The organism is Ruegeria sp. CDSA141 (genome assembly GCF_059612005.1).
On sequence record NZ_JBXWPT010000019.1, the window covers coordinates 1 to 56,049 of the forward strand.

Here is a 56,049-nt window from a genome sequence, read left to right on the forward strand (position 1 = left end):
CCAAACGCATGCTCAATCCCGTGCATCTGCAGAACCTTAACAAACGCCTCTTCCGTCGTCATCTTCATGTGGGTGTTCTCCAACCAAGAGTGAGTTAAACCGGGCACTGCGCCCGGCGTTTGATATGGTTTTGGCGCAAGGGTGCGACCTGCGTTAGGGCCAAATCGAAAGCCGGATTAGGTCCAGATGGTGCTTAAACGGCCCGAATTGCGTCTGCGATCAGTTTCACACCGGGCGCGATGCGGTCAGTTGGAATTGAGGAATAGCCAAGGCGGTAGAAATTCCGTGGCCTGTCCGGTCCCGAGAAAAACGACGCACCCGGTTCAATGTGAACACCCTGGTTTTGCAGTCTTAATGCCAGTTGCGTTGTGTCGACATGCTCAGGGGCTGACATCCACATTGAAGAACCGCCAATCACACCCCGTCCAGCCACGGTCAGCCCACTTTCCGCGATGGCTTTGTCCATCGCGTCGCGCCGCTCTTGCAAAGCTTTCGACATACGCCGAATTTGCGCGTCGTAGTGGCCCAACGACAGGAAATACGCCGCCGTGCGCTGAATGTGGCCTGGTGGGTGGCGCAGGACCAATGAGCGAAGCGCACGTGCCTCGCGGATAAAAGGTTCTGAGCCGACCATGTACCCGAGTCGCAACCCTGGAAACAGCGACTTGGAAAAGCTGCCGACGTAAATCACGCGGCCATCCCGATCCATGGATTTCAGTGCCGGCGAAGGCGCACCCCGAAAGGCCATTTCGAACTCATAGTCATCCTCGACAACCATCGCGTCGAGATCGCGTGCTCGATCTAGCAATTGGTTGCGGCGGTCGATCGGCATCGTCGCGGTCGTCGGGCTTTGATGGCTGGGGGTGGTAAAGATGACGTCAGCTTCGTCAGGAATCGTGTCGGGCGGCAATCCGTCCCGATCGACACTCAAGGGTGTGACGGCGCAGTCCCAATGGTTCAGAAGGCTTCGAAGCGCGTAGTAGCAAGGGTCTTCTATGACGGCGGTACGGTTATGGGTCAGCAAAATGCGCGATGCCAGCCAGAGCGCGTTCTGTGCGCCCAGGGTAATCAATATCTCTTCAGGGCGGGCTGCGATGCCACGGCGTGGTAGAGTGTGTCGGGCAATAAATTCGATCAACAAGGGATCATCCTGATCCACGTAATCTCCGGTCAGTGAATCGAAATCTTTATGCCCCAACGCGCGGACGGCGCATAACCTCCAGTTGGCGTGGTCAAACAAAGTCCGGTCGGCCTGCCCGTAGATGAACGGGTAACGGTACTCTCGCCAGTCGCTGGGTTTTGGCAGAACGTCACTGTCCAGAAAGCGGCGTGCCAATGCTTTGTCCCAATCAACGGATTCGGTGCCGCGCTGGACAGGCGAATACTTGGGAGGGACCGGTGCGTTATGCGATACGTAATATCCTGATCGCCCCTTGGCCGTCAGATAATCATTGGCCAACAATTCGGTATACGCCAGCGTCACCGTAATTCGGCTGACACCCAGATGTGCGGCCAGTTTGCGTGACGAAGGTAGTTTTTCTCCGACGTGAAAGCGACCGGACAAGATGCCTTCGGCAATCATCTGCTGGATCTGGGCCTGCAACGTGCCCTGACCATTGAGTTCAAGAAAGAATGTATCGACCGAAATCCCCATGCCTGCTTATAGGGTGGACTTAAGGCCGGGGCAATCTGGACTTACATCGCAGTCACGATATTTTAACAGAGAGGTTGACCGGAGAGTTCCTTAAGGCTAAATAACTAGAAATCTAGTTTATTGGAGATAACTAATGTGGGAAGCTGCTGCTGCCGGATTTTCTGCCATGGGCTCTGAGGCCCGGCTGAAAGTCCTCAAGACCCTGGTCAGGGCCGGTGAAGCCGGATTGACCGTTGGCGAGATACAGGACCGGACGGGGATCGCCCCGTCGACCCTGGCCCATCACCTGCGGTTTCTTGCGGCCGGTGGTGTGGTCGAACAGGAAAGGGTCGGTCGAACCACGATCAACCGGGCCAGTTACGACGAATTGAGAAATCTTGCGCAATTCATTCTCAGCGAGTGTTGCGCCGACGAAGTTGGAAAGGCTGCGAACGATGGCTGAGTTGACACAGAATCCGCGCGAGACTGCCAAAGGGGTATTGGACCTGATCAAGACACCCTGGACGCTGATCGTTGCCATTCTTGCGGCGGTGGCAATCCTGGATCCCGGCAATCTGCGCGAGGTGGTGACATTTGCAGCCAAAGCCTTGGCACATACAGGGCAATACATTCTGTTTGCAGTGCTTCTGCTATCCTACCTCAAGGCGACCGGCGCAGAGGTGATGGTGGCGCGCGCCTTTGCGGGGCGTGAGACCCGGATGATCTTTCTGGCCGCTCTGTTCGGTGGTCTTGCACCATTTTGTTCCTGCGAGGTCATTCCCTTTATCGCCGGCCTTCTGGCCTTAGGTGCTCCGTTGTCCGCGGTCATGGCATTCTGGCTCAGTTCACCCTTGATCGACCCGCCGACGCTTTTGATCACTGCCGGTGCGCTGGGATGGCCCTTTGCCATCGGTAAAGCCGTCGCGGCGGTTGCGCTTGGTTTGTTCGGTGGATTCTCGGTTCGGCTGCTGATGCGCAAAGGCGCGTTTGCCCAGCCCCTGCGAGAATACAAGCCCGCTGGGTGCTGCGGGTGTGGTCCGAAAACGGACGACAAACCGGTCTGGAAATTCTGGCAGGAACCCGCGCGCCGGATCCGGTTCCGTTCGGAATTCGTGCACAACGGTTTGTTCCTGTTGAAATGGCTTGCGCTGGCCTATGTGCTTGAGGCTCTGCTGGTTAACTATGTGCCTGCCGACCTGATTGCCGGCGTGGTCGGCGGAGAAGGCGTGCTGCCGATCATCGTTGCTGCGCTGGTGGGTATGCCGGCCTACCTGAACTCCTACGTGGCGCCGCCCCTGCTGGCGGGGTTGATGGAGCAAGGTATGACAGCAGGTGCTGCCATGTCGTTCATGGTTGCCGGAGCCGTCAGTTCCATTCCGGCGATGGCCGCGGTCTGGTCTTTGGTCAAACCGCGCGTCTTTGCAACCTATCTGATCCTGGGCGTCGGTGGCGCGATCGTGGCAGGCATCATCTTTCAAATGGTATGAACGCAAAAGCCGCCCGGTGTCAGCATCGGGCGGCTTTTATCCCTTCGGTTCCGTCGATCAACTGCCTTCGCAGAGACGTGGCAGTTTGAACCGGTACCGGGCTTCACCGCTTTCGACATAGACGCGTTTTTCGACACAGGCCGTCGTGCCTACGGTCTGCGAAACCTGCGCATCCGTAGAGGTAATCGACGTGGCGGAACCATCCGGCAGGCGAACCGAAGCCACGACGCCATTCTTCAGGTCTCCGTTCACCGGAGTTGCAGACAGCACCGGGACGATCAGGAACGCCTCATGCTCGTGTTCGCCTTCATCTCCCAATAGAAACAATGTCGCAACGATGGCAATCATGACAACACCGGCAGCCAGGCCAAGCCCCCACGTTTTGAGAAAGGCATAGATTGTTACGGCGTGATGCGGGCCAAAAACCGCAGATAGAACATTCAGCATGGCAAGTCCGTGAAAAAAGCCCCAGCCGTTCTGGCCGAGGCTGTTTGCGCGTTACGGGCGAAGATCGTCTTCGTCTTCTTCATCCGCCCCACCTTTGGGCAGGTTGAAGAAGCTGTCTGCGTCGATGATCGGCTCGTCGTCTTTCTCTTTGGACGGTTCGTCGGACAGCGAGAAAGTTTCCAGACCTTCAATTGCGGTCGGGATCTTCGGCGCTGCGTCCATTTCCAGCGACTGCTCGGTCGACACCAGCTTGCGACGTTCGTCGTCGCTCATCACGCCGCCTTCAGCCGCTTTCTTGGCTGCCGCTTTCTGTACGGCGGTGTCCAGCTCGGACTGCTTGCACAGACCCAGAGCAACCGGATCAATCGGCTGCATGTTGGAGATGTTCCAGTGCGTGCGTTCGCGGATCGACTGGATGGTCGGTTTCGTGGTGCCTACCAGCTTGGCAATCTGGCCATCGCTGAGTTCCGGGTGAAACTTGACCAGCCACAGGATCGAGTTCGGACGGTCCTGACGTTTCGACAGTGGCGTGTATCGCGGACCGCGACGCTTTTCTTCGCCAGCGGCTGACGGGTTGAACTTGAGCTTCAACTTGTGAAGCGGGTTGTTCTGTGCCGCTTCGATCTCGTCCTGGGTCAGCTGGTTGTTGGCGATCGGGTCAAAGCCTTTTACGCCGGCGGCGACGTCACCATCAGCGATACCCTGCACTTCCAACTCGTGCATTCCTACGAAATCCGCGATCTGCTTGAAGCTGATCGTGGTGTTGTCCACCAGCCATACGGCGGTTGCCTTGGCCATAAGCGGTTTTGCCATCAGCCCGTCTCCTATACATACATCTGTCCCGTCGCCGGAATTCGGCGGCCCCTTGGTTCTTGGGGCAGGTTTCCGTTGTCGGGGAACTTGGCCCGTATATAGTCGCGCAAAGGCAAGAAGGGAAGAGGCGAATGCGCTGGGTAGTTTTGTGGGTCTTCAGCGCGGTGGCTGCGCTGGCCGAGGGCGAAAAGGCAGGCGAGTTTGACTACTACGTTCTGTCGCTGAGCTGGTCGCCCAACTGGTGCGCCCGCGAAGGAGATGCGCGCGGATCGGATCAATGCGATTCACGCCATGATCACGGTTGGGTTCTGCATGGGCTGTGGCCTCAGTTCCATCAGGGCTGGCCGTCCTACTGCCGTACCCCCGCAAGCCCACCTTCGCGCCGCATGACGCGGGAAATGGAGGATATTCAGGGCAGTTCCGGCCTTGCCTGGCATCAATGGAAGAAACACGGCACATGTTCGGGATTGTCGGCGTCCGACTACTTTGCCCTGTCCCGGCGGGCTTATGAAGCGGTCGAGCGCCCTCAGGTGTTCCGCAAGCTGGATTCATCCGTCAAACTGCCCGCTTCGGTGGTCGAGGAGGCATTCCTGAAAGCCAACCCGGAGTTGGAGCGCGACATGATCACGATCACCTGCAAACAGGGCTATATCGAAGAGGTCCGCGTGTGCCTGTCGCGCGATCTGGATTCCGTGCCCTGCGGTCGGGACGTGATCCGTGATTGCACCGCCAAGGACGCGCTCTTTGATCCGATTCGTTAGAGCTTTTTGTTCTGACAGTCCCGCGCATAGTCCAAAGCCTTGGCGGTCCCTTTGAGGTCAATGGCCATCACCACCTCACCTGCCGGATTGTAGACCGTCATTGTCTTGTTCTGAGCGATGGCGTTCACGAAGCTCCGATCGGTGAAAAACACGGTCGCGCCCGGCACGTCGCGTTCGTTGAACCCGATGGCCGTGGCATCATGGCTTTTGCCGTCAAGATCGAACCGGATCGGGTAACTCTCACCCTGCTTAATGTCGCCCCAAGCCTTGTTGTAGACGGCGAAGTACCCGCGATTGTCCAGTGCGTCATAGCCAAGGCGCACCACCGAGAGATCCTGATATACCGTCTGGATCAGGCACCCGTTGCCAAGTGCGGGGTCCATCATGATGTTCCAGCCTTCGACGTAGCCTTTGTCAATCAGCTCTTGTGAAAGGGCGGCGGTGGCAGAAAATGTAGCAAAAGCAAGCGCAAGAAGACGGGTCATGAGGAGTGCTCCAAAGTATTCGCTGAGTTTATCTATCCTTAGAGCAGTTTAGTGATCATCCAAAGTTGCTTTTTTGAACTATGGCTGTCCCGGTATTGAAAGCGAGACAAACCTGATTTCGGGCCCAATCCATGAGCTCAGCTCAATATGGTTTCAACGCCGTTAGCAAGGTGAAACACGCACCCTTGTGTTCTCGGTAGCCGTAGCAGAGTGTCCAAATCCAGGCCCAACCAAAGCCCTCTCAGCACCAATGATGTAACGCCATGGGTTACGATGATCGCTGGCTCAACCTGTTCCTTCAGAAAAGAATCTACGCGACCGCAGATGTCTTCAAAGTTCTCTCCGCCCGGGCTGCGAAAATACCAATGATAGCTTTCATAGGAACAGTCGATTTGCTCTCGGATGAAATCCTTCGTTGCACCTTCCCATTGTCCAAACGCGATTTCCATAAGCCGATCGTCATGTATCACCTCGTGATGAGGTGAGGTTGCCAAACGCGCGGTGCGTTTAGCCCGTTCCTGTGGGCTGGCATAAACACGCGATGGTGCATCCGGGACTTGTTTGAGTATCTCGTTTTGTTTTCGAGCCTGAGACTTGCCATTTTCCGTCAACGGAGAATCCTTGCGCCCTTGGAACTTACCCTGAGTGTTCCACTCGGTTTCGCCATGTCTCAGGACAAAAAGATCTGGATACTTGCTCAAGATGCGTACCTCAATTTAATGCCCGAGGGGTGTTGTTATTACTGGTGTAAAAATAGGGGTGCGGTTTGACAAAGCTGATTTAGATCTCTTTCCGCGCCCGCAGCGCCGCCGTAATCGTCCCGTCATCCAGATAATCCAGCTCTCCGCCGATCGGCACACCTTGGGCCAAAGAGGTCAGGCGCACCTGACCCTCCAGTTGGTCTGCAATGTAGTGGGCGGTTGTCTGGCCATCGACGGTCGCGTTGAGCGCCAAAATGACCTCGGTAATCCCTTCGGCCATGACCCGGTCCCTGAGTCGGGGAATGCGCAGTTCGTCCGGGCCGACCCCGTCCAGCGCCGACAGCGTGCCACCCAGAACATGATAGCGGCCTTTGAAAACACCGGCGCGCTCCATCGCCCAGAGGTCGGCGACGTCTTCGACCACGCACAGTTCTCCGGTCGCGCGGACCTCGTTGTCGCAGATATCGCAGATGTCAGTAGTGCCCACGTTACCGCAATTCAGGCATTCCCGGGCGGTGATCGCGACCTGCTGCATGGCATCAGACAGGGGTGTCAGCAGCAGGGCACGTTTGCGGATCAGATGCAGAACGGCGCGGCGGGCCGAGCGTGGGCCGAGGCCCGGCAGCTTGGCCATCAGGTCGATCAGATTGTCTATATCGCTGTTGGAACTCAACCCGGGCGCTCCTGCAAAAGGGCCAGGCCCAGGTGCCCGGCCGATGATCCGTCAGGAGGGTGTATCAGAACGGCAGCTTGATGTCTGCGGGCAGGCCCATGCTTTCGGTCAGTTTTGCCATCTCGGCCTGCGAGCGTTCGGTGGCCTTGGTCTGCGCGTCCTTGATGGCGGCCAGGATCAGGTCTTCGACCACTTCCTTGTCGTCACCGTTGAAGATGGACGGATCGATATCCAGACCTTTTAGTTCACCCTTGGCGGTCGCAGTTGCCTTGACCAGGCCAGCACCGGATTCGCCGACAACCATCATGTTGTTCAACTCTTCCTGCATCTCGGTCATCTTGGTTTGCAGGTCCTGCGCGGATTTCATCATCTTGGCCATGTCGCCCAGACCGCCAAGCCCGCCGAGTCCTTTCAGCATAGTATTCTCCTGTGTCTCCGTTTGCGCTCTAGATACGGGCAGCGGCCACATCGCACAAGGGTTGTCCCGCCCGTCGTCAAGGTCTTTGGCAAGACCTTTCCTCCCGTTGGGCCCGGCAGCGCATGGGCACGGCCCATGCGCTGCCGGGCCCAAGGCCGCTCAGGGGTATCGGCGCAGCCGATAGACCGTGGCGGGCGCGGGAGGGTTGGTTCTTAGTTTTCTCGAACGCGGTTTGAACCTTCGGCGTCGCTGACATAGCAGCAAATGGATTTCAGGGTTCCTGGGTGGTATTAGTTCCAGAGACGGCCGCGATGCATCGTGGCGCGTTCGTCCCAGATGAGAACGTCGCCGACTGACCGTTGGTGGGAATAGACTTGTTCGGGCTGCGTGCAGAACGTGATTGCGTTGTCCAGCAGGGTTTGACCTTCATGATGCCCTATCCCTTCGATAGCAAAGGCATGCGAAGCGATGAATTCAGGATTTGGCCAGATCGCGCGCCATTGGCAATCCTGCCATCTGGTCATTTTTGACAGTTCGGCCAGATCGGCTGAAATCTTTGATCGGGAATGAGACAACCGGTGCCAGATAATGGCATCCTTCAGTGTATTTTCAGTTGATCCGGCATATCTGCCCACGCCGCTAGGGTCGATGCGAGCTCGGTCGGGTTACCCGACGGGAGCACGGCCTTGGCCGTCAGAATGTTGATCAGTGCAGGCGCCGGCAGGAACATACTGTCCGTGTGCCGCAACATATCACAACAAATTTGCCTGCAAATCCAGCAAGCGTAGATCGTCCTTTGAGCAAAGGCTGTCTTTTGTTTTCTAGGTCAGTTCGGAAATCTGAAATTCAAAGTCGTGTGCCGCCGCCACAGCTCTTCTATTCTCCAACGGCCAAACAGTTCGGCGATGCGAACATGGTATGTATCCGGGATTGATTGTTTGGGAAACAGCAACGCTGAGTGGGTTTCGAACGCCTGCCGAATGTCAGGATACAAGGTATCACCTGCAACTTCGCGCAGGTCGATGTCGTGAACAATCAATTCGAAAAGTGGATGCAGTGGTGACGCTCGCATGAAATCCCTCGCTCACGTTGTGGAACGGTGTAAATCACGGGAAGAGTCGATGAGTATCACTTGTGACACGAGATGACGGGTGGCAAGGTCAGTCTTCCTCGAACGGGTCCCACTCGTCTTCAACTTCGGGAAGAGCTTCGGTCTCGACCTTGGCGGCGCGTTGTTCCGGCGTCTCGATATTGGTGATTCTCGCCTTGGGGAATTGCGCCAGCACAGCCTGAACCAAAGGGTGTTGTTCAGCCTCGGATTTCAGTGCCAGCTCGGCCTCGTCCCGTATTTCCCCAATTGTGGGTGCATCCCCATCCGAGACAATCGAGACCGCCCACCGGTTTCCTGTCCAGCGTTGCAAGGCAGAGCCCAGCCGTGGAGCCAGATCCGCCGGTGCTTGAGCGGCGGGTGTGAATTCGATTCGTCCGGGCTGATAGGACACGAGGCGCACGCCGTTTTCCACCTCAACCAGCAACTTCACGTCGCGATTGGTCCGGATCAGTTCGACCACGTGGTCGAAGGTCGGGTACCGCGCAAGGGCCGTTTGAGCATCCTGCGCCAGAGCTGCAACCGGCGCACCACCGGCACCGCGAGGGGGCGACGCGTAGGCAGGCGGATGGGCCGCGCCAGCTTGCGTTGGAACCGCACCCTGTCTGGCTATGGGCACGCCGCCGTTGGGCCCGCCCTGCGGCGGTGGCGGGGTATCCTGCAATCGCTTGATCAGCTCTTCGGGGCTGGGCAAATCAGCCACATGAGTCAGGCGGATAACGGCCATTTCAGCGGCCATCATCGCGTTGGGGGCAGCGGAGACTTCCTCGAGCGCCTTCAGCAGCATTTGCCACATGCGGGTCAGGACCCGCATCGGCAGAGCCTCGGCCATGAGTTGGCCCCGGGTCCGTTCGTCCGGAGAAACCGTCGGGTCCTGGGCCGCGTCAGGTGTGATCTTTACGACGGACACCCAGTGCGTGATCTCGGCCAGGTCGCGCAGCACCGCCAGCGGGTCCGCGCCTTCGGCGTATTGCCCACTCAACTCGGTAAGTGCGCCCGCGGCGTCGCCGCGCAGGATCATATCCATAAGGTCCAGAACGCGGCCACGGTCCGCCAGTCCAAGCATTGCACGGACCTGATCGGCGGTCGTCTCGCCAGCCCCGTGCGATATCGCCTGATCCAGCAACGAGGTCGCGTCCCGGGCCGATCCTTCCGCTGCTCGGGTGATCAGTGCCAGCGCGTCTTCGGCAATCTGGGCGCTTTCCGCTTCGGCGATCTTGCTCAGAAGGCCAATCATGTCTTCGGGTTCAATCCGGCGCAGGTCGAAGCGCTGGCATCGGGACAGTACTGTGACAGGCACTTTGCGGATTTCAGTGGTCGCGAAGATGAACTTCACGTGCGCGGGCGGTTCTTCCAGCGTCTTGAGCAGCGCGTTGAAAGCACTGGTCGAGAGCATGTGAACCTCGTCGATGATATAAATCTTGTAACGCGCGCTGGCGGCGCGATAGCGCACGCTGTCGATGATCTCGCGGATATCGTTGACGCCTGTGCGGCTGGCGGCGTCCATCTCCATCACGTCGACATGGCGACCTTCCATGATAGCGACACAGTGTTCGCACTGACCGCAGGGCTCGGTTGTGGGGCCACCGGTTCCGTCCGGACCGATGCAATTCATGCCCTTGGCGATGATCCTCGCGGTCGTGGTTTTGCCGGTGCCGCGAATGCCGGTCATGATGAAGGCCTGCGCGATCCGATCGGCCGCGAACGCGTTTTTCAGGGTGCGCACCATGGCATCCTGACCCACCAGATCGGCAAAGGTTTCCGGGCGATATTTGCGGGCGAGAACCTTATAGGCGGGGCTGGAGCTGTCTGTCATGTCTTCTCGTTGGGATTCGGTGCTTGGGCACAGCGTAGTGGCCACCGCTGCCCGCGTCCACAGCGTGGTGTCATGATTTTTGATTTAGAAACGAGTCGCTTTCGCACTAAACTGCGTTAGCAGATTTAATGACTCATTTTTGTAAAGAGTTCTTCGGGGAGGACACGTTTCATGTCGCAGCTGGTGATCTACGCCCTGCAAGTCGGAGGCGGAACGCTTGCACTGACCTCGATGCCCGGACGTGGCGGGGATTATTTCAGCGATCTGGATACGATCGCAGCCTGGCAGCCGGGGCTTGTTGTATCGATGACAACGGATGTCGAGATGCTTCAGGATGGCGCGAAGGATTTCGGCAGCGACATTCAAAGCCGCGCCAGCCGATGGGTTCACCTTCCGATCGAAGATTTCGGAGCGCCGACACAGGCGGTTCAGGACGCGTGGCCGTCTGTCAGCGCCGCAGCCCGGCACGCGCTGTCAGGTGGAGGTCGCGTTTTAGTGCACTGCCGTGGGGGCTGTGGCAGGTCAGGTATGGTTGTTCTGCGGCTGATGGTCGAATGCGGCGAACGCGCGGACACAGCGCTGGAACGATTGCGGGCGGTACGTCCTTGCGCTGTCGAAACGGATGCGCAACTGGCCTGGGCCTCTCGGCGTGCCCAGGCACGGGTCAGTCTGGAATCAGATTGAAATCTGCGCGGGCGCGCAAACGGGTTTTCGAGGCCGGATCGTGAAAACCTGGATCATCGCGCAGGGTGGGTTTTTCACGACGCCGGATGGCATCGCACTGAACGTGTTTCCGAAGATCAAGTCGGCATAGCCGTTCAGGGGCTCAATTGCGGCTTCGGGCTGCGTCCCGCAAAAGATACGAATGCTGTCTGATCGCGCGAGAAAAATTGCATGGCATCCTTCGGCGCAATGCGACAGCTCACTGCTGCCCTCAACCTCCAAATCGTCACTTGTGGCCAAGGTCGCCTGTGTCACGGCTTCGGATATCGAGCGCGCCAGCCGCGCCAAAGCGGGGCAGGTTTTGCCCGTCCGCTGACATACTGTTGCACTGTATTCATGCGTTTTTGTCTTCCAGATCATCCTGCGCCCTCCGCGCGTAGCGGACAGGATATTTGGGACAGGTGGGACAGCGTGATGCCGTCAGGACCTGCCCGGACACCCCGCCCGAGTTTCGGTTTCGTTTCCGATGGCAGGTCTCCTGACTTGCGGGTCATTGCTTTGCCGACCTTCCCGGCCATTGGGCCAGTGGTGTTTTGGCATCGCTTACCGCTTACAGTTGCGGGGGCAGTCGCGGATTTGGTTGTTGCCTGTATGACCAGACATTACCGCACCGTGTTCCCTTTTCATCCCGACCCCTTGTGGAGGCCGGAAACCATCACACAACCGCTAGCGTTTGAGCACGCACCGAGTCAAGCCGATCTTTTGACCGGACGCTTGGTCATGCTGGATACGATGTTGGTTCATGCATAGTGTCGAGGGTGTTGAGGTTCGGAAACCGGATTTACCAAGCGAAAAGCCAGAGATCATGTTGGATACAGAGCAAACGGTATTGACCGAGGAGTTTCGGTTTCCGTCCGGGCAGAAAACGCTGTCCGCCCGATTGTATAGCCCGGTAACTTCGCCCGAAATCGTCGTCGTGCTGAACAGTGCAACGGGTGTGCCGCGTGATTATTACCGTCATTTCGCACGATGGCTTGCCGCTGAGAAGGGTATGGCCTGCCTGACCTATGACTATAGGGATTATGGGTATTCTTTAACGGGCCGCCTGAAAGATTCGCGTGCGACCATGGCGGATTGGGCCTTGATCGACATGCCTGCGGCACGGGCGGAAATGCGTCGGCGATACCCGAATGCGAAACACTGGACCATCGGCCATTCCGTCGGCGCGATGTTGGGGCCAGTACAACCGGATATCGATCTGATTGACCGGATGATCTGTGTGTGTTCGGGGCTTGTGACCCTAAGCGACCATCCGTGGCCCTATCGGGGTTTGGCAAGGTTGTTCTGGTACGGCCATGCCCCGCTTTTGGCCCGAGCACTTGGCTACCTTCCCGGAAAGGCGATCGGGTTTGGCTCGGACCTGCCGGCATCGGTCTATTGGCAGTGGCGCAAATGGTGTACAGCGCCGTTAAGCTATGTACCTGAAATCGGGCGTGACTTACCTGCGGCGCACTGGGAGGAAACTGGAGTGCCCGTGGATTTGTTTGCATTCGAGGACGACCAGATGGTGCCGCCGGAAGCGGTTTGGCGGCTTGCGGATCTTTACGGCCCCGATGCCAACCGTCACCTGCTGAGCCCCGCCGATTTCGGGTTGCCTGAGGTTGGTCATATCGGAGCATTTGCCCGGCGCAACGCAGCGGTTTGGCCGCGACTGATCGCTTGACCAGACGCGGCGCAGGACGGGCCGGGCACCGTCCAACGATCACCGGTTGCGAAGTTTCTTTTCCTTCATGACGCCACGGACCATCTTACCGAACGCTTTGTCCCGCGCGCGGGACTGTGCGACTGTTTCAGAGTTGCGCCGATCTTCGCGCCGAAGCTTGCGCCACCGGTCCAGTCTCACCGGATCAAGCGTGCCGTGACTGATCGCCTTTTGCACGGCACATCCGGGCTCGGAGTTGTGCTGGCAATCCGCAAAACGGCAGTCCCGGCTCAACTCGGCAAGGTCCGAGAAAACTTCGTCGATCCCGTCCTGAGCGTCCAGCAGGCGCAACGCGCGCATTCCGGGTGTATCGATCAACCAGCCGCCGTTGCGCATCCGGTGCAGTGCGCGTGCGGTCGTTGTGTGCCGGCCCCGCGCGTCATCCTCGCGAATGCCCGAGGTGGTGAGATCCTGACCGGTCATGGAATTGGCAAGTGTCGTCTTGCCAACGCCCGACGAGCCAACCAGCGCTCCGGTTTGGCTTTTGGAGCACCAGGACAGAACCTTTTCAACTTCTGCAGGGTCCAGCGCGTTGATCGCCAGAACCGTCAAGAACGGGTCCAGTGATTGCACCTGCCCCGAGAAACTATCAGGGTCCTCTGATTTGTCGGCCTTTGTCAGAACAACGACCGGGTAACACCCGGCCTGATGCGCAAGCGCCAGATATCGTTCCAGCCGGGGCAGGTTGAAATCGGCATTGCACGAGCTGACGATGAACAGCACATCGACATTGGCTGCGATCAGTTGCGTCGCGGCACCTGTACCGGCGGCGCGTCGGTGCAGCAGGCTGCGCCGGTCGAGCAAGTGGCGCACGCGTTTGTCGTCGTCGGTGAGAACCCAATCGCCAACGGCATAGCTGCCGGTTGACTGATCGAGGGTCAGCAACGGGACTTCACCATACGGGTTCAGCCCGATCAGGCGGTCCCGATGAACGGAAGTGATGCGAAAAGGTGTGCAGGAAGGATAAGCCGCGTGTTGCGCAGCAAAGTGAGAGGACCATCCCAGGTCCGAAAGTGTAAGAAACATTGGTCTGCCTGTCGTCAGAAACAGTACTCCCGACGGATGGCAATCGCTCATCCCCGGGTCATGTGTTCAGGCAGTCAGTTGATACCGTGAGGTCAGAACCGTGCTGCCCGAAGGGTCTTTTCTACAATCATAAAGCCCTCCTGCGGCTAAGGTTCGAAAAGTGAGAGGTTGGACATCGACCCAAGCGGGGCTCGTTGTGGCTGCTTCCTTCCGGACCTGACCAGGTTGGCGAGGCGCTCGCCCGCGCCAACCTCTCGACTCTGGATATAGGGAAGGCTTCGGCAAATGACAACCCGTCAGAGCGTCAGGCGAATGCGTGCAAAACCGGTTTCGTCAGGTTCCAGAATCTTGGGGTCAAACATGTTCAATTCGTCAATATACTTCAAAGCACCGGGACCAGTCCGAAGAATGGTCGTCATCCCGGATTTCGGCATCAGAGAGAACGGATAAGGTTGCCGGGCCAATGGGTCGGGTGGCAGGCGGTGCGTCATGTAGTCTCGCAAAATGTCCCGGATATCCAGCGGGGGCAGATTGATGGCCAGGGCCGATGACATATACGGGAAATGTCCACCACCGCTTGCGCGATAATTATCGAGAGCAACGACAAACACCTGATCCGGCCGTACGGCTTGGCCCGCGCAAGTCAGATGATGCACCCGCCTGTGACCGGGATGGATCATTTGCCCCCCGACATCGTATCGCGGCGGTTGCGACGGGTCGATCTGATAGGACAAGCCAAAGATGATATCGAAATTGTACCCCGCCCGATCCCGGTCGAACAGTTCTGCCTCGGCATCGGGGAATTGTTGGTTGAATGCACTGGCTGACATCTCCAACCATTCCAGCAACTGCGTGCCTGTGATCTGGATCGCGCGCAACTCATTGGGGAAGACATGCAGATCCGCAACGTGCCGCAGACAGATTTCACCGGCCGGAACGTCCGTGTAATACCGAGGGCCAGAGCGCCCGCCGCATTTGGCTGGCGACACGGCTGACAACAGTGGCAGCTCTGCAAGCGCGGTGCCGTGTAAAAAGGGGCGCAACGCGGTTGCTTGTGCGGCGGCAACAAGCGTCAGTCCACGATCCGGTGCACAGAAACTGAAATAGCTGTGCAATGTGTCCGAGACGCGCGCAACGGGCGCGGCCATGTCCTGACGGGTCTGCTGATGTGCGGGTTCAACTAGTTGCGCGATTTCCAAGTCTTCGCCAATAGCGGTGCCGCCCACGGAAACCGGGCGCAATTCAGCGTGGCTGTCAACAACACGCAGCCCCGACTGGGCCTGTAGGGTAACGGCTAAATCAATTACTCCAAGATATGCGCCTGCCGAGCCGGGTATGACAACCGGCGTACCATGCACCAGCCCTTTCGCGTAATCCACATTCGGGGTTTGGGCGCTGGTGCGTGCGGGAAGGGTCAGGTGAGTGTGCCCGGCGACAACAGCGTCGATGCCCTCAATCGCGGCCAGGGGAATGACGGCATTCTCGGTGTCGGTCGCTGTGTCCGGGTTTCCTAGCCCGGAATGGGCGAGCGCCACGATCAGATCGCACCCTTTTTCGCGCAAGAAATTCGTTAGGGACCGTGCCGCGACAACAATGTCGTCCGCCACTACGGTTTCGTTCAGATTATGTTCTTCCCAGCGTGTTGTTTGCGGTGGAAGAACCGAAAACACGCCAACGCGAATGGGTATGCCCTTGTTTCCTGCCGGTATGATGCGGTCAAGGATCGCAAAACGATGCCATGATTGTATTTCTCCGGACCGATGAAGATTGCCGCACAGAACCGGGCACGGGGCTTGTGCAAGGGTCTTGTCCAATGATGGCAGCCCGAACCCGAAATCATGGTTGCCAAGACCAATCGCATCATAGTCCAGTGCCTTGAATGCCAGCATCATCGGATGGCGAGTGTCGTTCCGAACGGCCCATTCGCCCATCTGTGTTCCCTGGAGCGAGTCCCCGTTGTCGAACATCAGCACCAGTGCGTCTGTGGCCTCGTGTCGGGCCTTGCGGATCAGGCTGGCGGTGCGAGTCAACCCAAGTGTTGGGTCTGGTGTGTCCGTGTAATAGTCAAAACCGGTCAGATGCATATGCAGGTCGGAGGTGGCAAGAATACGAATACGCCCACGGTTTTCCGTGGGTTGAACCTGCGTCGATGGGTTTTGCTTCACTTTTGTTGTTCTGCTTTTGAATGTGGTAATGGGCTAAAATCATCGAAACGCAATTTAGATGATTTTTCCAAGGCCGCCATGCGGCTTTTCGGCGGCGCGTCTCTGCGTTTTGCGCTTTGAATTGCCATTGCAACATGGCCTGAGACATGGCAGCCCTTGGCGCAAGACCAGAAGGAAATCCAATGAAAAACGCAGAGCAGGTGACTTTTGGCGGCTCGGGTTTGAATCGGGCAGCGCATCTTCGTGGGGATTCGGAGAAGCTGTCCGAGATGGCGCGCAGCCCTGCCGCGCGATGCATATTGCTGTGGCGAGGCAAACTTCTGGTAGTGGGTGAAGCGCTGGATCAGCTTGCCCTGACGGAGATGACCCACCCGCTGGTCAGAGATGGCCCTGGCGGAGTAATCGAAGCACCGTTTTTTCTTGGCCGGAGCGCAGAGGGCGCACCCTTGTTTGCGGCGGATATCTCGGCTTGGGCGGCAGAGGGGCTGGACCTGACCGGCTTGGGAGAGTTCGTGGACAGATCCGAACAGCAGCACCCGGATTTGCCGGAAGGGCATGTCTTTGCCGAGCTTCGCCGGATCATGACACGATTGTCGCCCCGTGATGCCGAACTGGCCGCATCGGCCAAGGCGGTTATCGGTTGGCACGAAACACATCGCTTCTGTGCCCGCTGCGGCGCAGCCAGTGATGTGTCACAAGGTGGGTGGCAGCGCAGTTGTCCGTCTTGCGGTGGGCAGCATTTCCCGCGCACGGATCCGGTTGTGATCATGCTGATTACGCATGGGGACAGTGTGCTTATGGGACGATCTCCGGGGTGGCCCCAGGGGATGTTTTCCTTGCTGGCGGGATTTGTCGAACCCGGCGAAACGCTGGAAGCAGCGGTGCGCCGCGAAGTGATGGAAGAGGCAGGCGTACCTGTAGGTGCGGTGTCTTACCTGTCCAGCCAGCCCTGGCCGTTTCCGGCATCCCTGATGTTCGGATGCGCAGGCGAGGCCCTGTCGCGCGACATCGTGATCGATCCGGTCGAGATCGAAGAGGCAATGTGGGTCAGCAAATCCGAAATGATGCAGGCGTTTGCCGGCGAACATCCCCGGTTGTTGCCAGCTCGCAAGGGGGCTATCGCTCATTTTCTGCTTCAGAACTGGCTTGCGGATACGCTGGACTGAGGGAAAACTGGTGAAGCCATAAACAGCAAAGGTCACTATGCAGTTTTCAGCGCGGGAAGATATCGAAGCCCCTATCAATTCGGTGTTCGACATGGTGTCGGATTTCGAGAGGTTCGAGCGTATGGCGATGCGTCGTGGCATCGACGTGCGGCGCCTGGGCGCGGATGCAATGGTGACTGCTGGCGCCGAATGGAAAACGGAATTCAGGTTGCGTGGAAAGCCGCGTCAGATGTCGGTGGTGATGACGGACTATGACAAACCGTCGCAAATGCGGTTTGAAGCTGCCAGCAAGGGAATAACCGGCCTGACGACAGTAGATTTTCTGGCCCTGTCCCCGCGCCGGACACGCCTGAGCGTTGAGATGTCCTTGGCCGCAAAATCCTTGCCCGCGCGGTTGCTGTTGCAATCCATGAAGCTTGGACAGTCAAAGTTCCGCAAGCAATTCCAGGTGCGGTTCAGCGAGTTTGCGCGTGAGTTGGAACTGCGCCACCTGCACGGGACGTGAACGGCGTCCGCTGGGCTGAACGGGGCAAGGCTTGGGGAAGAAACCTAGGATGTCGCACATTATTTTTCTGCATGGCGCATCAAGCAGCGGAAAATCGACGATCGCACAGGCTTTGCAGCAGAAGATAGAGAAGCCGTTCTGGCATATCTCGATCGACCACTTGCGCGATTCTGGAGTTCTGCCGCTGGAGCGCTATCGCCGTGGTGAGTTCGATTGGTCCGACGACAGATCAGCTGTCTTTGATGGGTTTCATCAATCGCGGGCTGCTTATGCGGCCTCGGGCAACAATCTGATTTTGGAACATATTCTGGATACGCCGGGGTGGGTCAAAGACTTGCACGACCTCTTCCGCCCGTTTGATGTTCTGTTCGTAGCTGTCCATTGCTCGGTTCCCGAGTTGAACGCGCGCGAACGATTGCGCGGCGACCGTCCGGTGGGAAGCGCCCAACGTGACCAATCCATGATCCACGCTGGCAGAGTTTACGATATCGAGATTGATTCGATGGACGGCATCGGGGCAAACGTGCAGACAATTCTTCAAGCATGGCGCAGTGATCTGCGCCAATCGGAATTCAGCCTGCCTTTCGAGTGACCTGTCAGCCGCGAGGATGGGCCGCAGGGTAGACGCCAAGAACCTCGACGTTGGTCGTGAAGTGTTCCAGCTCGTCCATGGCCAGTTGCACGTTACGGTCTTCGGGATGACCAACGATGTCGGCATAAAACTGCGTTGCTGTGAAGGACCCGTCGACCATATAGCTTTCCAGCTTGGTCATGTTGATCCCGTTCGTGGCAAAGCCGCCCATTGCCTTGTACAGCGCAGCCGGGATGTTGCGGACCTGAAACACGAAGCTGGTGATCATTCCATACTCACCCCGACGGGATAAATCCGCCTCTTGTGACATGACAAGGAAACGGGTCGTGTTGTCGTCATTGTCCTCGATGTGGCGGGCCAGGACGTTCAGGTCATAGATTTCAGCCGCAAGCTCACTGGCCAGAGCGGCGGAATGCAAATCCCCGATTTCGGCCACTTCGCGCGCGGCGCGGGCATTGTCGGGACTGACTCGGCCGCGAATACCGTGTTCTTTCAGGAAGCCGGAACATTGCGGCAGCAGCACCAGATGCGAATGCGCTTCGGTGATATCTTCCAGTTTTGCACCCGGTACACCAAGAAGGTTGATGTGAACGCGTACAAAGGCCTCATCGATAATGTGCAGGCCGCTATGCGGCAGCAGCCGGTGAATGTCGGCAACCCGACCATAGGTCGTGTTTTCGACTGGCAGCATCGCCAGATCGGCCGCGCCCGAGCGAACTGATTCGATCACATCCTCGAATGTGCGGCAGGGCAGGGCCTCCATTTCGGGTCGTGCGTTGCGGCAGGCCTCGTGACTGTAGGCGCCGGGTTCACCCTGAAAAGCAATGCGATTGGTCATTTGGTCGATTCCATGCAACAAGTTCGCGATTTGGTCGTTTCGTCGCGGTGTCTATACCTTGCCTCTCGCAAGTGGAAGCCTTAGACACCTGCCCAGACAGCTGAAATGGACACGCGATCAATGTTCGACACGATGACAGTTACCAAGGCCGCCGCAGGCCTGTTCGGCACTTTCCTGGTGCTGCTTCTGGCCAAATGGGGGGCGGATGTCCTCTATGCTTCCGGTGGCCATGGCTCGGCTGAGGCCGCCTACATTATCGAAACCGAAAGCTCGAGCGAAAGCGCCGACGGCGAAGAAGTGGTCTTCGAAGACCTGCTGGCCGCCGCTGACGTCGAGAAGGGCGCGAAAGTATTCCGCAAGTGCACCGCGTGCCACAAGCTGGAAGACGGGGCGAATGGAACCGGCCCTTACCTGTATGGCGTAGTTGATCGCCCGGTTGCCTCGGCAAAAGGTTTCACCGGTTACTCAGCCAGCATGCAGGCCCATGGCGGCAACTGGACGCCCGAAGCGCTGGATGCCTTCCTGGAACGCCCAAGCGCCTATATCTCGGGCACATCGATGAGCTTTGCCGGCTTGAAAAAACCTCAGGACCGCGCGGACTTGATTGCCTATCTGCAGACAATCGGCAACTGATTGCCCGTCAGAAAAGAGAAATTCAAAGCCGTTGCCCCGAGCAGCGGCTTTTTTGTTTGAAGGAAACTTCACAAAGCGCTCACGCATTCTAAACTTGAAACTGTCAGCCTTGGCACTTTAGCTAGCGGTTACGACTTTAAAGATGACAATGACCCAGAGGATGAGCCACATGATATCCGTAATGCCTGCTGCACGTGATCTTAAGGTCAGGCCATTGGCTGGCATACTCGGGCTTTGTGCTGTTCTGTTCTCGCCGCAAATCGCTATGGCATTGGATGATGATGTTATCCGTAGTCACGGATACTCGTATTTCGGCAATCTGGATTACCCTGCTGACTATCCGCATCTGAAATATGTGAATCCAGATGCGCCCAAAGGTGGTGAGTTGTCCTTGGCGGCTTCAGGGACGTTCGATTCCCTGAACCCCTATTCCCGCAAGGGGCGCGCAGGCGCCTTGACGACGCTGCAATATGATCGCCTGTTCGAAAGCTCTGATGACGGTGTCGGGCAGTATTACGGCGTATTGGCGGAAAGTCTGGAATATGATGAAGGGCGCAATTACGTCATTTTCCATTTGCGACCCGAAGCAACCTTTTGGGATGGCACCCCGGTGACGGCAGAGGACGTTGTCTACAGCCACCGTCTGTTCATTGAGCAGGGCCTGCCCTCATACGCGCAAGCCGTAGGCCGCATGGTGACAGGGGCCGAAGCGCTGGATGACAACACGGTCAAGTTCTCGTTCAACCCCGAAGTCACCCGCCGCAGTTTGATCGAGACAGTAGGGTCAACCCCAGTATTTTCAAAAGCATGGTTCGAGGCGGATGAGTCCCGACGTCTGGATGAGCCGCGACTGGAAGTGGCGGTCGGCTCAGGCCCCTATAAACTCGACAGCTATGACATCAATCGCCGCATCGTTTACAAGCGACGTGACGACTATTGGGGTAAAGATCTGCCATTCAATGTTGGTCGCAACAATTTCGATACGATCCGCGTCGAGTATTTCGGCGATCAGACAGCGGCGTTCGAAGGCTTCAAAGCTGGAGAATACACGCTGCGGATTGAAAGTGACCCCAAGCTTTGGGCGACGGCGTATGATTTTCCGAAGCTGAACGAAGGTGTGATCGTTAAGGATGAGATTCCGGATGGCAGCCCGCCGACACCGTCAGGCTTCGTCTTCAACCTCGGAAAACCGCAGTTTGCCGACAAGAACGTCCGAAAGGCCCTTGCCTTGGCCTTCAATTTCGAATGGGCGAATGAATCCTTGCTGTTTGGTCTGAATTCACCGCGCAATTCCTTTACACAAGGCGCCCCGCTTGAAGCGCATGGTCTGCCCGAGGGCGATGAACTGGCGTTTCTTCAGGTGCTGGGTGAAGTTGTGCCAGAGGATTTTCTTGCGGAACCTGCTGTGATGGCCCATGAGTCAAACCCCGCGCGCCTGAACGACCGGAGAAATCTGCGCAAAGCCGCGAAACTGCTGGACGAGGCTGGGTGGGCGGTCGGCGATGGCAACGTGCGGCGCAACGCGGAAGGGCAGACGCTCAGGGTGGATTTCCCGTATCCTTCAAACCTGCCGACATCGACGGCCACGATGATTGAAACCTATGTCCAGAACCTGCAAGCCATGGGCGTGGATGCGTCTGCAGAAAAGGTTGACCCGGCGCAATACACGCTGCGCAGTCGCGAGCGAGACTATGACATGGTCTATTCCACACGATACGGGTCGTTTCTTTCGACCGGTGGCGGGTTGAGTCAGATGTATGGGTCAGAAGAGGCCGCATTCAGCCTTTTCAACCCTGCCGGATTGGCCAGCCCTTTGGTTGATGCTATCATCGAAGCTTCCTTCGAAACCGACAATCAGGCGGATCAGGATACGGCATTGAAGGCGTTGGATCGCGCCCTCAGGTATGAGTTCTTCGTAATCCCTGTAGGATACATCGCTGACCACTGGGCGGCCTATTACGATATGTATGAATACCCTGAAAACCTGCCACCTTATTCGCTGGGCTATCTGGATCTGTGGTGGATCAATCCGGAAAAAGAGGCTGCACTGAAAACGAAAGGCGCGCTGCGATAACATGGGCGCCTATATTCTAAGACGCTTGTTGCTGATCATTCCGACCCTTCTGGGCATCATGATCGTCAACTTCACGCTGGTACAATTCGTGCCTGGCGGTCCGGTCGAGCAGATCATTGCGCAGATCGAAGGACAGGGTGATGTTTTCGCCGGATTTGCAGGTGCGGGCGATGCCGGCGCGGGTTCAGAACCGGCGGGCGGTGTTTTCGACGACAAATATGTCGGTGCGAGGGGCCTGCCGCCCGAGTTCATTGCTGAACTTGAAAAGGAATTCGGCTTCGATAAACCGCCTCTTGAACGGTTCCTGATCATGATGGGCAACTATCTGACGCTGGACTTCGGCGAGAGCTATTTCCGCTCGATCAGCGTGATTGAACTTGTACTTGAAAAAATGCCGGTCTCAATCTCGCTGGGCCTGTGGTCGACCCTGATTGCTTATCTGGTTTCTATTCCGCTGGGCATTCGCAAAGCGATCAAGGATGGTTCGCGGTTCGATACCTGGACCAGCGGTGCGATCATCGTGGCCTACGCAATTCCAGGCTTCCTGTTTGCCATTCTGCTGCTGGTGCTTTTCGCCGGTGGATCCTATTGGCAGATCTTCCCACTGCGTGGACTGACCTCGGACAACTGGGACAGCCTGAGTTTCTTCGGTAAGATCGCAGATTACTTCTGGCACATCGCGCTACCGACTATTGCTCTGACGATCTCGGCCTTTGCGACGTTGACGCTGCTGACCAAGAACTCGTTCCTGGATGAGATCAAAAAGCAATATGTCATGACCGCCCGCGCCAAAGGTCTGAGCGAGCGCAAGGTGCTGTATAGCCATGTGTTCCGCAACGCGATGCTGATTGTCATCGCAGGATTCCCGGCCGTGTTCATCGGCGTGTTCTTCGGAGGCTCGATCATCATTGAAACGATCTTCTCACTTGATGGTCTGGGTCGTCTTGGGTTTGAGGCTGCCGTGGCGCGGGATTATCCAGTGATCTTCGGCACGCTGTTCATCTTTGGCCTGATGGGCCTGGTCGTCGGCATCATCAGCGACCTGATGTATGTGCTGGTCGACCCGCGCATCGATTTCGAAAAGCGGGAGGGGTAGATGGCATTGTCCCCCCTGAACCAGCGCCGCTGGAGCAATTTCTGCCGCAACAGGCGCGCTTTCTGGTCATTGATCGTTTTCTCTGTGCTGTTCGGCCTGTCGCTGTTTGCCGAGTTCATCGCCAACGACAAACCGATTCTGGTGAAATACCGGGGTGAGTTCTATACGCCGGTCTTCAACTTCTACGCGGAAACCGATTTTGGCGGAGACTTCCAGACAGAGGCGATCTATCGCGACCCCGAGGTTCAGTGCCTGATAGACAGCGGCGGCCTGGAAGAATGTTTTGACAATCCTGAAGGCATTATCGAACAGATCGACGCCGGTACGTTCCAGGCGGAAGGATTCGAACGTGGCTGGTCGCTTTGGCCGTTGATCCCTTATTCCTACAACACATCGGTCGATCGCCCCGGGGCTGCGCCATTGCCACCCAACAGCCAGAACCTCCTGGGGACAGATGACACCAAACGCGACGTTCTTGCCCGCGTGATCTACGGTTTCCGCCTGTCGATCCTGTTCACGCTGATCGTGACGGGCGCCGCCAGTCTGATCGGAATTTTCGCCGGTGCCATACAGGGCTTCTTCGGCGGTTGGCTGGATCTGATCTTTCAGCGGATCATCGAGATCTGGTCAGCGACACCGTCGCTTTATGTCATCATCATCATGTTTGCGGTGTTGGGGCGAAGTTTCTGGCTGCTGGTCGCGTTGATGATTCTGTTCAGTTGGACCGGACTGGTTGGCGTGGTACGTGCCGAATTCCTGCGGGCGCGGAACCTTGAATATGTGCGCGCTGCGCGGGCGCTGGGCGTGGGCAACATGACCATTATGTTCCGCCACATGCTGCCGAACGCGATGGTGGCCACGCTGACCTTTATGCCCTTCATCGTCACGGGCACCATAGGTGGTCTGGCTTCGCTGGATTATCTGGGTTTTGGCCTTCCCTCTTCGGCCCCTTCGCTGGGAGAGCTTACCTTGCAGGCGAAACAGAACCTGCAGGCCCCATGGCTGGCCTTCACGACCTTTTTCACCTTTGCCATCATGCTGTCCCTGCTGGTCTTCATTTTTGAAGGCGTGCGGGATGCGTTCGATCCCAGAAAGACCTTCTCATGAGCCTGCTGGATGTAAACAACCTGATGGTCTCTTTCCGGCAGGACGGTCAGATCAGTGCTGCGGTTCGGGGCGTGTCGTTCCATGTCGATCGCGGGGAAACCGTGGCGCTTGTGGGCGAATCCGGGTCGGGTAAATCCGTCACTGCGCTCAGCACGGTATCGTTACTGGGCGACAGCGCGATAGTTGAAGGATCCGTCACCTATGACGGGCAGGAGATGATCGGCGCCTCGGAGCAACGCCTGATGGATGTGCGGGGCAATGACATCAGCTTTATTTTCCAGGAGCCGATGACATCGCTGAACCCGTTGCACACGATCCAGAAGCAGATGGCGGAATCGCTGGCCCTGCATCAGGGGGTCACGGGCGATGTCGCGCGCGAACGGATTCTCGAGCTGTTGAACAAGGTCGGTATCCGCGACCCCGAAGACAGGCTGGACAGCTATCCGCACCAGTTGTCGGGTGGACAGCGGCAGCGGGTGATGATCGCCATGGCACTGGCGAACAAGCCGGACATCCTGATCGCCGATGAGCCGACGACGGCGTTGGATGTAACCATTCAGGCACAGATCCTCGAGTTGCTGGCCGATCTGCAGAAATCCGAAAACATGGGGATGCTGTTCATCACCCATGATCTGGGCATTGTGCGCCGGATCGCTGATCGGGTCTGCGTGATGAAGGATGGCGAGATTGTCGAAACCGGAGTGACGCGGGAGATTTTCGACAACCCGCAGCATCCCTATACCCGCAAACTTCTGGCGGCCGAACCGTCGGGTCAGCCTGACGCCGTTGCAAGAGATGCGGAAGAAGTCGCGCGTACCGATCATTTGAAAGTCTGGTTCCCGATCCAGCGCGGGTTTCTGAAACGGACGGTTGGCTATGTGAAGGCGGTGAATGACGCCTCGCTGAGTGTACGCGCGGGTGAGACTTTGGGGATTGTGGGCGAAAGCGGGTCTGGCAAGACCACGCTGGCGCTGGCGCTCATGAGGTTGATCGCGTCCGAAGGCGGCATCACCTTCCGCGATCAGGATGTGCGAAAATGGTCCACGCGAGAGCTGCGTCGGCTGCGCAAGGATATGCAGATCGTGTTTCAGGACCCGTTCGGCAGCCTCAGCCCACGTATGACCTGCCAGCAGATCATCGCGGAAGGTCTGGCCATTCACAACGTTGATCCTCATCGCGCGCCGCGCGAGCTGGTCGCTGAGGTGATGACCGAGGTGGGCCTGGATCCTGAGGCCATGGATCGGTATCCGCACGAGTTTTCGGGCGGGCAGCGTCAGCGCATCGCGATTGCGCGGGCGATGGTTCTGCGACCGAAGCTGCTGGTACTGGATGAACCGACCAGCGCGCTGGACATGACGGTTCAGGTTCAGATCGTCGATCTGCTGCGCGATCTGCAAAAGAAATACGGGCTGGCTTATCTGTTCATCAGCCATGACCTGAAAGTTGTACGTGCGATGTCGCACAAGGTGATCGTCATGCGAAATGGGGATGTGGTTGAAATGGGCACGGCAGAGGATTTGTTCGAAAATGCCCAGACCGACTATACCCGCGAACTGATAGCGGCGGCGGGCTGAAACCAGCCCGCCAAATTCAGTGTATCAAGCGCTTGCCTTTTCTTTGGTCGTTGCCTTGGGCGTTGGCCCGCGCAGTTCCTCATAGTGGTCAAAGCTCAGCTTAACCCATCCAGTGCCGCGCGTGGCGCTTGCGAGTGTGCGATGCAATTCATCCTCGGCAACGGCGGGAATCAGCGCGTTGAAGATCTCCCAGCCTGATGCGTTGGGATTGCCTTCAAATCCCAGAACTTGCCCTTGCAGAGAGCTGATTGTTGGCACGAGATCGCCCACAAAATCGGATGGCAGGTGGATTTCAGCATTCAGGATCGGCTGTAAAACAACCGGTTTGGCCTGAGGCAGCGCTTCACGCACGGCGTTCTTGCCTGCGGTGCGGAAGGCATAGTCGGAACTATCTACGTTGTGGTGTTTCCCGTCTTTCAGTGTCACTTTGACATCGACTACGGGAAAGCTTTCGGGGCCTTGCTCCAGCGCGTCCTTGGCTCCGTGTTCCACTGACGGGATGTAGTTCTTGGGAACCGCTCCGCCTTTGACCACCTCTTCGAACTGGAACCCCGATCCGCGTGGCAGGGGCGCGACCGAGATCACCACATCCGCGAACTGCCCAGCCCCGCCGGATTGTTTGCGATGCCGGTGGCGATATTCGACAGGTTTTCGAATGGTTTCACGATAGGCGGTTTCGACCTGATCGGCTTGAATCTCGATCCCGAAATCCTCGGCCAGCTTGGTGGTCACGCGTCGCATGTGCTGCGGACCTTGAGAACCAAGAACGGCGTGGCCGCTCAGCTCATCCTGTTGCAGGTGAAGGCCGGGGTCGATTTCGGCCAGACGGCTCAGGGCGTTGGAGAGGCGCACATCGTCCCGCTCATGCACTGGTGAGACGATCTGGCGATGCGCCACTGGATGCGAGGACGCCCATTCCGGCAGCTCCGTCGCTGAATTGCTGTCATAGATGTAACAAGGGTTGAGGTGATCGGACTTCACTGCCAGACCAATCTGCCCGGCCTCCAGTGTCGCGATTTGGGTTTTGGCGTCCAGCGTTGTCAGGTTGCCGACGGTCTCACCGCCCAAGGCCTCATGGGCTTGCACGCCGTCCCCCAGGCCGCGCAGAACGACGATTTTTCCGATGTGTTTTTTGACATCTGCAAAACCGGCAATGGCGCGGGCGCTGTCTGCGGCCTCGTCGCGCCCGGCGGCGATATCAAACTCGGGGGCTTCGTGCCGTAGCGCTTTCATCAGGCGCGTCAGCCCGTTGCCGTGGCTCGCGGCCCCCAGGCAGGCGGGGATCAACTGATGATTCTGTAGGACCTGCGCGGCCAGGTCATAAACTTCGTCACTTGGCGGCAGTTTGTCTTCAATCAATTGCTCCAGAAGGGTGTCATCGAAATCGGACAAGGTCTCAAGCAGTTCGGTTCGGGCCTCCCGCTCACGGTCTTCGACGGATTTAGGCAATTCGATCAGGGCCGAGGGTTGGCCCTCCTGATACTTCCAGGCCCGTTCCGAGATCAGATCGACCGCCCCGATGATCGTATCTCCTTCGCGGATCGGCACTTGACGCAGGGCGATGTGATGGGTGCAATATGTTTGCAGTGAGGCGATGATATCGCGGATGCGGCCGTTGGGATTGTCCATCCGGTTGATGAACAGAAAACAAGGGATGCCGGCCTCTTCTACCAGTCGCAGGTAGGGCGCGCACAAAACGGCGGCATTCGGGTCGGGGGGCACGACAACTACGGCGGCGTCCGATATTGCCATTGCGGGTCCGACATAGGCCAGAGCATCGCCGCCCCCGTCAACGTCGATCGCGCACCAGGGCTCGTCCAAGTAAGAAAAACCGTGCAAATGCACGGTTCCGGAAACATCGAATGTGGTGGGGCGCCCGTCGAGGCGGCTGATGGCCTCGACAAGCGTAGATTTGCCCGATTGGCTGGGCCCGAGGACGGTAAAAACGCGCATGAGTGTTGTCCCTCTTTCAGGTTGCAGATTGGCTGCACGAAAGGGACCGACCGACGCGTTGGCGCCGACAAGGATTGTCTGTATTTTGCCCGCCTCAGGCCGCAGAGCAAGATGCCACCCTACAGTATGAGTGTGGGAAAAACCGCAGGCGTGCGTCAAGCCCCTGATGTGTTTTGCGCGTCACGGGCCGAATGTTGCCCGTAGAAAAGGGTCAGATGGCCGAGCTGTGCCCGGCTTTGCTGAGGTCATAGGCATCAAAGCTACGGGCGATCATCCGGGTCAGCGCACGCGCTTCGGGCGGCACGAAAAGCCCGTCTTCGGTGATCTGCAGCATTCCGTCGAAAGATGCATTGGCTGCGCGATACATCTCGTCCAGTTCAGCGGCTGATACATCGTGATCCCGCAGGATTTCCGCCGTGTCGATTCTGAAATCGCACATCAGTGCCTCGATCAGGCGGGCACGCAGAATGTCCTGACCTTTAAAGAGGTGCCCTCGGGATGTTGAAAACTGCCCATTGCGAATGGCTTTGGTATGGGCAGAGGTGGCCGGAGCGTTCTGCGCATAACCTTGCGGAAATCGCGAGATCGAGCTGGCCCCGACACCAATCAGTATATCGGCCTGATCGTCGGTATAGCCCTGGAAGTTCCGCTTGAGGCGGCCCGCGTGCAAAGCGTGGGTAAGCCCGTCATCCTGAGTGGCGAAATGGTCGATGCCTATCTCGGCATAATTGTCCCAAAGGAACAAACGCCGGGCCGTGTCGAACAACTCGAGGCGCTGTTCCGGTGTGGGCAGGGCGTCCGAAGGAATCAGCTGCTGCCGCTTGGCCATCCAAGGCACATGGGCATAGCCGTAAAGCGCCACGCGATCCGGGCTGAGCGACAGGAGTTTCTGTACGCTTTCCGTCATGCGCGCCTTGGTCTGATGCGGCAGACCGTAAAGAATATCCGCATTCAGGCTGGTGATGCCACGTTCGCGGATCATGTCGATGGCATCGCGTGTTGTGTCGTAGCTTTGGATGCGGCCGATGGTTTTCTGAATTTCGTCATCGAAATCCTGCACTCCGATCGAGGCACGGTTCATGCCCGCGTCTGCCAGCGCATCCAGACGCGCCTCATCAATCTCGTTCGGATCGATCTCGACCGAGAATTCGGCATCAGGCCCCATGGGCACGATACCCAGGATGTGTTGTGCTAATTCGCGCATCAGTTGGGCGTTCAGCAACGTTGGCGTGCCGCCGCCCCAATGCAGGCGCGACAGAACCACACCTTCGGGCAAGCGTGCTGCCAGAAGATCCAGTTCGGCCTTCAGAACGTCGGCATAGGCGATCACCGGATTGTCGGTTTGTGTCCCTTGTGTCCGGCAGGCACAGAACCAGCAAAGCCTGCGGCAGAATGGGACATGGACGTACAGCGAAACAGCACTGCCGGGTGTGATCCCGGAAATCCAGTCGCCAAACATATCTGCTCCCACGTCGTTGCTGAAGTGGGGGGCGGTGGGGTAGCTTGTGTAACGCGGTACTTTCGCGTCAAATAGTCCAAGCTTTGCCAATTGTGGTTTCACTATCATGGCGATACCCTTAGGCGACAGATGACATAGGTGCTTTGATGGAGATCAAGTGGGAACGCGCATGACAGTAAAAGCACAATTTGACCATTCAGATTGCGGAGATTGCCCGATACGTCATCGTGCCGTCTGCGCTCGCTGTGATGCTGACGAGCTGGAAGAGCTTGAAAGCATTAAGTATTATCGCAGTTTCGAGGCGGGTCAGACGATCATCTGGTCTGGGGATCCGATGAGTTTTGTCGGCTCGGTTGTGGCCGGAATTGCATCGTTGACTCAGACGATGGAAGATGGACGCACCCAGATGGTTGGTCTGCTGCTGCCCAGCGACTTCGTTGGCCGCCCGGGTCGCGATACAGCACCTTACGATGTTCAGGCGACGACGGATGTCGTGATGTGTTGTTTCCGCAAGAAACCATTCGAAGAGATGATGGACCAAACCCCGCATATCGCCCATCGCCTTTTACAGATGACTTTGGACGAGCTTGATGCTGCACGCGAGTGGATGCTGGTTCTGGGGCGAAAGACCGCCCGTGAGAAGATTGCCAGCCTGCTGTCAATTATTGCTCGCCGGGACGCATCGGTAGGTCAAAAAGGTCTGTCAGGCACTATCGTTTTCGATCTGCCGCTGACCCGAGAAGCCATGGCGGATTATCTGGGCCTGACGCTCGAGACGGTCAGTCGCCAGATATCGGCTTTGAGAAAAGACGGGGTGATAACGCTTGAAGGCAAGCGGCACGTGACCATCCCCGATCTGGGTCGCCTGATGGAAGAGGCGGGCGACGATTCGGATGGCGGTTTTCTGGTTTAACGTGAACCACATATAAAAAGTGACAACCGGCGCAGCGTTTGTTGCGGGATTGTCCAACTTAGGAGCACGGCATGGAATTCAGCAGTTTGTTGGCAATGCTGTTGATCGGCGCAATCGCCGGTTGGCTGTCTGGCAAGATCATGGAAGGCCGGGGGTTCGGTCTTTTCGGCAACATCATTGTCGGAATCGTCGGCGCGTTTCTTGCGGGGTTGGTTTTTCCGGCACTTGGATTTGCCGTTGGCGGCGGCCTGCTGTCGTCTATCTTCTTCGCAACAGTAGGCGCCGTGATCCTATTGTTCCTGATAGGCCTCATCCGCAGAGGATGACAAAAGCCGCCAAGTCAGGCGGCTTTTGAATGGCGGATCAATGGGCAAGGAATACGGGAACAGTAGACTGCTCCAGCATGTTGCGGGTTGCTCCACCCAGAATGGCCTCGCGGAAACGGGAATGGCCATAGGCACCCATCACGATCAGATCCGATTCTGTATCGGATGCGTGGCGGTTGAGAATATCCGACACGCGCGTCATGCTTTTGCTCAGCACATCAATCTCACATTTGACCCCGTGACGGGCCAGCATCTGTGACAGCATTCCGCCCGGATCAGACCTGTCGGGCCCATGGCGGGGGGGGTCGATGACCACGATTCGGACCAGCTCGGCCTGTTTCAGGAAGGGCAGGGCGTGACGAATGGCGCACATGGCCTCTACGCTTTCGTTCCAACCTATCATGATATTGCGCGGCACCGTCAGGGGTTCGACGTCGTCCGGTACGACCAGAACCGGGCAATGCCCCTCGAACATGGCGGCCTCAACGATGGGCTCGGCTTCGGCCCCACGGTCTTTGCCGTAGGGGTGCGGCAGGATCACCAGATCGGAAAACCGTGCCCTATGTGCAACGTGGCGTCCTATATCAGCAATTTGCGCGACGCCATGCTCGGCGGACCAGCGAACGCCGGACTTGCCAAGGTAATCATTGGCAAAGGACAATAACTCCTTGGCCTCGGCGTTGGCTCGGCTCAGTGTTTCCTGAACAATGAGCGCATTGGCACCCGCATAGTAATAACCTGTCTGACTGCGATCGACCCCAAGGCACAGGGCTTCGGCATGGGCATCCTGAGATTGTGCCAAAGCCACCATCTGCGCCAGAGCGGCGGGTGCTGTCTTGGTTTCGGTCATGACAGTGAGTAGAGATTTGTAAGTCATTGCGACCTCATGATTCGGGCATTTGGTCTCATGTGACCAGTTGGCCTATTTCCTCTACAATGCGTGTCACAGAAAACGCAGAACTGTCTTGATACAGATCAAAGCAGCAATAGCCGCCGTGCTTCAGAACGGCAGCCAGTCAAATGGGTTTCGCGCGTCATAAGAACCAAAAGCGCGCGGAGCATGGCAAAGGGACGCAATATGTCGAATTACATCAAGCTGATCGTGCTTGGTCTGATCGCGCTGTTTGCAGCGATCGGAACCAATTATGCACGCGATTTGGCGTATCAGGTACATGCGCTGCTGGTGATGCTTATCGCCGGTGGCTTGTTTATCTGGACGCTTCGAAACACTGACGAGCCAGATATTCTAGTCGACCGCTCGGGCGAATACATGGATGACGTGATCCGTTATGGCGTGATCGCAACCGCCTTCTGGGGCGTTGTCGGGTTCCTAGCCGGGACCTTCATCGCGTTTCAGCTTGCCTTTCCGGTGCTGAACTTTGAATGGGCACAGGGTTATCTGAATTTCGGTCGTTTGCGTCCGCTGCACACGTCGGCGGTGATTTTTGCCTTTGGTGGCAATGCGTTGATCGCAACCTCATTCTATGTCGTGCAACGTACCAGCGCCGCGCGCTTGTGGGGCGGCAACCTGGCGTGGTTCGTATTCTGGGGTTATCAGCTGTTCATCGTGCTGGCCGCGACCGGCTATGTTCTGGGCGGTACTCAGTCGAAGGAATATGCCGAGCCTGAATGGTATGTCGATCTTTGGCTGACCATTGTCTGGGTCGCCTATCTGGCGGTCTACTTGGGCACGATCATTAAGCGGAAAGAACCCCATATCTATGTAGCCAACTGGTTCTATCTGGCCTTTATAGTCACCGTTGCGATGCTGCACTTGGTCAACAACATGACCGTTCCTGTCAGCATTTGGGGTTCGAAATCGGTCATCGTCTGGTCGGGCGTACAAGACGCCATGATCCAGTGGTGGTACGGCCACAACGCGGTGGGTTTCTTCCTGACTGCGGGTTTTCTGGGCATGATGTACTATTTCATCCCGAAACAGGCCGAGCGCCCGGTATTCTCGTACAAGCTGTCGATCATCCACTTCTGGGCACTGATCTTCCTGTATATCTGGGCCGGTCCGCACCACCTTCACTATACCGCGCTGCCTGACTGGGCTTCGACGCTGGGCATGGTGTTCTCGGTGATCCTGTGGATGCCGTCTTGGGGTGGTATGATCAACGGTCTGATGACCTTGTCGGGTGCATGGGACAAACTGCGCACCGACCCGGTGATCCGGATGATGGTGATTTCGGTTGGCTTTTACGGCATGTCCACCTTCGAAGGCCCGATGATGTCGATCCGCGCGGTGAACTCGCTGTCGCACTACACCGACTGGACCATTGGCCACGTGCACTCGGGCGCGCTGGGCTGGAACGGTATGATCACCTTTGGTGCGTTGTATTTCTTGGTGCCCGTCCTGTGGAAACGGGAACGCCTGTACTCGCTGCAGATGGTCAGCTGGCACTTCTGGCTCGCCACCATCGGCATCGTGCTCTACGCCGCGTCGATGTGGGTGACCGGTATCATGGAAGGCCTGATGTGGCGCGAAGTGGATGCCAACGGATTCCTGGTGAACTCGTTCGCCGACACCGTGGCTGCCAAGTTCCCGATGTACGTGGTGCGTGCTCTGGGTGGCGTAATGTTCGTCGCTGGTGCAGTGATCATGTGCTACAACCTGTGGATGACTGTGCGGAAAGCGCCGGCCAAAGAGGCCAGCCTGACCGTCGCGGTCCCGGCTGAATAAGGAGGGCCGGAGCAATGGCAATTCTCGACAAACACAAGATCCTCGAGACCAACGCGACCCTCCTGCTGATCTTCAGCTTTCTGGTCGTAACTATCGGTGGCCTGGTGCAGATCACACCGCTGTTCTATCTTGAGAACACCATCGAGAAGGTGGAGGGCATGCGCCCTTACACCCCTCTCGAGATGGCGGGGCGTGAGATCTATATCCGCGAAGGCTGCTACACCTGCCACAGCCAGATGATTCGCCCGATGCGGGACGAGGTCGAACGCTACGGTCACTACTCGCTGGCGGCGGAATCGATGTACGATCATCCGTTCCAGTGGGGGTCCAAACGGACCGGCCCTGATCTGGCCCGTGTCGGTGGCCGCTATTCGGACCAATGGCAGGTCGATCACCTGCGGAATCCGCAATCCGTGGTGCCGGAATCGGTGATGCCGAAATACGGCTTCCTTGAGCATCGTAAAATTGACGGCAAGTACATCGGCGATGTAATGGCCACCAATGCTCTGGTCGGGACTCCTTACACCGAAGAGATGCTGGAAAACGCGCAAGCTGATTTCCTCGCTCAGGCTGACCCAGACAGCGACTATGACGGGCTGTTGGAGCGCTATGGTGACAAGGTCAATGTACGCAACTTTGACGGCCAGCCCGAGCTGACCGAAGCTGATGCGTTGGTTGCCTATCTTCAGATGCTGGGCACGTTGGTCGATTTTTCGACCTTCACCCCGGACGCAAGCCGCTAAAGGAGAATCGTGATGGAAGAATACACAATTCTCAGGCAGTTCGCGGATAGCTGGATGCTGTTGTTGTTGTTCGCCTTCTTCGTTGGCATCGTCATCTGGGTTTTCCGCCCCGGTGCCAGTAAGGAATACAACGACACCGCCAACATCCCGTTCCGGCATCAAGACAAACCCGCCACATCCAAGGAGGCGCGGAAATGAGCAAGACACCTGAAAAACAGCCGGGTGATCCGAACACAACCGGGCACAGCTGGGACGGGATCGAAGAGTTCGACAACCCGATGCCTCGCTGGTGGCTGTGGACATTCTATGTGACCATTATCTGGGGCGTGATCTACACGATCATGTATCCAGCATGGCCCTTGGTGCAGTCGGCAACCGCTGGCGTCATGGGATGGTCTTCGCGGGCTTTGGTCCAGCAGGAGATGGTCGCATTCGAAGAGGCAAACGCACCCTGGAATGCCAAGCTGGTGGAAACTCCGCTGGAAGACATCGCGAAGGACGCTGAACTTCAGCAATATGCCGTGAACTCCGGTGGTGCCGTGTTCCGTACCTGGTGCGCACAGTGCCACGGTTCCGGTGCACAGGGCGCGCCTGGTTTCCCGAACCTGCTGGATGACGCCTGGCTCTGGGGGGGGACGATGGAAGACATCGTCTACACCGTCAACTATGGTATCCGGAACGAAGAAAGCGACGATGCACGCTATTCCGAGATGCCTGCCTTCGGTGAAATCCTCGAGGATGATGAAATCACGCAGGTGGTTCAGTATGTCATGTCGCTGAGCAATGCACAGACCGACGATGCGGCGGCTGAGGCGGGCAAGGTTGTCTTCGAAGACAACTGCGCGTCCTGTCACGGCGAAGATGGAACGGGTGACATCTTCCAGGGGGCACCGAACCTGACCGACGCAATCTGGCTATATGGTGGCAGCGAAGAGACTCTGACTGAAACTGTGACCTACAGCCGCTTTGGCGTCATGCCGAACTGGGATACCCGCCTGACCGAGGCGCAGATCCGTGCGGTATCCGCCTATGTCCACCAGTTGGGTGGTGGTCAGTAAGACCTAGAGGGCAACCTTCGGGCGGTTCGCCGCCCGAAGGCTGTAGCACCGGCTGTTCCATCTGTTCGCGCGTTTCCTGAACAGCCGGTGCTCTTTTACACTACTTTCCTGTTGTATTGCCATTCAGTTCTGCGCAACGAGGTCTGCTCATATGCGTTGGGGTGGGGCGCAATCTCGGGCTGCGACAATTGGTCGGGACTCAGAGAGCCGCGCGTGCTCGATGCGGTTGGGTTCAAGCTACAAGCAGATTTTTCGCCAAAACCAGCTGAAAATCGGGTAAAATACACCATTTCCAGCGCGGGCAATATGGGCTGATCTTCAAAAGATGTTTGCTCGATGCGCTTTTTGACCCATGTCAAAGTTCGCCCATGCATGATCTGGAACAAGACGTCTTCAGAAGACCCATTTGTGGAGCCAGCCAGTGAGCGATTCCGACCCCGCCCCCAGCCTTTACGCCGCGCGTGAACCGATCTTTCCAAGACGTGTTTCGGGGCCGTTTCGAAACCTGAAATGGATTATTCTTATTGTGACGCTGGGCATCTACTACGTGACGCCCTGGATCAGATGGGATCGTGGTCCCAGCCTGCCGGATCAGGCTGTTCTGTTGGATCTGGCAAATCGGCGTTTCTATTTTTTCTGGATCGAAATCTGGCCGCACGAATTTTACTTTGTCGCCGGTCTGCTGATCATGGCGGGTTTGGGCCTGTTTCTGTTCACGTCAGCTCTGGGTCGCGTGTGGTGCGGGTATGCATGCCCGCAGACCGTCTGGACGGATCTGTTTATTCTGGTCGAGCGCTGGATTGAAGGTGACAGAAACGCCCGCCTGCGCCTGCACCGTCAGGAAAAGCTCGATTTCCGCAAAGCTCGTTTGCGGGTCACCAAATGGACGGTCTGGTTTCTGATCGGTCTGGCGACGGGCGGTGCCTGGGTGTTCTACTTCGCGGATGCACCGACGCTGGCCCGTGATCTTGTGACGGGCAACGCGCATCCCGTCGCCTACACGACGATGCTGATCTTGACGGGTACAACTTTCTTCTTCGGCGGGTTCGCCCGTGAGCAGATCTGTATTTACGCGTGCCCATGGCCGCGCATTCAGGCGGCAATGATGGATGAGGACACGCTAGTTGTCGGCTATCGCGAGTGGCGGGGTGAGCCGCGCGGCAAAGGCAAGCGGACGGCGGATTCAGAGTTGGGGGATTGTATCGACTGTATGGCTTGCGTGAATGTCTGCCCTGTCGGTATCGATATCCGGGATGGTCAGCAGTTGGAATGCATCACCTGTGCCCTGTGCATCGACGCTTGTGACGACATGATGGCCAAGATCGGCAAACCACGAGGGCTGATCGACTACATGGCGTTGAGTGATGAAGCCCATGAGCGATCCGGAGAACCCCCCAAGAATGTCTGGAAGCACATTCTGAGGCCACGTACGATCATGTACACCGCATTATGGGCGCTGGTCGGATTCGGGCTTCTGTTTGCACTGTTCATCCGTTCTGACATCGATCTGACCGTCGCGCCGGTGCGTAACCCCACTTTCGTCACCCTGTCGGACGGAACAATCCGCAACACGTATGACGTTCGTCTTCGCAACAAGCACGGTGAGGACCGTCTGTTCAAACTGTCTTTGGCGGGCGATCCGGCGATGCGACTGGAAATTGAGGGAACTAAGATCGATACTGTGAATGTCACGGCGGATACGGCACAATTGACCCGTGTATATATCATAGCTCCTCGCGACAGCGGTCCGGCCGCAGCAGAGGCGACACCAGTGCGGATCTGGGTCGAAGACCTCAGCAGCGGCGAACGCGCATACAAGGACACCACGTTTAATGGACGAGGGAACTGATCATGGCCGAACGTAAATTCACCGGAAAGCACGCTTTGGCCGTGTTTGTCGGCGCTTTTGGCGTGATCATCGCGGTGAACCTCGTGCTGGCCTACAATGCCGTGAAGACGTTTCCCGGGCTCGAGGTGAAGAACTCCTATGTCGCCAGTCAGGAGTTCAACGAGAGATTGCAAGAACAGCGAGCGCTGGGCTGGACCGTTCGGGCGGAAACCAAAGGTGGTCTTCTGATCCTTCACATTACCGACGAAAGCGGTGTACCGGTTCAGGTGAGTGAATTGCAGGCGGTGGTTGGCCGGGCAACCCATGTACGCGACGACTTCGTACCCGACTTTACGTTCGACGGTACCGCCTATGCCACGCCTGCCACTTTGGGTAAGGGCAACTGGAATATCCGATTGGTGGCGCGTGACGGAAACGGTGCCGAATTCTCGCAGCGCGTTCCGCTGTACGTGAAGGGGTAAGCATGACGGCTCAGCTTTCATCCGGTACAGCAGCCTGCCCGGGCTGCCTTGCGGCCCCGGCAGATCCGGCCCGGCCCGTACCGGAGGATGTACAGATCGCTTTGTCGCTGCCGGGCATTCATTGCTCGGCCTGTATCGCGACGGTCGAGCGTGAACTGAACGCGCACCCCGGCGTCGAAGATGCCCGGGTGAATCTGACGCTCAAACGCGCGATGATAAAAGCCACGCCGGAAACGCGCGCAAGCGATCTGATCCCGGTGCTTGAACAGGCGGGATTCGAAGCACATGAGCTTGATCCGGGGGTTTTGTCCGCAACGCAGACGGACAAGGCCGGTCGTGATCTTCTGATGCGCCTGGCCGTGGCCGGGTTTGCATCCATGAACGTGATGTTGCTGTCGGTTTCGGTCTGGTCCGGTGCGACGGATGCAACGCGGGACATGTTCCACTGGATTTCAGCGGCCATTGCGCTGCCGGCCATTGCGTTCTCGGCCCAGCCGTTCTTTGTCAATGCTTGGAGCGCTCTGCGCGTGCGACGGCTGAATATGGATGTACCGATTGTACTGGCGATCCTGTTGGCGCTGATCACATCGCTGTGGGAAACCGCGTTGAGCGGCGAGCATGCCTATTTCGACGCTGCTCTGACATTGACCTTCTTTCTGCTGGCGGGACGGTATCTTGATTACCGTACCCGTGCTGCGGCGCGATCAGCGGCCGAGGAATTGACAGCGTTGGAAGTTCCCCGCGCCATTCGTGTGGTCGATGGGGCCGAAGACGAGGTTCCCGTTGCCGAGTTGCATGTCGGAGATCTGGTCCTTGTGCGACCGGGTGGGCGCATGCCGGTGGACGGCCAGATCGTGTCGGGCCAGTCCGAACTGGATCGATCCCTTCTGACAGGCGAGACGGTGCCAGTCTTTGCCGAAGCCGGGCAGGTTGTGAGCGCGGGTGAAGTCAACCTGACGGGTCCGTTGACAATCCGGGCAACGGCGGTCGGGGAAGACACGTCGCTCCATCGCATGGCTGATCTTGTAGCCATCGCCGAGTCTGGCCGGTCCCGCTATACCTCGTTGGCCGACAAGGCCGCCAAGCTCTATGCGCCCGGGGTTCATATTCTGTCGGCGCTCAGCTTTGTTGGGTGGTACATCTATTCCGGTGACTTGCGCACGGCACTGAACATCGCGGCGGCTGTTCTGATTATTACCTGCCCCTGCGCGTTGGGTTTGGCCGTGCCAGCGGTAACAACGGCCGCGTCGGGTCGGTTGTTCCGCAAGGGAATGCTGATCAAGCACGCCACTGCACTGGAGCGGTTGTCCGAAGCCGACACAGTTGTATTCGACAAGACGGGCACCCTGACATCCGGCGTACCGGAACTGGTCAATCTGGCAGACCATGCCCGCGCCAAGGTCGAGGTCGCTCTGGCGCTGGCCGAGGCTTCTGCGCATCCCTTGTCCGTGTCATTGGCAAAAGCGGCGCGTGCGGCAGGGATCAAACCAGCAAGTGTTCGAGGAATAGCCGAGGTTCCCGGCTATGGCACCGAGGGCGAGTTCCGTGGCCAACGTGTTCGTCTGGGTCGGGCGGCCTGGGTCGGCGCGGATCAGGGCACCAATACTTCGGCCTGGCTGGCAATCGGCGAAGACGCACCCGTGGCCTTCCGATTCTCGGACGCCTTGCGCCCGGGCGCCGCTGAGGCGGTAGATGCGCTGCGCGCTTCGGGCAAGCAGGTGCTTCTGATTTCAGGAGACTCGCAGGGGGCCGTGCGCGCATTGGCAGAAAAACTGGGGATCAGGGATTGGATTGCCGAGGCTTTGCCGCAGGACAAGGCAAGACGCATTCAGGATCTCAGCGATGAAGGTCACAAAGTTCTGATGGTTGGCGACGGGCTGAATGATACCGCTGCTTTGACGGCGGCGCATGTGTCGATCTCTCCGGCTTCCGCGCTGGATGCGGCACGGGTCGCGTCGGATATCGTACTGTTGGGCAATGATCTTTCGCCTATTGCGGATGCGTGCGACACGGCTGTCAAAGCCACCAGGCGCATTCGCGAAAACTTCCAGATCGCAACCGTTTACAACGTGATCGCTGTTCCTCTGGCCGTGATGGGACTGGCGACACCGCTGATCGCGGCCTTGGCGATGTCGACCTCGTCCATTACCGTGTCCCTGAACGCCCTGCGGCTGAGGTAACCTGAATGGAAGTGCTTGCCTATCTGATCCCGATTTCCCTGTTCCTGGGGGGCGTTGGTCTTGCCGCCTTTGTCTATACCGTTCGTTCGAACCAGTACGAAGACCCCGAAGGCGACGCGCGCCGGATCCTGAGCGACGAATGGGATGACAAACCCAAACCCTGAACGATTGCCCCATAGAGGCAGAGATGAACCAACTGCCCTTGAAATTGTCGCAATGCCCGGATATGTCCGGCCCATCCGCTAGCAGAGAGAAAACGCCAAATGGCCACTACCAATCCGATCCAGTTCATTCAGCAGGTCCGAGCCGAAGTCTCCAAGGTCGTCTGGCCGACCCGGCGCGAGGTGCTGTTGACCACGGTAATGGTCTTTATCATGGCCGCGCTGACGGCTGTATTTTTCGCTTTGGTCGATCTGGGTATCCGGGGCGGCCTGCAACTGATCCTGGGCGCGTTCAGCTAAGCAGTATCAGCGCGTTGATACGTCTCTGCCCCCTTGCGTCGCGCGCAATGTCAGAGTAGGTGACGCGGTACTATTCGGAATAGGCGTGTGGCGATTCGGGCTGCGCGCCGCTTTTTATTCCGGATGGCGTGACGAGATTTTAATGACGAGTGTGTCCGGTACGCGGGATACCTCGAAGACAAACAAGGACGACAGGTTCATGGCGAAACGGTGGTACTCGGTCAGCGTTCTTTCGAATTTCGAAAAGAAGATCGCAGAGCAGATCCGCACGTCGGTGGCTGAACAGGGCCTTGAGGACGATATCGACGAAGTGCTGGTGCCCACCGAAGAGGTGATCGAAGTGCGCCGGGGCAAGAAAGTCACGACTGAGCGCCGTTTCATGCCCGGTTACGTGCTGGTACATATGGAAATGTCGGATCAGGGCTATCACCTGATCAACTCGATCAACCGCGTCACCGGTTTTCTGGGCCCTCAGGGGCGTCCGATGCCGATGCGCGATGCTGAGGTCAATCAGATCCTCAACCGTGTTCAGGAAGGTGAAGAAGCGCCCAAGCTGATGATCAGCTTCGAGGTTGGTGAAAAGGTCAAAGTCAACGACGGCCCGTTCGAGGATTTCGACGGCATGGTCGAAGGCGTGGACGACGAAAACCAGAAACTGAAGGTCTCGGTCTCGATCTTTGGTCGGGAAACCCCGGTCGAGCTGGACTTTACGCAGGTTACGAAGCAGGGCTGAGGAAACTCTCCTCGAGAATTGAAACGCCGCGATGCCAAGGGTAACGCGGCGTTTTTTGTTTAGGTATTCGCTGAAAACGTATCGACCTATTGTGCTTGAACCATAGCCGCGCGCAAAAGTTGCGGCCTGTCGGTCTGGGACGGCAGGAACACGGCTTGCGATCCGGCATCCAGCGCCGAAAGGCTCGCGTCATACCACTGCATCGCAAGGTCGCGGCGCTCCTGCACGCCGAAACCTTCGCGCAGATGGTGGCCAATCAGTTCGCCGTACGCCGGTTCACCCATTGCGACCAGCATCAGAGCAGACCCAAGAGCGGCATCCATGTTGTCCTGACGGTAGCCAATCGCCAGGCAGACCTTGCTTGTTGCGGCAAGATCTTGGGGGCTGAGCCCGGAGTCCAGCGCCAGCTTGCGCATCTGGGTTTCAGCCTCAGTTTTCGAGTTGATCGACAGAGCGTCAACTTGTGGAGCCACCATTTCACCATAAGAGTCGCATTGGGCGCTAACCTGATCCGGCGTCAGTCCCTGGATATCCTGAATCAGATCTTCACCGCGTGCCATCGCGTAACTGCGGGCAAGGCAGAACTGCTCGCTGAGCGCAAAGTCGGGATCGGACATGTTCGACAGGGTTGTATAGCCGCCATTGGTCGATGTTTGCAGCATGACTCCGCTGCAGCGATTGGCCAGCGACGGGCCTCCGGTACCGCCTGAAAACAGGCTCGGCAGGTTTGCAGACGCAGTTTCAGTCGTCTCGGGTTCGGGTTCCTGCGGTGTCGTAACCGGGACAGGTTGTACCGGCACGGCTTGTGCCGGGGCCTGAGGGGCAGCAGCCAGAGCAGAGCCCGTGTGCACCTGACGGCGATACGCCATCAACAGCGGTTGGCCCGAAAGCTGAGTGGCCGACTGCCCACCGCTTGTGGCCCAATAGTAGGCCTGCATCAAAAAGTCGGACTGATAGGGCTGAAAATCATAGCCGTTCACAGGATAGCCCATCGAGGCCTGATAGCGTTCGATTGCGGACCGGGTGCCACGACCGACCTGGCCATCGACCCTTCCTGCATTGTATCCGAAGTAATTGAGCGCGGTCTGGGTTTGCGCGCCCTGTGAAGTCGATGGGATGCCCGACCGGTAAGTTCGATTTGATGTGGTCGTTCTCTGCGACTTTTTCTTCTGTTGGTCCTTGCCAATCGCGTAGCCAACGATTCCGCCGACGACGGCGCCGCCGAGGAATTCACCAGCGTCCGCCCGCGCTGTCTGAGGGGCAGCTGCAGCAAGAGAAAAGGCGATGCCAAGAGTTAAAACTAAACGAAGTATCATAATTAACCTCCACCAAAATTCACTAATTTTTCGAAGTATAACACGGCCACGCGCTTTGTGGTGATGCAAGCACCAAAATCCCGATTGATGAGCGACTGATTTGTGGTTTTCGCCGTTTTTTTAAAATGTTAGTGGCATTCACAATTGCACTGCCAGTGGCCTACAATCTTTTAGGTGGCGAATAACCTTCCTGGTTTTGATTCGGTATATCCAGATTGCGGCGCCAACCACTTGTCATCTCTACTGATCCCCTGTAAACGCCGCCTCTATCGTCTTCGGGCGAGATTCTCTCGTGGGAGGTTGCAGGGATCGCGATCCCGGATCGGACCACGCAACATAATCTGGGTGGGACGCGTTTCACCTAAGTTGAAAGGAAAACCAAATGGCCAAGAAGCTTGCTGGTACAATGAAACTGCAGGTTCCTGCAGGACAGGCGAACCCGTCGCCGCCAGTTGGTCCGGCGCTGGGTCAGCGCGGCATCAACATCATGGAATTCTGCAAGGCGTTCAACGCCAAGACCGCAGACATGGAGCAAGGCGCGCCTTGCCCGACCGTGATTACCTATTATCAGGACAAGTCCTTCACCATGGACATCAAGACGCCGCCCGCGTCTTATTACCTGAAAAAAGCGGCTGGCCTGAAGCCTGTTGGCAAGCGGAACCGCCCTCGTGGTGCGGAAAACCCAGGTCGTGAGACCGTGGCAACCGTGACCTCGAAGCAGGTTCGCGAAATCGCCGAAGCCAAAATGAAAGATCTGAACGCCACCGACATCGAAGGCGCAATGCAGATCATCCTGGGCTCGGCCCGCTCCATGGGCATCGAGGTGAAGTAAGATGGCAAAACTCGGTAAACGTACCCGCACTGCGCGCGAAGCTGTCGCTGGCAAGGAAAACCTGTCGGTTGAAGAAGCGGTTGCCCTGGTCAAAGGCAACGCAACCTCGAAATTCGACGAGACCATCGAAATCGCGATGAACCTGGGCGTTGACACCCGTCACGCGGACCAGATGGTTCGTGGCGTCGTTGGCCTGCCGAATGGCACAGGTAAAGCGATGCGCGTCGCCGTATTCGCACGTGGCCCCAAGGCGGACGAAGCGAAAGAAGCAGGCGCAGATATCGTCGGCGCAGAAGACCTGATGGAAACCATTCAGGGCGGCACCATCGAATTCGATCGCTGCATCGCAACCCCGGACATGATGCCGATCGTCGGCCGTCTGGGTAAAGTTCTGGGCCCCCGCAACCTGATGCCGAACCCCAAGGTTGGCACCGTGACCATGGACGTGAAAGCCGCCGTGGAAGCAGCCAAAGGTGGTGAAGTTCAGTTCAAGGCGGAAAAAGGCGGCGTTGTTCATGCCGGTGTTGGCAAAGCGTCGTTTGACGAAGCCAAGCTGGTCGAAAACGTCCGAGCGTTTGTCACGGCTGTTGCCAAGGCGAAACCGTCGGGCGCCAAGGGCACCTACATGAAAAAAATCGCGCTGAGCTCGACCATGGGTCCTGGCGTGACCGTTGATGTGGCGGAAGCCGCGGGCGAATAAGCCCTAGATTTCCGATTTGAAGAATTGATCCCGGGTGGTGCGAACTGTCCGGGATTTTCTTTTGCGGGGTTCGGTGCAAAAGTGGCCAGACATCCAATTCGGTGCTCGTCAAAAAAACGGACCCTCTCCATGGAAACCAAGCGCGTTCTCATTCAAAAATTTCTCAAGGGTCTGGAAACCGGTGACGCTATGGCGGCAGCGGTGGTCAATGAAGACAAGTATATTCAGCACAATCCTCAAACCCACGAAGGCAGTGAAGGTATTGCGGAATTGTTCGCGCGACTGTCAAAAACCTCGCCTAGGGTCACATTCAAACGGGTTTTCGAAGATGGCGATTTTGCCTTTGCGCATATCGAGTACGATTTCAGAAGTCTGCGCGCAGCGTTCGAGGTGTTTAGGTTCGAAGATGGAAAAGCCGTAGAGCATTGGGACAACATTCAGCCTTTGCGTGGTCCAAACCTCTCGGGGCGTGGAATGCAGGACGGCCACACTGAAATAGCGGATTTGGAGAAGACCGAAGAAAACCGGTCAACCAGCCGTGTGTTTGTCACGGAGGTCCTTATCGAGCGTCGGTTCAATAGGTTGGCAGAATTTGTGGCCGAAGACCTGAAACAGCACAATCCGGAAATGGCTGACGGCATCTCGGCACTCAAGAGCGTGTTGGAAGGTCGAAGCGCAAGCAATCTGGTGTTTGCTTACGAGATGTCGCACAGGGTTTTAGCCGAGGGCAATTTCGTTCTGTGTGTGTGCGAAGGCCAGAGAAATGGGGTTCATTCAAGCTTTTATGATTTGTATCGTTGGGACGATGATCGAATTGTTGAGCACTGGAGCACGATCGAAGAGATCCCGCCGCGCGAAGAATGGAAAAACGATAACGGAAAGTTCTGACTCCACGTGGTCGGAGTTTGGGCGGTTTTTTGATCCGCTTTGGGTGCAATTTACCCCTTGGAAACCCCCTTTATCTGCCCTAATAAGACCTGCGGAACAAAGCGTGCGATTCGTCGTGCGCTTTGTTTTGTTTCGTCCAAGACGGTGGGTGGGTCCATTCGGCCCCTTAATTCCCTGCCTGAGACGGGTAAGACCAAAGAATTCTGGGGGTCCCACCCTCGGGCGCATTTTGGCCAATCCCGTAACAACGGACCTGAACGCCGGAGCGAAAGCTGCGGCAAATATGAGCCGGGGTGAGATATCGCCCCAAACTTGGAGAGAACTGTGGATAGAGCCCAGAAAGAGAAAGTGGTCGAGGAACTCGGCCAAATCTTCGAAAGCTCTGGCGTCGTAGTGGTATCCCACTACGCCGGTCTGACAGTTGCCGAGATGCAGGACCTTCGCGCACGTGCTCGTGACGCGGGAGGTGCCGTGCGTGTTGCCAAGAACAGGCTCGCCAAAATCGCCCTTGAGGGTAAGCCGTGTGAAAGCATGGCCGACCTGCTGACAGGGATGACCGTTCTGACCTATTCCGAAGACCCCGTGGCGGCAGCCAAGGTGGCCGAGGACTTCGCCAAGGATAACAAGAATTTTGAGATTCTTGGTGGTGCAATGGGTGAGAACGCTCTGGACCGCAAAGGCGTCGAAACAGTTTCGAAAATGCCGTCTCGCGAGGAGCTTATTGCTTCGATCGTGGGCTGCATTGGCGCACCTGCTTCGAACATCGCCGGCGCGATTGGCGCACCTGCAAGCAACATCGCAAGCATCCTTTCCACCATCGAAGAGAAGGCGGAAGCTGCGTAAGCGGTTGGCACTGAATGATCTGCGTGGGGCAGATGCCCTGACGTTGGAACACACACTGTAAACGGAAAGAGCTGATAAAATGGCTGATCTGAAAGCACTCGCAGAAAGCATCGTGGGTCTGACCCTGCTGGAAGCACAAGAACTGAAAACCATCCTCAAAGATGAATATGGCATCGAGCCCGCAGCAGGCGGCGCAGTTGTCATGGCAGCTGGTGGCGACGCCGGTGGCGCAGCTGAGGAAGAAAAAACCGAATTCGACGTCGTTCTGAAGAATGCCGGCGCTTCGAAAATCAACGTGATCAAAGAAGTTCGCGGCATCACCGGTCTTGGCCTGAAAGAAGCCAAAGAGCTGGTCGAAGCTGGCGGCAAGATCAAAGAAGGCGTGTCGAAAGACGAAGCCGAAGAAGTCAAAGGCAAGCTGGAAGCAGCTGGCGCCGAAGTCGAGCTGGCCTAAGCCATTCGACAGGTGCATCACTGATGCGCCGCAAGATTTGGCTGGATCCGGGGAAATCCGGGTCCAGCCGAACCTGTCTCAGAAAGGGCCTCAGAACTTGGGGTGTTTTCTAAGACGCGGTTCGCGGATCGGGAGGCTGCCATTCGGGACGGTGGCCACGAATTGATCCGGACGTGTCCTCTCTAATGTGCAAGGCGCCGGGGCCCGACGGTGTCTTTGCCCGCTGAGAACATCGAAAGGTGACATCTGACATGGCTCAATCGTTCCTTGGCCAGAAACGTCTTCGGAAATACTATGGCAAAATCCGCGAAGTGCTGGAAATGCCGAACCTCATTGAGGTGCAGAAATCTTCTTATGATCTTTTCCTGCGCTCCGGCGATGCAGAGCAGCCCGCAGACGGCGAAGGCATCAAAGGCGTGTTCCAATCGGTTTTCCCGATCAAGGATTTTAACGAAACCTCCGTTCTGGAGTTCGTGAAATACGATCTGGAAAAACCCAAATACGATGTCGAAGAATGCATGCAGCGCGACATGACCTACAGCGCGCCGCTGAAGGTTACCCTGCGCCTGATCGTGTTCGATGTCGATGAGGACACCGGTGCTAAATCGGTGAAAGACATCAAGGAACAGGATGTCTTCATGGGCGATATGCCTTTGATGACGCCGAACGGCACATTTGTCGTGAACGGGACCGAGCGTGTGATCGTATCCCAGATGCACCGTTCGCCCGGTGTGTTCTTTGACCACGACAAGGGCAAGACTCATTCCTCGGGCAAGCTGCTGTTTGCCTGCCGCATCATCCCGTATCGCGGCAGTTGGCTGGACTTTGAGTTCGACGCCAAGGACATCGTGTTCGCCCGGATCGACCGCCGCCGCAAACTGCCTGTGACAACCCTGCTTTATGCGCTGGGTCTGGATCAGGAAGCGATCATGGACGCGTATTACAACACCGTGTCCTACAAGCTGGACAAGAAGAAGGGCTGGGTCACACCGTTCTTCCCCGAGCGCGTGCGCGGCACCCGTCCGACCTATGATCTGATCGACGCCAAGTCCGGTGAAGTGATTGCTGAAGCGGGCAAGAAAGTCACGCCTCGCGCGGTCAAGAAACTGATCGACGAAGGCACCGTTACCGATCTTCTGGTTCCGTTTGATCACATCGTCGGCAAATTTGTCGCCAAGGACATCATCAACGAAGAAAACGGCGCGATCTATGTCGAGGCCGGTGATGAACTGACGCTGGAATATGACAAAGACGGTGACCTGATCGGCGGCACTGTGAAAGAGCTGATCGACGCAGGCATCACCGACATCCCGGTTCTGGACATCGACAACGTCAATGTCGGCCCTTACATGCGCAACACCATGGCTCAGGACAAGAACGTGAACCGTGAAAGCGCGCTGATGGACATCTACCGCGTCATGCGCCCAGGCGAGCCGCCCACCGTCGAGGCAGCGTCGGCCCTGTTCGACACGCTGTTCTTCGACAGCGAGCGCTATGATCTGTCGGCTGTTGGCCGCGTGAAGATGAACATGCGTCTGGCACTTGATGCGCCGGATACCCTGCGTACCCTGCGCCGCGAAGACATCGTTGCCTGTATCAAGGCGCTGGTGGAACTGCGTGACGGCAAAGGTGACATCGACGATATCGACCACCTTGGCAACCGCCGTGTGCGTTCAGTCGGCGAACTGATGGAAAACCAGTACCGTGTTGGCCTGCTGCGCATGGAGCGCGCGATCAAAGAGCGTATGTCGTCGGTCGAGATCGACACCGTCATGCCGCAGGACCTGATCAACGCGAAACCAGCCGCTGCCGCCGTCCGCGAATTCTTCGGCAGCTCGCAGCTGTCGCAGTTCATGGACCAGACCAACCCGTTGTCGGAAGTCACCCACAAACGCCGTCTCTCGGCGCTTGGCCCCGGTGGTCTGACACGTGAGCGCGCCGGCTTTGAGGTGCGCGACGTTCACCCGACCCACTATGGCCGGATGTGCCCGATTGAAACACCGGAAGGCCCGAATATCGGTCTGATCAACTCGCTGGCCACCTTCGCCCGTGTGAACAAATATGGCTTCATCGAAACACCGTACCGTGTCGTCAAAGACGCAGAGGTGACTGATGAGGTCCACTACATGTCCGCGACCGAGGAAATGCGTCACACCGTGGCGCAGGCGAACGCGACGCTGGATGAAAACGGCAAGTTCATCAATGATCTGGTGTCGACCCGTCAGGCCGGTGACTACACCCTCGCCCCGCGCGAGAATGTGGACCTGATCGACGTGTCGCCGAAACAGCTGGTTTCGGTCGCTGCATCGCTGATCCCGTTCCTTGAGAATGACGACGCCAACCGCGCTCTGATGGGCTCGAACATGCAACGTCAGGCGGTTCCGCTGCTGCGGGCTGAGGCGCCGCTGGTCGGCACCGGTATCGAGGAAAAGGTTGCGATCGACTCGGGCGCTGCGATCCAGGCGAAACGCGCCGGTATCATCGACCAGGTCGATGCCCAGCGTATCGTTATCCGCGCTACCGAAGATCTGGAACTTGGCGACGCTGGTGTGGACATCTATCGCCTGCGGAAATTCCAGCGTTCGAACCAGAACACCTGCATCAACCAGCGCCCGCTGGTGAAAGTGGGCGACACCGTCCAGAAAGGCGAGGTGATCGCCGACGGTCCGTCAACCGACATGGGTGAACTGGCTCTGGGTAAGAACGTGATTGTCGCGTTCATGCCGTGGAACGGGTACAACTACGAAGACTCGATCCTGATTTCGGAACGTATCGCGCGTGATGACGTCTTTACCTCGGTCCATATCGAGGAATTCGAAGTCGCCGCCCGTGACACCAAGCTGGGTCCGGAAGAGATCACCCGCGACATCCCGAACGTCGGTGAAGAAGCGCTGCGCAACCTCGACGAGGCCGGCATCGTTTACATCGGTGCGGATGTTGAGCCGGGCGATATTCTGGTCGGCAAGATCACTCCGAAGGGCGAAAGCCCGATGACCCCGGAAGAAAAGTTGCTGCGCGCCATCTTTGGTGAAAAAGCATCAGATGTGCGCGATACTTCGCTGCGCGTGAAGCCGGGCGATTACGGGACTGTCGTGGAAGTCCGTGTCTTCAACCGTCACGGCGTCGAGAAAGACGAGCGTGCGCTGCAGATCGAGCGTGAGGAAGTCGAACGTCTGGCCCGTGACCGGGATGACGAGCTGGCGATCCTTGACCGCAACATCTATGCGCGTCTGCAAGGTCTGATCCTGGGTAAGACCGCTGTCAAAGGCCCGAAAGGCGTCAAGGCAGGATCGGTGATCACCGAGGAACTGCTGGACATGCTGACCCGTGGTCAGTGGTGGCAGCTGGCACTGGAAGACGAGAAGGACGCCCAGATCGTAGAGGCTCTGAATGAGCAATACGAAGTGCTCAAGCGCGCTCTGGATGCCCGTTTCGAAGACAAGGTTGAGAAAGTCCGTCGTGGTGACGATCTGCCGCCGGGTGTGATGAAGATGGTCAAAGTCTTCATCGCCGTGAAGCGTAAGCTGCAGCCGGGCGACAAGATGGCCGGTCGTCACGGGAACAAAGGTGTGATTTCCAAGGTTGTCCCGATGGAAGACATGCCGTTCCTGGCCGATGGTACTCCGGTTGACTTCTGTCTGAACCCGCTGGGCGTGCCTTCGCGTATGAATGTTGGTCAGATCCTTGAAACCCATATGGGTTGGGCCGCGCGCGGTCTGGGTCTGAACATCGACGAAGCTCTGGGTGAATACCGCCGTTCCGGCGACCTGACCCCGGTGCGCGAAGCGATGAAGGTGGCCTATGGCGAAGATGTCTACGAAGAAGGCATCACCGGCATGGACGAGGAAACGCTTGTCGAAGCAGCGGGCAATGTAACCCGTGGTGTTCCGATCGCAACCCCGGTCTTTGACGGTGCCAAAGAGGCTGACGTCAATGACGCGCTGGTGCGTGCCGGCTTCTCGCAGAGCGGTCAGTCGATCCTGTTCGACGGTCGTACCGGTGAGCAATTCGCACGTCCGGTGACCGTGGGTATCAAGTACCTGCTGAAACTGCACCACCTTGTGGACGACAAAATCCACGCGCGTTCGACCGGGCCGTACAGCCTGGTTACCCAGCAGCCGCTGGGTGGTAAGGCGCAGTTCGGTGGTCAGCGCTTTGGTGAGATGGAAGTCTGGGCTCTGGAAGCCTACGGCGCCGCCTACACCCTGCAGGAGATGCTCACCGTGAAATCGGATGACGTCGCCGGCCGGACCAAGGTCTATGAGTCGATCGTCAAGGGCGAGGATAACTTTGAAGCGGGCGTACCGGAATCGTTCAACGTTCTGGTGAAAGAAGTCCGTGGCCTCGGCCTGAATATGGAACTCCTGGATGCGGAGGAAGAGTAGGGGCGGCAACGCCCCACACTCATCCCATCCCAATTTGTAAGGACGCAAAATGAACCAGGAAATCACCAACAACCCGTTTAACCCGCTGACGCCCCCGAAGGTCTTTGACGAGATCAAGGTCTCGTTGGCGTCGCCCGAGCGGATCCTGTCTTGGTCCTATGGCGAGATCAAGAAACCCGAAACCATCAACTACCGGACGTTCAAGCCTGAACGTGACGGTCTGTTCTGCGCGCGTATCTTTGGCCCAATCAAAGATTATGAATGTTTGTGCGGCAAATATAAGCGGATGAAGTATCGCGGCGTTGTCTGCGAGAAATGCGGTGTGGAAGTCACCCTGCAGAAAGTCCGCCGCGAGCGTATGGGCCATATCGAACTGGCAGCACCCGTAGCACATATCTGGTTCCTGAAGTCGCTGCCGTCCCGCATCGGTCTGATGCTGGACATGACGCTGCGCGATCTGGAACGCGTTCTGTACTTTGAAAACTACGTCGTTATCGAGCCCGGTCTGACCGACTTGTCTTACGGCCAGATGCTGACCGAAGAAGAGTTCATGGACGCTCAGGATGCCTATGGCATGGACGCGTTCACCGCGAACATTGGTGCCGAAGCCATCCGTGAGATGCTGGCCCAGATCGATCTGGAAGCCGAAGCCGAGCAGCTGCGCGCTGATTTGGCCGAAGCAACCGGCGAACTGAAGCCCAAGAAGATCATCAAGCGTCTGAAGGTTGTCGAAAGCTTCCTCGAGTCGGGCAACCGGCCCGAGTGGATGGTGATGACCGTAATCCCGGTCATTCCGCCGGAACTGCGTCCGCTGGTTCCGCTGGACGGTGGCCGGTTCGCGACTTCGGATCTGAACGATCTGTATCGCCGCGTCATCAACCGGAACAACCGTCTGAAGCGTCTGATCGAACTGCGCGCGCCTGATATCATCGTCCGCAACGAAAAGCGGATGCTGCAGGAATCCGTTGACGCTCTGTTCGACAACGGCCGTCGTGGCCGCGTGATCACCGGCGCCAACAAGCGCCCGCTGAAATCGCTGTCGGACATGCTGAAAGGCAAGCAGGGCCGCTTCCGTCAGAACCTTCTGGGGAAACGCGTCGACTTCTCGGGCCGTTCGGTCATTGTGACCGGCCCGGAACTCAAGCTGCACCAGTGTGGTCTGCCCAAGAAGATGGCGCTCGAGCTGTTCAAGCCGTTCATCTACTCGCGTCTTGAAGCCAAAGGTCTGTCTTCGACCGTCAAACAGGCGAAGAAACTGGTCGAGAAAGAGCGTCCCGAAGTATGGGATATCCTCGATGAGGTGATCCGCGAACACCCTGTCATGCTGAACCGTGCGCCGACGCTGCACCGTCTTGGCATTCAGGCGTTCGAGCCGGTTCTGATCGAAGGCAAGGCGATCCAGCTGCACCCGCTGGTCTGTTCGGCCTTTAACGCCGACTTCGACGGTGACCAGATGGCCGTTCACGTCCCGCTGAGCCTTGAGGCGCAGCTGGAAGCGCGTGTTCTGATGATGTCGACGAACAACGTTCTGTCGCCCGCAAACGGTGCGCCGATCATCGTTCCGTCACAGGATATGATCCTGGGTCTGTACTATGTGACCCTGGAACGCGAAGGCATGCCGGGCGAAGGCAAGGTCTTTGGCTCGATCGACGAAGTCCAGCACGCGCTGGACGCGGGTGAGGTGCACTTGCACTCGAAAATCACCGCTCGGATCAAGCAGATCGACGACGAAGGCATCGAAATTCAGAAGCGTTATGAAACCACTCCGGGCCGTCTGCGTCTGGGTGCTCTGCTGCCGATGAACAACAAGGCACCTTTCGAGCTGGTCAACCGTCTGCTGCGGAAAAAAGAAGTGCAGCAGGTGATCGACACCGTCTACCGCTATTGCGGTCAGAAAGAGTCGGTCATCTTCTGTGACCAGATCATGTCGATGGGCTTCAAAGAAGCGTTCAAGGCGGGCATTTCGTTTGGTAAGGACGACATGGTCATCCCGAACGGCAAGTGGAGCATTGTCGACGAAACGCGCAGTCAGGTGAAAGACTTTGAACAGCAGTACATGGATGGTCTGATCACTCAGGGCGAAAAGTACAACAAAGTGGTCGATGCCTGGTCGAAGTGTAACGACCGTGTGACTGAGGCAATGATGAGCACGATCTCGGACGTTGCCAAGGCCGAAGACGGGTCGGACATGGAGCCGAACTCGGTCTACATGATGGCTCACTCCGGTGCGCGTGGCTCGGTTACTCAGATGAAACAGCTGGGCGGTATGCGCGGCCTGATGGCCAAGCCGAACGGCGACATCATCGAGACGCCGATCATCTCGAACTTTAAAGAAGGTCTGACCGTTCTCGAGTACTTCAACTCGACTCACGGTGCCCGTAAGGGTCTGTCGGATACCGCTCTGAAGACGGCGAACTCGGGTTACCTGACCCGTCGTCTGGTGGATGTCGCTCAGGACTGCATCGTTCGTGAGATCGACTGCGGCACCGAGCGTGCAATCACTGCCGAAGCTGCGGTGAATGACGGTGAGGTTGTCGCCTCGCTTGCCGAACGTGTTCTGGGCCGTGTCTCTGCCGACGACGTTCTGCGTCCGGGTACGGATGAGGTTCTGGTCGCTGCAGGTCAGTTGATCGACGAACGTATGGCCGACATGATCGACGAGGCCGGTGTTGCTTCGATGCGTATCCGGTCGCCTCTGACCTGTGAGTCCGAGGAAGGCGTCTGTGCGACATGCTACGGTCGCGACCTTGCACGCGGTACCATGGTGAACACAGGTGAGGCTGTCGGCATCATCGCAGCCCAGTCCATCGGTGAACCCGGTACGCAGCTGACGATGCGGACCTTCCACATTGGTGGTGTTGCGCAAGGTGGCCAGCAGTCGTTCCAGGAAGCCAGCCAAGACGGTGTCGTTTCGTTCGAGAACCCGCAGGTCCTGGCCAATGCCGCAGGCGAAAGCCTGGTCATGGGCCGGAACATGAAGCTGGTGATCAAAGACGAACATGGCGAAGAGCGTGCCAGCCACAAGCTGACCTACGGCTCGAAGCTGTTCGTGAAGGATGGCACCAAGGTAGCCCGTGGTGACAAGCTGTTCGAATGGGATCCCTACACCCTGCCGATCATCGCCGAGAAAGCGGGTACCGCGAAATATGTCGATCTGGTTTCGGGCCTTGCTGTCCGCGACGAGACCGATGAAGCAACCGGTATGACCCAGAAGATCGTGATCGACTGGCGCGCGGCCCCGAAAGGCAGCGAGCTGAAGCCTGAGATCATTCTGGTTGGCGAAGATGGCGAGCCGGTCCGCAACGATGCGGGCAACCCGGTTCACTATCCGATGTCGGTGGACGCGATCCTGTCGATCGAAGATGGTCAGCAGATCGAAGCAGGTGACGTTGTTGCGCGTATCCCGCGTGAAGGTGCCAAGACCAAGGACATCACCGGTGGTCTGCCGCGTGTGGCTGAACTGTTCGAAGCCCGTCGCCCGAAAGATCACGCGATCATCGCCGAGGCGGATGGTTACGTGCGCTTTGGCCGTGACTACAAGAACAAGCGCCGCATCAGTATCGAGCCGGCAGACGAGTCGATGGAAACGATCGAGTATATGGTACCCAAGGGTAAACATATCCCGGTCGCGGAGGGCGATTTCATCCAGAAGGGTGAATACCTGATGGACGGCAACCCGGCTCCGCATGACATCCTGTCTATCATGGGTGTCGAAGCGCTGGCGGATTACATGATCGACGAGGTGCAGGACGTGTATCGTCTGCAGGGCGTGAAGATCAACGACAAGCACATCGAAGTCATCGTGCGTCAGATGCTGCAGAAGTGGGAGATTCTGGATTCAGGCGACACCACCCTGCTGAAAGGCGAGCATGTCGACAAGCAGGAGTTTGATGCGGCCAACGAGAAGACACTCTCGCGTGGTGGCCGTCCGGCTCAGGGCGAACCGATCCTCTTGGGGATCACCAAAGCCTCGCTGCAGACACGTTCGTTCATCTCGGCGGCGTCGTTCCAGGAAACCACCCGCGTGCTGACCGAAGCGTCGGTGCAGGGCAAGAAAGACAAGCTGGTTGGCCTGAAAGAGAACGTCATCGTCGGCCGTCTGATCCCTGCCGGTACTGGTGGTGCAACTCAGGCCGTTCGTCACATCGCGCAGTCGCGTGACAACGTAGTCATCGAAGCACGACGGGAAGAGGCCGAGGCCGCCGCTGCCCTGGCCGCTCCGATCATGGATGATGATATGGTCGGGGATGAACTGGACGTTCTGGTCGAAACACCGGAAAGCCGCGAGTAAGCAGCGCCATTCAGAACTAAAAAGGCCCCGCGAAATCGCGGGGCCTTTTTTTCTGGCCGCACCAAAGTACGGAAATGTGAACCGAAGTGTCAGAACACGTCTATTGACCCAATTGCGCCATGCTTGTGGTTCTGCAATCAGTGAATTAGCGCTGTAATGTGTTTTCAGATAGTTTTGAGCTGACCCATGGACATCAAAAACAATTCCTTCGAGGACCGGGTGGCGCGGATCAAACAGCGCTCGGAAGAAAACACAAGCAAGTCACCTTCGCCTGGTACCGAAAGTGTCTGGCAGCGCCTGAGTTATCCCGCTGCGTTTCTGGGGGCTTTTTTGCTGGGTATTCTTGCGGTCTTCCTGTCTCGCTTCATTCAATATCAATCGGTTGGTATTCCGGTTCCCGGTCAGGTTGGTACGCAGGACTTCGTCAGCCTCGGCCTCGCAGGCGGGGCCTGTATTATGGTGATGCTTTTTCTGAAAGGTAAACTACGAGAGTTTGCCGGGGCGCTCACGGTTGGCGCGTTGGTGACGACATTTACTTTTCACAACCTTGTGTGGCAATACCCGGTGTTTTTCGAACGTGCATACGGAGAGGACTGGGTGGATTTTGTCAAAGACACGACAGAGCCTTCCAGCCTGAACCTGTTTGGGACCATCCTCCCATTCGGTTGATGATCACGCTGTCGCATGGTGCGATATTGACATCCGGCTCAAGTCCTTGGCCAATGCGGGGCGATCAATAGCCCCGGAGCTTGAAACAGCATGACTCCAAACACAAAAGGCGCCTTGCTGATGATGGGCAGCATGGCTGCATTTACCCTGAACGACACGCTGGTGAAGGTTACCTTGCAGGATCTGCCTTTGTTTCAGTTGGTGGCCCTGCGCGGGTTCTTGGCAGTTTTTCTGATCTATGTACTTGCCCGGTCTTTGGGCACGTTGCATCTGAATTTTTCGCGCCATGACAAGTGGCTGGTTGCACTGCGCTGCCTTGCAGAGCTGGCCGCGACTTTCTTTTTCCTGACGTCGCTGAAGAACATGCCCCTTGCCAATGTTACGGCCATTCTTCAGGCATTGCCTCTTACGGTAACTTTGGGTGCGGCTTTGGTTTTTTCCGAACAGGTTGGTTGGCGACGCTCACTGGCTATCGCCGTGGGTTTCGTCGGAATGCTTCTGATCGTAAGACCCGGGCCAGAGGGATTCAGTGTGTATTCCATCTATGCGCTGGTTGCAGTGGCTTCGATTACAGTTCGGGACCTTGTCACGCGACGTATGTCAGCCGACGTGCCATCGATGCTGGTTACGTTGGCCACTTCGGTTTCCATTGCAGGGGCCGCAGCAATAGCCTCGGTTTTCGAAGGATGGGTTCCGGTTTCGGCAACAGCGGGTTCCCTGGTCGCGGCGGCGGCCGTGTTTGTTTTGCTTGGCTATTTGTTCAGCGTCATGGTCATGCGTCAGGGGGATGTCGGATTTATTGCGCCGTTCAGATATTCCAGCCTGATCTGGGCGCTCGGGTTGGGTTGGGTCGTGTTTGACGAATGGCCCGACAATCTGACGATGCTGGGTGCCGCCCTGATCGTGGGTGCCGGGTTATTTACGTTGTTCCGGGCACGTGCGCGTCAGGGCTTGGCGTGACTCCGTCTGACCATGTCCTGATCAATGGCGAAACGGGTTTGAAACTCGAGCTCCTGCTGCCGGGTAAGAGGTGTAAGCCCGACATCGATCTTTCTGGTTCGTGGTGAGTCATTGAACCGGTTCAATCCCCGTACCCACATCGGAGTATCCGGTCGCGTCACAACGGGCATCGCTCGGTTGATCCTGTTATGGGCAAAATTCATGATCGATTTCTGCTGCCCACCCCGCACGTACATTCCAAGACCGGCTGTTATCAACGGGCGGTGTACGCGAGCGGCTTGTATACCATCAGCAGTGGCACGGGCCAGATAACCGGAATTGAAATCAACAGCGACCATAGCGCGCT

Annotated in this window: 55 protein-coding genes, 1 other RNA gene and 1 riboswitch (1 of these 57 only partly in view); of the genes, 34 read left to right on the forward strand and 22 right to left on the reverse strand. The window is 57.5% G+C overall.

Translation table 11 applies throughout. The features are described 5' to 3' along the window. Positions 1-193: 193 nt before the first annotated feature. Entirely contained in the window at positions 194-1,654 is a 1,461-nt protein-coding gene (gene pdxR, locus AC2FLP_RS18935; protein WP_496676604.1) for a MocR-like pyridoxine biosynthesis transcription factor PdxR, read from the reverse strand. Positions 1,655-1,787: 133 nt separating this feature from the next. On the opposite strand from pdxR, the gene AC2FLP_RS18940 reads away from it, so the two are divergent. Beyond that, positions 1,788-2,096 carry an ArsR/SmtB family transcription factor gene (locus AC2FLP_RS18940; protein WP_117872131.1) on the forward strand — a complete coding sequence of 103 codons (309 nt, stop codon included), beginning with the start codon at positions 1,788-1,790 and terminating at the stop codon, positions 2,094-2,096. After that, entirely contained in the window at positions 2,089-3,120 is a 1,032-nt protein-coding gene (locus AC2FLP_RS18945) for a permease (RefSeq protein WP_496685533.1), read from the forward strand. Before AC2FLP_RS18940 ends, AC2FLP_RS18945 begins: the two co-directional genes overlap by 8 nt. Before the next feature lie 57 nt (positions 3,121-3,177). On the opposite strand, the gene AC2FLP_RS18950 is transcribed toward AC2FLP_RS18945, so the two are convergent. Further along, complete coding sequence (locus AC2FLP_RS18950) at positions 3,178-3,567, reverse strand: hypothetical protein (RefSeq protein WP_496685536.1); 390 nt, start codon at positions 3,565-3,567, stop codon at positions 3,178-3,180. A gap of 51 nt (positions 3,568-3,618) precedes the next feature. After that, entirely contained in the window at positions 3,619-4,380 is a 762-nt protein-coding gene (locus AC2FLP_RS18955; protein WP_117872134.1) for a DUF1013 domain-containing protein, read from the reverse strand. Positions 4,381-4,511: 131 nt separating this feature from the next. Between AC2FLP_RS18955 and AC2FLP_RS18960 the strand changes: the two genes are divergently transcribed. Then, positions 4,512-5,141 carry a ribonuclease T2 family protein gene (locus AC2FLP_RS18960; protein ID WP_299901691.1) on the forward strand — a complete coding sequence of 210 codons (630 nt, stop codon included), beginning with the start codon at positions 4,512-4,514 and terminating at the stop codon, positions 5,139-5,141. On the opposite strand, the gene AC2FLP_RS18965 is transcribed toward AC2FLP_RS18960, so the two are convergent. The 8 genes from AC2FLP_RS18965 to AC2FLP_RS19000 form a co-directional block, all read right to left on the reverse strand. Continuing rightward, entirely contained in the window at positions 5,138-5,626 is a 489-nt protein-coding gene (locus AC2FLP_RS18965) for a hypothetical protein (RefSeq protein WP_117872136.1), read from the reverse strand. The two genes, AC2FLP_RS18960 and AC2FLP_RS18965, sit on opposite strands and share 4 nt — an antisense overlap. A gap of 137 nt (positions 5,627-5,763) precedes the next feature. Continuing rightward, positions 5,764-6,327, reverse strand: a complete 564-nt coding sequence (locus tag AC2FLP_RS18970) for a histidine phosphatase family protein (RefSeq protein ID WP_496685539.1) — start codon at positions 6,325-6,327, stop codon at positions 5,764-5,766. Positions 6,328-6,406: 79 nt separating this feature from the next. Beyond that, complete coding sequence (gene recR, locus AC2FLP_RS18975) at positions 6,407-7,000, reverse strand: recombination mediator RecR (protein WP_299901699.1); 594 nt, start codon at positions 6,998-7,000, stop codon at positions 6,407-6,409. A 64-nt stretch (positions 7,001-7,064) separates the two neighbouring features. Then, on the reverse strand, positions 7,065-7,418 hold the full coding sequence (locus AC2FLP_RS18980; RefSeq protein ID WP_171236037.1) for a YbaB/EbfC family nucleoid-associated protein: 354 nt from the start codon (positions 7,416-7,418) through the stop codon (positions 7,065-7,067). Between the two features lie 290 nt (positions 7,419-7,708). Then, positions 7,709-7,942, reverse strand: a complete 234-nt coding sequence (locus AC2FLP_RS18985; protein WP_496685543.1) for a TauD/TfdA family dioxygenase — start codon at positions 7,940-7,942, stop codon at positions 7,709-7,711. A 74-nt stretch (positions 7,943-8,016) separates the two neighbouring features. After that, complete coding sequence (locus tag AC2FLP_RS18990; RefSeq protein WP_366140790.1) at positions 8,017-8,169, reverse strand: TauD/TfdA family dioxygenase; 153 nt, start codon at positions 8,167-8,169, stop codon at positions 8,017-8,019. Between the two features lie 75 nt (positions 8,170-8,244). Further along, a complete protein-coding gene (locus AC2FLP_RS18995) occupies positions 8,245-8,490 on the reverse strand; it encodes a TauD/TfdA dioxygenase family protein (RefSeq protein WP_299901711.1) in 246 nt (81 codons plus the stop codon). Between the two features lie 88 nt (positions 8,491-8,578). Continuing rightward, positions 8,579-10,342: a DNA polymerase III subunit gamma/tau gene (locus tag AC2FLP_RS19000; RefSeq protein ID WP_496685546.1), complete on the reverse strand. Its 1,764-nt coding sequence runs from the start codon at positions 10,340-10,342 to the stop codon at positions 8,579-8,581. Between the two features lie 171 nt (positions 10,343-10,513). Here AC2FLP_RS19000 and AC2FLP_RS19005 point away from each other — a divergent pair, with 171 nt between their 5' ends. Continuing rightward, positions 10,514-11,026, forward strand: coding sequence for a protein-tyrosine phosphatase family protein (locus AC2FLP_RS19005; protein ID WP_299901715.1), 513 nt, complete (start codon positions 10,514-10,516; stop codon positions 11,024-11,026). Here AC2FLP_RS19005 and AC2FLP_RS19010 read toward each other — a convergent pair. Next, entirely contained in the window at positions 11,018-11,425 is a 408-nt protein-coding gene (locus AC2FLP_RS19010; protein WP_496685548.1) for a hypothetical protein, read from the reverse strand. The two genes, AC2FLP_RS19005 and AC2FLP_RS19010, sit on opposite strands and share 9 nt — an antisense overlap. Positions 11,426-11,516: 91 nt before the next feature. Next, positions 11,517-11,737: riboswitch (cobalamin riboswitch) on the reverse strand. Positions 11,738-11,807: 70 nt separating this feature from the next. On the opposite strand from AC2FLP_RS19010, the gene AC2FLP_RS19015 reads away from it, so the two are divergent. Further along, on the forward strand, positions 11,808-12,728 hold the full coding sequence (locus AC2FLP_RS19015) for an alpha/beta hydrolase family protein (protein WP_496685550.1): 921 nt from the start codon (positions 11,808-11,810) through the stop codon (positions 12,726-12,728). Between the two features lie 39 nt (positions 12,729-12,767). On the opposite strand, the gene rsgA is transcribed toward AC2FLP_RS19015, so the two are convergent. The 3 genes from rsgA to AC2FLP_RS19030 form a co-directional block, all read right to left on the reverse strand. After that, positions 12,768-13,793, reverse strand: a complete 1,026-nt coding sequence (gene rsgA, locus AC2FLP_RS19020; RefSeq protein ID WP_496685552.1) for a ribosome small subunit-dependent GTPase A — start codon at positions 13,791-13,793, stop codon at positions 12,768-12,770. Positions 13,794-13,951: 158 nt separating this feature from the next. Continuing rightward, positions 13,952-14,050: signal recognition particle sRNA small type (ffs, locus tag AC2FLP_RS19025), an RNA gene on the reverse strand. Positions 14,051-14,089: 39 nt separating this feature from the next. Next, positions 14,090-15,958, reverse strand: coding sequence for a bifunctional 2',3'-cyclic-nucleotide 2'-phosphodiesterase/3'-nucleotidase (locus AC2FLP_RS19030; RefSeq protein ID WP_496685555.1), 1,869 nt, complete (start codon positions 15,956-15,958; stop codon positions 14,090-14,092). Between the two features lie 182 nt (positions 15,959-16,140). Between AC2FLP_RS19030 and nudC the strand changes: the two genes are divergently transcribed. From nudC to AC2FLP_RS19045, 3 genes are read left to right on the forward strand one after another with little or no spacing between them, the layout of a single operon-like run. Further along, on the forward strand, positions 16,141-17,124 hold the full coding sequence (gene nudC / locus AC2FLP_RS19035) for an NAD(+) diphosphatase (RefSeq protein WP_496685558.1): 984 nt from the start codon (positions 16,141-16,143) through the stop codon (positions 17,122-17,124). Between the two features lie 37 nt (positions 17,125-17,161). Next, positions 17,162-17,629 (forward strand): SRPBCC family protein, encoded by a 468-nt coding sequence (locus AC2FLP_RS19040; RefSeq protein WP_496685560.1) that lies wholly within the window; start codon positions 17,162-17,164, stop codon positions 17,627-17,629. Between the two features lie 49 nt (positions 17,630-17,678). Further along, a complete protein-coding gene (locus AC2FLP_RS19045; RefSeq protein ID WP_496685563.1) occupies positions 17,679-18,221 on the forward strand; it encodes a chloramphenicol phosphotransferase CPT family protein in 543 nt (180 codons plus the stop codon). Positions 18,222-18,225: 4 nt separating this feature from the next. Here AC2FLP_RS19045 and AC2FLP_RS19050 read toward each other — a convergent pair whose 3' ends face one another. Then, entirely contained in the window at positions 18,226-19,059 is an 834-nt protein-coding gene (locus AC2FLP_RS19050; RefSeq protein ID WP_117872158.1) for a prephenate dehydratase, read from the reverse strand. A gap of 120 nt (positions 19,060-19,179) precedes the next feature. Between AC2FLP_RS19050 and AC2FLP_RS19055 the strand changes: the two genes are divergently transcribed. The 5 genes from AC2FLP_RS19055 to AC2FLP_RS19075 all read left to right on the forward strand — a co-directional run bounded on the left by AC2FLP_RS19055 (position 19,180) and on the right by AC2FLP_RS19075 (position 25,543). Continuing rightward, positions 19,180-19,692 (forward strand): c-type cytochrome, encoded by a 513-nt coding sequence (locus AC2FLP_RS19055; RefSeq protein WP_496685601.1) that lies wholly within the window; start codon positions 19,180-19,182, stop codon positions 19,690-19,692. Positions 19,693-19,861: 169 nt separating this feature from the next. Further along, on the forward strand, positions 19,862-21,766 hold the full coding sequence (locus AC2FLP_RS19060; protein ID WP_496685566.1) for an extracellular solute-binding protein: 1,905 nt from the start codon (positions 19,862-19,864) through the stop codon (positions 21,764-21,766). 1 nt (position 21,767) lies between these two features. Continuing rightward, on the forward strand, positions 21,768-22,862 hold the full coding sequence (locus AC2FLP_RS19065; RefSeq protein ID WP_496685568.1) for a microcin C ABC transporter permease YejB: 1,095 nt from the start codon (positions 21,768-21,770) through the stop codon (positions 22,860-22,862). Then, positions 22,863-23,969 carry an ABC transporter permease gene (locus AC2FLP_RS19070; protein WP_496685570.1) on the forward strand — a complete coding sequence of 369 codons (1,107 nt, stop codon included), beginning with the start codon at positions 22,863-22,865 and terminating at the stop codon, positions 23,967-23,969. It abuts the gene before it with no gap. After that, complete coding sequence (locus AC2FLP_RS19075) at positions 23,966-25,543, forward strand: ABC transporter ATP-binding protein (protein WP_496685572.1); 1,578 nt, start codon at positions 23,966-23,968, stop codon at positions 25,541-25,543. Before AC2FLP_RS19070 ends, AC2FLP_RS19075 begins: the two co-directional genes overlap by 4 nt. Positions 25,544-25,567: 24 nt before the next feature. On the opposite strand, the gene AC2FLP_RS19080 is transcribed toward AC2FLP_RS19075, so the two are convergent. Further along, the gene (locus tag AC2FLP_RS19080) at positions 25,568-27,496 is read right to left on the reverse strand and encodes an elongation factor G (RefSeq protein WP_299901747.1); all 1,929 of its coding nucleotides are present in this window, start codon (positions 27,494-27,496) and stop codon (positions 25,568-25,570) included. Positions 27,497-27,707: 211 nt separating this feature from the next. Further along, the gene (gene hemN, locus AC2FLP_RS19085; protein ID WP_496685575.1) at positions 27,708-29,063 is read right to left on the reverse strand and encodes an oxygen-independent coproporphyrinogen III oxidase; all 1,356 of its coding nucleotides are present in this window, start codon (positions 29,061-29,063) and stop codon (positions 27,708-27,710) included. 61 nt (positions 29,064-29,124) lie between these two features. Between hemN and fnrL the strand changes: the two genes are divergently transcribed. Beyond that, positions 29,125-29,868: a transcriptional regulator FnrL gene (gene fnrL, locus AC2FLP_RS19090; protein ID WP_496685578.1), complete on the forward strand. Its 744-nt coding sequence runs from the start codon at positions 29,125-29,127 to the stop codon at positions 29,866-29,868. Positions 29,869-29,939: 71 nt separating this feature from the next. After that, positions 29,940-30,194: a GlsB/YeaQ/YmgE family stress response membrane protein gene (locus AC2FLP_RS19095; protein WP_117872174.1), complete on the forward strand. Its 255-nt coding sequence runs from the start codon at positions 29,940-29,942 to the stop codon at positions 30,192-30,194. A gap of 37 nt (positions 30,195-30,231) precedes the next feature. Here the strand turns inward: AC2FLP_RS19095 and AC2FLP_RS19100 are convergent, their stop codons facing one another. Beyond that, positions 30,232-31,071, reverse strand: coding sequence for a universal stress protein (locus AC2FLP_RS19100; RefSeq protein WP_496685582.1), 840 nt, complete (start codon positions 31,069-31,071; stop codon positions 30,232-30,234). A gap of 201 nt (positions 31,072-31,272) precedes the next feature. Between AC2FLP_RS19100 and ccoN the strand changes: the two genes are divergently transcribed. Genes ccoN through ccoP form a run of 4 tightly spaced genes read left to right on the forward strand, consistent with a single transcriptional unit; the run spans position 31,273 to position 34,681 of the window. Continuing rightward, positions 31,273-32,880, forward strand: coding sequence for a cytochrome-c oxidase, cbb3-type subunit I (ccoN, locus tag AC2FLP_RS19105; RefSeq protein ID WP_117872179.1), 1,608 nt, complete (start codon positions 31,273-31,275; stop codon positions 32,878-32,880). Positions 32,881-32,894: 14 nt separating this feature from the next. Continuing rightward, on the forward strand, positions 32,895-33,623 hold the full coding sequence (gene ccoO / locus AC2FLP_RS19110; protein ID WP_299643353.1) for a cytochrome-c oxidase, cbb3-type subunit II: 729 nt from the start codon (positions 32,895-32,897) through the stop codon (positions 33,621-33,623). Between the two features lie 12 nt (positions 33,624-33,635). Beyond that, entirely contained in the window at positions 33,636-33,821 is a 186-nt protein-coding gene (locus AC2FLP_RS19115) for a cbb3-type cytochrome c oxidase subunit 3 (RefSeq protein WP_117872183.1), read from the forward strand. Continuing rightward, positions 33,818-34,681, forward strand: coding sequence for a cytochrome-c oxidase, cbb3-type subunit III (gene ccoP, locus AC2FLP_RS19120; protein WP_299901761.1), 864 nt, complete (start codon positions 33,818-33,820; stop codon positions 34,679-34,681). Before AC2FLP_RS19115 ends, ccoP begins: the two co-directional genes overlap by 4 nt. Positions 34,682-34,776: 95 nt before the next feature. Here ccoP and AC2FLP_RS19125 read toward each other — a convergent pair whose 3' ends face one another. Further along, positions 34,777-35,067, reverse strand: a complete 291-nt coding sequence (locus AC2FLP_RS19125) for a hypothetical protein (protein ID WP_299901764.1) — start codon at positions 35,065-35,067, stop codon at positions 34,777-34,779. A 35-nt stretch (positions 35,068-35,102) separates the two neighbouring features. On the opposite strand from AC2FLP_RS19125, the gene ccoG reads away from it, so the two are divergent. From ccoG to nusG, 6 genes are all read left to right on the forward strand, one after another. Further along, the gene (ccoG, locus tag AC2FLP_RS19130) at positions 35,103-36,530 is read left to right on the forward strand and encodes a cytochrome c oxidase accessory protein CcoG (RefSeq protein ID WP_117872189.1); all 1,428 of its coding nucleotides are present in this window, start codon (positions 35,103-35,105) and stop codon (positions 36,528-36,530) included. Positions 36,531-36,532: 2 nt separating this feature from the next. Continuing rightward, positions 36,533-36,991, forward strand: a complete 459-nt coding sequence (locus AC2FLP_RS19135) for a FixH family protein (RefSeq protein WP_117872191.1) — start codon at positions 36,533-36,535, stop codon at positions 36,989-36,991. 2 nt (positions 36,992-36,993) lie between these two features. Beyond that, on the forward strand, positions 36,994-39,171 hold the full coding sequence (locus AC2FLP_RS19140) for a heavy metal translocating P-type ATPase (protein WP_496685588.1): 2,178 nt from the start codon (positions 36,994-36,996) through the stop codon (positions 39,169-39,171). A 5-nt stretch (positions 39,172-39,176) separates the two neighbouring features. Continuing rightward, positions 39,177-39,335 carry a cbb3-type cytochrome oxidase assembly protein CcoS gene (gene ccoS, locus AC2FLP_RS19145; RefSeq protein ID WP_117872195.1) on the forward strand — a complete coding sequence of 53 codons (159 nt, stop codon included), beginning with the start codon at positions 39,177-39,179 and terminating at the stop codon, positions 39,333-39,335. Positions 39,336-39,434: 99 nt separating this feature from the next. Further along, positions 39,435-39,632 carry a preprotein translocase subunit SecE gene (gene secE / locus AC2FLP_RS19150; RefSeq protein WP_050605011.1) on the forward strand — a complete coding sequence of 66 codons (198 nt, stop codon included), beginning with the start codon at positions 39,435-39,437 and terminating at the stop codon, positions 39,630-39,632. Positions 39,633-39,831: 199 nt separating this feature from the next. Then, positions 39,832-40,365, forward strand: coding sequence for a transcription termination/antitermination protein NusG (gene nusG / locus AC2FLP_RS19155; protein WP_117872965.1), 534 nt, complete (start codon positions 39,832-39,834; stop codon positions 40,363-40,365). Positions 40,366-40,451: 86 nt separating this feature from the next. Here the strand turns inward: nusG and AC2FLP_RS19160 are convergent, their stop codons facing one another. Then, the gene (locus tag AC2FLP_RS19160; protein ID WP_299901776.1) at positions 40,452-41,681 is read right to left on the reverse strand and encodes a peptidoglycan-binding domain-containing protein; all 1,230 of its coding nucleotides are present in this window, start codon (positions 41,679-41,681) and stop codon (positions 40,452-40,454) included. A 382-nt stretch (positions 41,682-42,063) separates the two neighbouring features. On the opposite strand from AC2FLP_RS19160, the gene rplK reads away from it, so the two are divergent. From rplK to AC2FLP_RS19205, 9 genes are all read left to right on the forward strand, one after another. Beyond that, positions 42,064-42,513, forward strand: coding sequence for a 50S ribosomal protein L11 (rplK, locus tag AC2FLP_RS19165; RefSeq protein WP_117872199.1), 450 nt, complete (start codon positions 42,064-42,066; stop codon positions 42,511-42,513). Between the two features lies 1 nt (position 42,514). Further along, positions 42,515-43,213 carry a 50S ribosomal protein L1 gene (gene rplA, locus AC2FLP_RS19170; protein ID WP_299901780.1) on the forward strand — a complete coding sequence of 233 codons (699 nt, stop codon included), beginning with the start codon at positions 42,515-42,517 and terminating at the stop codon, positions 43,211-43,213. A gap of 129 nt (positions 43,214-43,342) precedes the next feature. Further along, positions 43,343-44,101: a nuclear transport factor 2 family protein gene (locus AC2FLP_RS19175; protein ID WP_496685592.1), complete on the forward strand. Its 759-nt coding sequence runs from the start codon at positions 43,343-43,345 to the stop codon at positions 44,099-44,101. A 324-nt stretch (positions 44,102-44,425) separates the two neighbouring features. Beyond that, positions 44,426-44,944 (forward strand): 50S ribosomal protein L10, encoded by a 519-nt coding sequence (rplJ, locus tag AC2FLP_RS19180; RefSeq protein WP_010441181.1) that lies wholly within the window; start codon positions 44,426-44,428, stop codon positions 44,942-44,944. Between the two features lie 79 nt (positions 44,945-45,023). Continuing rightward, positions 45,024-45,398 (forward strand): 50S ribosomal protein L7/L12, encoded by a 375-nt coding sequence (rplL, locus tag AC2FLP_RS19185; RefSeq protein WP_037314964.1) that lies wholly within the window; start codon positions 45,024-45,026, stop codon positions 45,396-45,398. Positions 45,399-45,649: 251 nt separating this feature from the next. Next, entirely contained in the window at positions 45,650-49,783 is a 4,134-nt protein-coding gene (gene rpoB / locus AC2FLP_RS19190; RefSeq protein ID WP_299901787.1) for a DNA-directed RNA polymerase subunit beta, read from the forward strand. A gap of 49 nt (positions 49,784-49,832) precedes the next feature. Then, on the forward strand, positions 49,833-54,074 hold the full coding sequence (rpoC, locus tag AC2FLP_RS19195) for a DNA-directed RNA polymerase subunit beta' (protein ID WP_496685595.1): 4,242 nt from the start codon (positions 49,833-49,835) through the stop codon (positions 54,072-54,074). Between the two features lie 186 nt (positions 54,075-54,260). Continuing rightward, entirely contained in the window at positions 54,261-54,743 is a 483-nt protein-coding gene (locus AC2FLP_RS19200) for a hypothetical protein (protein ID WP_117872209.1), read from the forward strand. A 90-nt stretch (positions 54,744-54,833) separates the two neighbouring features. Then, positions 54,834-55,703, forward strand: a complete 870-nt coding sequence (locus tag AC2FLP_RS19205; RefSeq protein WP_299901793.1) for a DMT family transporter — start codon at positions 54,834-54,836, stop codon at positions 55,701-55,703. On the opposite strand, the gene AC2FLP_RS19210 is transcribed toward AC2FLP_RS19205, so the two are convergent. Continuing rightward, positions 55,688-56,049, reverse strand: partial view of a putative rhamnosyl transferase gene (locus AC2FLP_RS19210; RefSeq protein ID WP_366140794.1) — the 3' portion only. The gene runs 463 nt beyond the window's last position; only the last 362 of its 825 coding nucleotides appear in the window; the start codon falls outside the window, past its right edge; it ends in the stop codon at positions 55,688-55,690. The two genes, AC2FLP_RS19205 and AC2FLP_RS19210, sit on opposite strands and share 16 nt — an antisense overlap.

Bases quoted from the DNA above. Each gene is read 5' to 3' on its own strand.
- ccoN (WP_117872179.1), top strand. From the start codon at position 31,273: ATGTCGAATTACATCAAGCTGATCGTGCTTGGTCTGATCGCGCTGTTT.
- AC2FLP_RS18955 (WP_117872134.1), bottom strand. From the start codon at position 4,380: ATGGCAAAACCGCTTATGGCCAAGGCAACCGCCGTATGGCTGGTGGAC.
- pdxR (WP_496676604.1), bottom strand. From the start codon at position 1,654: ATGGGGATTTCGGTCGATACATTCTTTCTTGAACTCAATGGTCAGGGC.
- AC2FLP_RS18950 (WP_496685536.1), bottom strand. From the start codon at position 3,567: ATGCTGAATGTTCTATCTGCGGTTTTTGGCCCGCATCACGCCGTAACA.
- AC2FLP_RS18995 (WP_299901711.1), bottom strand. From the start codon at position 8,490: ATGCGAGCGTCACCACTGCATCCACTTTTCGAATTGATTGTTCACGAC.
- AC2FLP_RS19040 (WP_496685560.1), top strand. From the start codon at position 17,162: ATGCAGTTTTCAGCGCGGGAAGATATCGAAGCCCCTATCAATTCGGTG.
- AC2FLP_RS18965 (WP_117872136.1), bottom strand. From the start codon at position 5,626: ATGACCCGTCTTCTTGCGCTTGCTTTTGCTACATTTTCTGCCACCGCC.
- AC2FLP_RS19115 (WP_117872183.1), top strand. From the start codon at position 33,636: ATGGAAGAATACACAATTCTCAGGCAGTTCGCGGATAGCTGGATGCTG.
- AC2FLP_RS19000 (WP_496685546.1), bottom strand. From the start codon at position 10,342: ATGACAGACAGCTCCAGCCCCGCCTATAAGGTTCTCGCCCGCAAATAT.
- AC2FLP_RS19015 (WP_496685550.1), top strand. From the start codon at position 11,808: ATGCATAGTGTCGAGGGTGTTGAGGTTCGGAAACCGGATTTACCAAGC.
- secE (WP_050605011.1), top strand. From the start codon at position 39,435: ATGGCCACTACCAATCCGATCCAGTTCATTCAGCAGGTCCGAGCCGAA.
- AC2FLP_RS18985 (WP_496685543.1), bottom strand. From the start codon at position 7,942: ATGACCAGATGGCAGGATTGCCAATGGCGCGCGATCTGGCCAAATCCT.
- AC2FLP_RS18980 (WP_171236037.1), bottom strand. From the start codon at position 7,418: ATGCTGAAAGGACTCGGCGGGCTTGGCGGTCTGGGCGACATGGCCAAG.
- AC2FLP_RS19060 (WP_496685566.1), top strand. From the start codon at position 19,862: ATGATATCCGTAATGCCTGCTGCACGTGATCTTAAGGTCAGGCCATTG.
- AC2FLP_RS19005 (WP_299901715.1), top strand. From the start codon at position 10,514: ATGTCGCAGCTGGTGATCTACGCCCTGCAAGTCGGAGGCGGAACGCTT.
- AC2FLP_RS19200 (WP_117872209.1), top strand. From the start codon at position 54,261: ATGGACATCAAAAACAATTCCTTCGAGGACCGGGTGGCGCGGATCAAA.
- AC2FLP_RS18945 (WP_496685533.1), top strand. From the start codon at position 2,089: ATGGCTGAGTTGACACAGAATCCGCGCGAGACTGCCAAAGGGGTATTG.
- rplA (WP_299901780.1), top strand. From the start codon at position 42,515: ATGGCAAAACTCGGTAAACGTACCCGCACTGCGCGCGAAGCTGTCGCT.
- AC2FLP_RS19095 (WP_117872174.1), top strand. From the start codon at position 29,940: ATGGAATTCAGCAGTTTGTTGGCAATGCTGTTGATCGGCGCAATCGCC.
- AC2FLP_RS18990 (WP_366140790.1), bottom strand. From the start codon at position 8,169: ATGTTGCGGCACACGGACAGTATGTTCCTGCCGGCGCCTGCACTGATC.
- rpoB (WP_299901787.1), top strand. From the start codon at position 45,650: ATGGCTCAATCGTTCCTTGGCCAGAAACGTCTTCGGAAATACTATGGC.
- AC2FLP_RS19080 (WP_299901747.1), bottom strand. From the start codon at position 27,496: ATGCGCGTTTTTACCGTCCTCGGGCCCAGCCAATCGGGCAAATCTACG.
- AC2FLP_RS19050 (WP_117872158.1), bottom strand. From the start codon at position 19,059: ATGACCAATCGCATTGCTTTTCAGGGTGAACCCGGCGCCTACAGTCAC.
- AC2FLP_RS19205 (WP_299901793.1), top strand. From the start codon at position 54,834: ATGACTCCAAACACAAAAGGCGCCTTGCTGATGATGGGCAGCATGGCT.
- rpoC (WP_496685595.1), top strand. From the start codon at position 49,833: ATGAACCAGGAAATCACCAACAACCCGTTTAACCCGCTGACGCCCCCG.
- nudC (WP_496685558.1), top strand. From the start codon at position 16,141: ATGAAAAACGCAGAGCAGGTGACTTTTGGCGGCTCGGGTTTGAATCGG.
- AC2FLP_RS18960 (WP_299901691.1), top strand. From the start codon at position 4,512: ATGCGCTGGGTAGTTTTGTGGGTCTTCAGCGCGGTGGCTGCGCTGGCC.
- AC2FLP_RS19070 (WP_496685570.1), top strand. From the start codon at position 22,863: ATGGCATTGTCCCCCCTGAACCAGCGCCGCTGGAGCAATTTCTGCCGC.
- rplK (WP_117872199.1), top strand. From the start codon at position 42,064: ATGGCCAAGAAGCTTGCTGGTACAATGAAACTGCAGGTTCCTGCAGGA.
- AC2FLP_RS19045 (WP_496685563.1), top strand. From the start codon at position 17,679: ATGTCGCACATTATTTTTCTGCATGGCGCATCAAGCAGCGGAAAATCG.
- hemN (WP_496685575.1), bottom strand. From the start codon at position 29,063: ATGATAGTGAAACCACAATTGGCAAAGCTTGGACTATTTGACGCGAAA.
- AC2FLP_RS19075 (WP_496685572.1), top strand. From the start codon at position 23,966: ATGAGCCTGCTGGATGTAAACAACCTGATGGTCTCTTTCCGGCAGGAC.
- ccoO (WP_299643353.1), top strand. From the start codon at position 32,895: ATGGCAATTCTCGACAAACACAAGATCCTCGAGACCAACGCGACCCTC.
- AC2FLP_RS19140 (WP_496685588.1), top strand. From the start codon at position 36,994: ATGACGGCTCAGCTTTCATCCGGTACAGCAGCCTGCCCGGGCTGCCTT.
- rplL (WP_037314964.1), top strand. From the start codon at position 45,024: ATGGCTGATCTGAAAGCACTCGCAGAAAGCATCGTGGGTCTGACCCTG.
- ccoP (WP_299901761.1), top strand. From the start codon at position 33,818: ATGAGCAAGACACCTGAAAAACAGCCGGGTGATCCGAACACAACCGGG.
- AC2FLP_RS19100 (WP_496685582.1), bottom strand. From the start codon at position 31,071: ATGACTTACAAATCTCTACTCACTGTCATGACCGAAACCAAGACAGCA.
- fnrL (WP_496685578.1), top strand. From the start codon at position 29,125: ATGACAGTAAAAGCACAATTTGACCATTCAGATTGCGGAGATTGCCCG.
- AC2FLP_RS19055 (WP_496685601.1), top strand. From the start codon at position 19,180: ATGTTCGACACGATGACAGTTACCAAGGCCGCCGCAGGCCTGTTCGGC.
- rsgA (WP_496685552.1), bottom strand. From the start codon at position 13,793: ATGTTTCTTACACTTTCGGACCTGGGATGGTCCTCTCACTTTGCTGCG.
- AC2FLP_RS18940 (WP_117872131.1), top strand. From the start codon at position 1,788: ATGTGGGAAGCTGCTGCTGCCGGATTTTCTGCCATGGGCTCTGAGGCC.
- AC2FLP_RS19065 (WP_496685568.1), top strand. From the start codon at position 21,768: ATGGGCGCCTATATTCTAAGACGCTTGTTGCTGATCATTCCGACCCTT.
- AC2FLP_RS19010 (WP_496685548.1), bottom strand. From the start codon at position 11,425: ATGATCTGGAAGACAAAAACGCATGAATACAGTGCAACAGTATGTCAG.
- AC2FLP_RS19175 (WP_496685592.1), top strand. From the start codon at position 43,343: ATGGAAACCAAGCGCGTTCTCATTCAAAAATTTCTCAAGGGTCTGGAA.
- AC2FLP_RS19135 (WP_117872191.1), top strand. From the start codon at position 36,533: ATGGCCGAACGTAAATTCACCGGAAAGCACGCTTTGGCCGTGTTTGTC.
- AC2FLP_RS19160 (WP_299901776.1), bottom strand. From the start codon at position 41,681: ATGATACTTCGTTTAGTTTTAACTCTTGGCATCGCCTTTTCTCTTGCT.
- ccoS (WP_117872195.1), top strand. From the start codon at position 39,177: ATGGAAGTGCTTGCCTATCTGATCCCGATTTCCCTGTTCCTGGGGGGC.
- nusG (WP_117872965.1), top strand. From the start codon at position 39,832: ATGGCGAAACGGTGGTACTCGGTCAGCGTTCTTTCGAATTTCGAAAAG.